This window comes from Pseudomonas sp. 28 E 9, from assembly GCF_900004785.1.
In the GTDB taxonomy this organism is placed as follows: Bacteria; Pseudomonadota; Gammaproteobacteria; order Pseudomonadales; family Pseudomonadaceae; genus Aquipseudomonas; species Aquipseudomonas orientalis_A.
Genome location: NZ_CVTK01000013.1, coordinates 1 through 56,084, shown reverse-complemented (window position 1 = coordinate 56,084; position 56,084 = coordinate 1). Strand labels below are relative to the sequence as shown.

The window sequence follows — 56,084 nt, the reverse complement described above, 5'->3', positions numbered from 1 at the left end:
TTCAGCAACTTCAAGGCCGAGAACTCCTGGGGCTGGGCGGCGCAGATCGGCGCCGACTATATGATCAACGACAAATGGATGATCAACGCCCAGGCGCGCTACATCGACATCAGCACCAAGGCGACTGTGGATAACAACGCGCTGGGCCAGGGCACTCGGGCCAAGGTCAATGTGGATGTCGACCCGATGGTCTACATGGTGGGTATTGGCTACAAGTTCTAAACAACACTACAAAACCAAATGTGGGAGGGGGCTTGCCCCCGATGGCGGTGGACCAGTCAATAAATCTTTGACTGACACTCTGCTATCGGGGACAAGCCCCCTCCCACATTGGGTTCTGGGTTGTTTTCAGAAGTGGCGGTAGAACCGATCGAGCAACGCCGGCAATCCCGCCCGCCATGCCCGTGGCTTGATGCCAAAGGTATGCAGGATTTTCTTGCAGGCCAGCACCGCGTGCTGTGGCTCGTCCGCCGCATCCGGCCGCGCGGCGTGGGCCTGGGCGGTGGGCGACTCGATGGCCAGGGCGTGGAAGTTGCGGGCTTCGGTGATGATCGCCTGACCCAGCGCCAGCGGTGTGGTCGCCTCGTGACCGGCGTAGTGATAGGTGCCCCACAGCGGCGCCGCGCAATCGAGTTGCTTGAGCACGGAAATGATCACCCGCGCCGCATCGTCCACCGGCGTCGGGTTGCCGCGACGGTCGTCGGCCATCAACAACTCATCCGGCTGTTCGGCCCGGGCGAGGAAGCGCCCGAGGGTACCGTCGACGCTGTCATCCAGCAGCCAGCCAAACCGCAGCAGCACATGCTGCGGGCAGGTGGCGCGTACGCTTTGCTCGATACGCCACAACGCCTGGCCGCGCAGGCCCAGGGGCACCGGCTCGTCCTTTTCGCTGTAGGCGGTGGCGCGGGAACCGTCGAACACGCGGTAGCTGGACGGTTGCACCAGGGTAATGCTGTGGTGCTGGCACAGTTCGGCCAGGCGTTCGATGGCGAATTCCTGGGAAGCCAGGCGGGTTTCGCTGACGGCTTCGGCCTGGAACCAGTCGAAATAGTAGGCGAGGTTGATCAATGCATCGGGACGGGTGTCGTCGAGCAATTGGGTGAGGCTCGCGGCATCCCAGCCGTCTTGGGGCGGTTTGGGGGCGAGGAAACCGATGTCTTCCTCTGCACCGAGGCGAATCAGCGCCTGCCCGAGGGCATTCCCGCCGCCCAGTAACATAAGGCGCATTCGCATAGATTGAGCAGGCCCGGTCTGTTTGGAACGATGGTTGTTGTCGGCAGGCGCGTGAGCCTTGCCGTAGGTTTATTCCAGAATCGTTGCATTTTGCGGGTTTGTAGCGCAACCGTCACGGACAAAGTAGGTGTTTGCAACTTGTTGGAGCGACGGGTATCAATCACTACATGAACCTTCCCGACTCAACAGACAGGGCACTGGACGGCTTCCACCCCGCCGTCAGTACCTGGTTTCGCAACACCTTCCCTTCGGTGACCGACGCGCAGGCCCGGGCGTGGCCGCTGATCCGTCAGCGCCGCTCGACGCTGATCGCCGCGCCGACCGGTTCGGGCAAGACCCTGACCGCCTTTCTCGCGGTGCTGGACGATCTGGTCCACCAGGGTCTGGCCAACGGCGGCCAACTGCCCGATGAAACCCTGGTGGTCTACATTTCGCCACTCAAGGCGCTGTCCAACGACATTCAACTCAACCTGCAAAACCCGCTGGCCGGCATCACCGAGCATCTTGAAAAATCCGGCCTGCCGCCGTTGGTGATCCGCACCGCAGTGCGCACCGGCGACACTCCGCAAAAAGACCGCGCGCAGATGCGCAAGCGCGCGCCGCATATCCTGGTCACCACCCCGGAATCGCTGTATGTGCTGCTGGGCTCGGACTCGGGCAGGCAGATGCTCGCCAGCACGCGCACGGTGATCGTCGATGAGATCCACGCGATTGCCGCCGGCAAGCGCGGCAGCCACCTGGCGTTAAGCCTGGAGCGCCTGCAAGCCTTGTGCGCCGAGGCGCTGACGCGCATCGGCCTGTCGGCCACGCAAAAGCCTATCGATGCGGTGTCGCGGTTTTTGGTCGGTAGCGGCCGCGAGTGCGCCATTGTCGACATCGGCCACGCCCGCCCGCGCGACCTGGCTATCGAAGTGCCGCCGGTGCCGCTTTCGGCGGTGATGGCCAATGATGTGTGGGAGCTGGTCTACGACCGCCTCGCCGAGCTGGCACGCGAACACCGCACCACGCTGATATTCGTGAACACCCGGCGCCTGGCCGAACGCTTGGCGCGGCATCTGAGCGAGCGTTTGGGCAAGGCGGCGGTGGCCGCCCACCACGGCAGCCTGGCCAAGGAAATGCGCCTGGACGCCGAGCAACGCCTCAAGGCCGGTGCGCTGCAAGTGCTGATCGCCACCGCGTCGCTGGAGCTTGGCATTGATATCGGCGATGTGGACCTGGTCTGCCAGATCGGCTCGCCCGGCTCGATCAACGGGTTTCTGCAACGGGTCGGCCGCTCCGGGCACCAGGTCGGCGGCACGCCCAAGGGCCGCCTGTTTGCCACCACCCGCGACGACTTGATCGAATGCGTCGCCCTCCTCGACTGCGTGCGCCGTGGCGAGCTCGACACCCTGCATATCCCCGTGGCGCCGCTGGACGTGCTGGCCCAGCAGATCATCGCCGAAGTCAGCGCGCGCGAATGGTCGGAAGCGGCCCTGCTGACGCTTATGCGCCGCGCCGCGCCCTATGCCGCGCTGGACGAGCGCCATTACCAGGCGCTGTTGCACATGCTCGCCGACGGCTACAACGGCCGCCAGGGCATGCGCAGCGCTTATCTGCATCGGGACGCCGTGACTCACACCCTGCGCGGCCGCCGTGGCGCCCGGCTCACGGCCGTGACCAGCGGCGGCACCATCCCCGACAACGCCGACTACAGCGTGCTGCTCGAGCCCCAGAGCCTGAACATCGGCAGCGTCAACGAAGACTTTGCGGTGGAAAGCATCGCCGGCGATATTTTCCAGCTCGGCAATACGTCCTACCGCATCCTGCGGGTGGACGCCGGCAAGGTGCGCGTCGAGGACGCCCACGGTCAGCCGCCGACCATTCCGTTCTGGATGGGCGAAGCGCCGGGGCGCAGCAACGAGTTATCGGCGGCCGTGGCCCGTTTGCAGGGGCAGTTGGACCACCTGCTCGGCGCCAGCCCCGGTGACCTGCAACCGGCGCAGGCGTGGCTCACCGACACCCTCGGCCTGAGCCGCGCCAGCGCCGAGCAACTGCTGGATTACCTGGCCCGCACGCGCCTGGCCCTCAGCGCCTTGCCGTCGCAGGACACCTTGATCATGGAGCGGTTTTTCGACGCGTCCGGCGGCACCCAGTTGATCATCCACACGCCTTTTGGCAGCCGTATCAACCGCGCCTGGGGCCTGGCCCTGCGCAAACGCTTTTGCCGCACCTTCAACTTCGAGCTGCAAGCGGCGGCCAGCGAAAATGCGATTGTGCTGTCGCTGTCCACCAGCCACAGCTTCGCGCTGGATGACGTGTGGCGCTACCTCAACAGCAACAGCGCCGAACACCTGCTGATCCAGGCCGTGCTGGATGCGCCGCTGTTCGGCGTGCGCTGGCGCTGGAACGCCGGTGTGGCCCTGGCATTGCCGCGCTACACCGGCGGGCGCAAGGTGGCGCCGCAGATCCAGCGCATGAAAAGCGAAGACCTGATCGCCAGTGTGTTTCCCGACCAGATTGCCTGCCTGGAAAACCTCGCCGGCGAACGCGAAGTGCCCGACCACCCGCTGGTGGAACAAACCCTCGATGACTGCCTGCACGAAGCCATGGACAGCGAAGGCTGGCTGGCCCTGTTGCGACGCATGGAAGCAGGCGACGTGCGCATGGTCAGCCGCGACCTACCCGCACCCTCGCCGATGGCCGCCGAAATTCTCAGCGCGCGCCCCTACACCTTTCTCGATGACGCGCCACTGGAAGAACGCCGCACCCAGGCGGTGCTCAACCGCCGCTGGAGCGACCCGCAGAGTACCGACGACCTCGGCGCACTGGATGCCGAGGCGATCGCCGGGGTACGCGAGGAGGCCTGGCCCGCGCCCCAGGGGCCGGATGAAATGCACGAAGCGCTGATGAGCCTGGCCTGTATTGCAGAGCAGGAGGTCACGCCAGAATGGGCCAAGTGGTTGCGGGCTTTGCACAAGGCCGGACGCGCCTATCCGTTGCCCAACGGCCTGTGGGTGGCCGTGGAACGCTTGAGCTGTTTGCAGGCAATCTACCCGCACAACCTGCCGCTGCTGCCCGGTTTCGATGAGCCGTGGACATCCGATGAGGCCTTGGTGGAAGTGCTGCGCGCGCGCCTGGGCGGTTTCGGCCCATTGACGCTGCCCGAGATTGCCGCGCCCCTGGCGCTGCCGCCCGCTACCGTGGCCCAGGGGTTGGCGCGGCTGGAGCAGGAAGGCTACGTGCTGCGCGGGCACTTCAGCCCAGGCTGTAGCGCTGAGCAATGGTGCGAACGGCACCTGCTGGCGCGTATTCATCGCTACACGGTCAAGCGCCTGCGCCGGGAAATCGAACCGGTGGCGCTGCAGGATTTCATGCGTTTTCTGTTCGACTGGCAGCACTTGTCCGACAGCACGCGCGGCCAGGGCAGCGCGGTGTTGCCGCAGATAGTCGCCCAGTTCGAAGGCTACGCCGCCGCCACGTCGGCCTGGGACAGTGACCTGCTCAGTGCGCGTATCAAGGATTACGCCTCGACCTGGCTCGACGACCTGTGCCGCAGTGGCAAGCTGGTGTGGACGCGCCTGAGCCACAAAGCCGGCGCCATTGCCTTGCGCAGCACGCCAATCGTGCTGTTACCGCGCAGCCAGGTGCCGTTGTGGAGCGGGCTGACCGAACAGACCGACAGCACGACGCTGTCGCCCAAGGCGCAGAAAGTCCATTTGGCCCTGCGTGAACAAGGCGCGTTGTTTTTTGATGAGCTGGTGCATGAAGCCCATCTGCTGCGCAGCGAATTGGAAACCGCGTTGCAGGAGCTGGTCGGCGCGGGGTTGGTGAATGCCGACAGCTTCGCCGGGCTGCGCGCCCTGACCACGCCCGCCAGCAAACGCCAGGCGCGCAGCAGCCGGCGTGGACGCGGCGCCTTTATCGGCGGCATGGACGATGCAGGGCGCTGGGCCTTGATTCGCCGCGCGCCAGGCGAGCCCGGTGCGCATTCGGCCGAGATGCTGGAGCATGTCGCGATGACCCTGCTGCGCCGCTATGGCGTGGTGTTCTGGCGCCTGCTGGAGCGCGAAGCGGACTGGTTGCCGAGCTGGCGCGAATTGCTGCGCACCTACCACCGCCTCGAAGCGCGGGGCGAGATTCGCGGCGGGCGGTTTGTCAGTGGCCTGGCGGGGGAACAGTTCGCACTGCCGGAGGCGATCCCGTTGCTGCGTGAAGTACGGCGTCGCCCCCATGACGGCAGCTTGATCGCAGTGTGCGGGGCAGACCCGCTGAACCTTGTCGGCACACTGCTGCCGGGAAGCAAAGTGCCGGCGGTGAGTGGCAATCGGATCGTGTACCGGGATGGGGTGCCGGCGGGGGTGATGGTGGGGGGTAAGCAGCAGGTGCTGCTGGAGGTGGATCAGCAGGCGATTCAGGAGAAATTGCTCAGGCGGTGAGTTTGAGGGCCTCATCGGGGGCAAGCCCCCTCCCACACTGGATCTGCGAACACCGTTCAAATGTGGGAGGGGGCTTGCCCCCGATGGCGCCAGCTCAGGCACCCCAATCATTCATTCGGAACGCGGCTGCTCGGTCATCTCCACCTCATGCTCCTGCCCCACGCGCTTGGGCAACACAACCTGCTGTGGATAAGTCTGCGCGAAATGCACGTCGTCGCAGTTATCCACAAGCTTCTTCAAGCGCTGGTTAAACGCGCGGCTCACCGCATACTGCCCACCCGACACGGTACGGAACTGCGCCGTCAGCACCACGCCGTTGAGGTCCATCTTGTCGACGCCGAACACCTCCAGAGGCCCTTGCAGGTTGTACTTGAGGAACACGTCGTCGCGGATCGACTGGCCGGCCTCGCGGATCAGCTCCACGGCTTTGTCCACATCGGTGTCGTAGGTGAACTGCACCGAGAAGAACGCATACGCAAACTGACGCGACTGGTTGGTAACCGCCTTGATCTGCCCGAACGGCACCGAATGCACAAAGCCCTTGCCGTCGCGCAGGCGCAGGGTGCGAATGGTCAGGCCCTCGACCGTGCCGGCATGGCCGGAGTCGAGTACCACCCAGTCGCCGATCGACAGGGTGTCTTCGATAATGATGAAGAGGCCGGTGATCACGTCCTGCACCAATTGCTGCGAGCCGAAACCGATGGCCAGGCCGACCACACCCGCACCCGCCAGCAGCGGCGCGACGTTGATGCCCAGGTTGGCCATGGTGGTGATGGCACAAATCACCACCAGGATGATTTTCACCGCGTTGCGCAGCAGCGGCAGGATGGTTTTCACACGGGTACTGGGCTGGCGGCTGGAGCGCTTGTTGACCGGCGGTTTGAGCGCTTCCTGAATCGCCGTATCGAGCACCACCCAGAACAGCCAGGTCATCAGCAGGATCAGGCCGATGCTGCTGAGGGAATCGCTGATCGCCCGCCCCACCGAGTTGCGCTGGGCAAACTCGAACAACGACACGCCCCAGATACGCCCGAGGATTTCGATAAAGGCCACCGCCATGACGATGCGCAATATCGCGTGCAGCAGGCTGAGGAAGCGCTCCTTGTAGGCGCTGCTGCGCTGGATCGCCACTTGGCTGCGAGACTTGAACAGGTGTTGCAGCACGGTGCTGAGAAACACCGTGCCGATCAGCAGGATGGTGGTGAACAAGGCACAGCGCAGGGCCTTTTGGTTGTCGTCGCCGGCACCGATCAGGTTGATTGCCGAGACCAGCACCATCAGCAGAATCGGCCAGTACCAGAGTCCGGAAAATACCCGCAACGACTGCTGCAACGCCGGATGCTTGAGACGCTGGGCCAGCGGCCGATTGCGGATCAGGTGGGCCACCGGACGGCGCAGACGCACCACCAGCACGCCAAAGATCACCGTCGCGAACAGCCCGGTAAACACCGCGATACTGCTGGTGATATTGCCGCCGAGCTGACGGGCGATCTGCGGGCTGGTCAACGCGTCACTGAGGGCGGCGAGGAAGCCGATCAGGAACAGCGGTTTGGGGCAATAGTCGCGGATCAACCGCACTGCCGGGCGCTTGTGGCCGAGGTTGAACATGACGATGACGCACAGCAGCATCGAGGTAGAGAAGATGCCGCTGCTGGTGGCGTAGGCAAAACACAGCGCCAGCGCCCGGCCCACAGAGGTGGCTAAAAAGTGGCTGACATACAGCGTCAACGGCAGGCAGATAATGGCCGGGAGGGTGTAGGGCACCACATACCCCAGCACCGCCAGCAGGCGCGCCCGGCGCTGGAAAAAACCCCGCAGGCCCAAGCGCCGCACGATAATGCGGCCCACCAGCGTCAGCACCGCAAACGCACCGATCCACACGGCCGACAGCAACAGGAAATCCCCGGCCACGCTCCATGGCGAGCGCGCCGCCGTCTGGTCGACCAGACGCCCGACTTCATTCGCGGCCCGGTCGGCACGCAGGCGCCACTCGTCGATGAAATTCTGGTTGAGGTCCAGCTTCTGTTGCACATCATCGATGCTGGAACTGATGGCCCCGAGCAGGCCGCCCTCCACCAGCAATTCCGGCTTGGCCGGGGCTTCGGGTTCAGGCGCGGTGGCCGCGGCTTGCAGTGCGCCGTTGCCGCATAGCAGCAGCGCGACGAGCAGTAATGCAGTCTTTAAATTCAGCAAAACACCGGGCTCCTTCTGGGGGTCTGTAAGGAACTGACGGGTTTGAGCCGTGATCGTTCCCCTGATTCGCCCGGCCTCTGCCCCACCTCCTGCCCCTCTACCGCCTGTAGGAATGTGGAAACTTTCGGCCAAAGATCGTAGTCATCCCAAAACGCGGGGCAATCGACCCTGGATCAACGGGAGTAAGCATGGCGGCGATTCACATCGGCATTTCCGGCTGGCGCTATACGCCCTGGCGGGGCGATTTCTACCCCGAAGGCTTGACCCAGAAACGCGAGTTGCAGTTTGCCTCACGCGCCGTCAATGCGATCGAAATCAACGGTTCGTTCTACGCGCTGCAAACCCCCAAGCGCTACGCCGAGTGGTATGCCGACACGCCCGAAGGGTTCATGTTCAGCGTCAAGGCCCCGCGTTATATCACCCACATTCTGCGCCTGCGCGATGTACACAAGCCCTTGGCGAATTTCTTCGCGTCCGGGGTATTGGAGCTCAAGGACAAGCTTGGGCCGATCCTCTGGCAATTCCCGCCCAGTTTCAAGTTCGACCCGCCCCTGTTCGAAGCCTTTCTGGCCGAACTGCCCACCACCACCTTGCAGGCCGCCGCCCTCGCCCATCAGCATGAGCCACGTCTGAATGGCAAGGCGAGCATGAAGGCCTACGGCAAGCAGCCGTTGCGCCATGCGGTGGAAATTCGCCACAAGAGCTTTGCGGTGCCGGAGTTTGTGCAGTTGCTGGACAAGTACGGCGTCGCCCTGGTGGTTGCCGACACTGCTGGCAAGTGGCCGTATGTCGAAGACGTCACCGCCAACTTCCTGTACCTGCGCCTGCATGGCGACAAGCAGTTGTACGCCAGTGGCTACACCGACGACGCCCTCGCGCGCTGGGGCGAGCGCATCGAGCGTTGGCGCCATGGCAAACAGCCTGCGGATGCGCACTTGATCGACCCACAACACAAGCCACGCGCGCGCAAACAGCGCGACGTGTTCTGCTTTTTCGATAACGACATCAAGGTGCGTGCGCCTTTCGATGCCCGCCAATTGTTGCAGCGTTTCGGTCTGGACAAGCACTTGGCGACAGCGCCGGGGCAACTGCCGGAACCTGGAGTGCTGCCATGACACAGCCGGAGTTGATTCCCATCACACCCACTGCCCCCATTACTCGCTTTACCGTGCTGACGGTCAATATCCACAAGGGTTTCACCGCCTTGAATCGGCGTTTCATCCTGCCCGAACTGCGCGAAGCCGTGCGCAGCGTGGGCGCCGACATGGTGTTCCTGCAGGAAATCCATGGCACCCACGAGCAGCATCCACAGCGCTACAGCGACTGGCCGAAGATGCCGCAGTACGAGTTTCTCGCCGACAGCATCTGGCCGCAGTTCGCCTACGGGCGCAACGCGGTCTACCCCCACGGCGACCACGGCAACGCGTTGCTGTCGAAATTCCAGATCATCCGTCACGATAACCTAGACATCTCCCAGAGCGGCCACGAAAACCGCGGCCTGCTGCATTGCGTCCTGCGCCTGCCGGGCAGCGGGCAGGAAGTGCATGCAATCTGCATCCACCTGGGCCTGCGTGAAGTGCATCGCCAGCAGCAATTGCGCTTGCTGGAGCAACGCATCAGCGAGATCCCGGCCGATGCGCCGGTGGTGGTCGCCGGCGATTTCAACGACTGGCGCCAGCGTGCCGACCTGAGCCAAAGCGGCCTCGAGGAAGTGTTCGTGCAGACCCAGGGCAAACCGGCACGCACCTTTCCCGCGCGCCTGCCGTTGTTGCCGCTGGACCGCATCTACGTGCGCAATCTGAAGGTGCATAACCCCCGGGTGCTGACCACGCGCCCCTGGTCCCATTTGTCTGACCATGTGCCGCTGTCGGTGGAGATTGAGCTATGAACGTTGCTGTAGAACATATCGCCACCGACCAGCCGCCGGATGATGCCAAGGCGCGTGACCTCGATTACGGCTGGCAGAGCGGCAACCGCATCGAGTTGCTGGAAAATGGCGAGGCCTACTTTCCCAAGGTGTTCGAGGCCATGCGCGCAGCGCAGCGCGAGATTCTGCTGGAGACGTTTATCCTCTTCGAAGACAAGGTCGGCTTTGAACTCAAAGCCATCCTGATCGAAGCCGCGCAGCGCGGAGTGAAGGTGGTGGCCAGCCTGGATGGCTTTGGTTGCGGCGAACTGAGCACGGCATTTTTGCGCGAGCTGGCCGAGGCCGGGGTGGTGGTGCAGATGTTCGATCCGGCCTCGAAGACGCTGGGTATCCGCACCAACTGGTTTCGTCGCCTGCACCGTAAAATCGTGGTGGTGGATGCCAGCGTGGCGTTCATCGGCGGTATCAACTTTTCCGCCGACCATCTGGGTGACTTCGGCCCTGAAGCCAAGCAGGACTATGCGGTGCAAATCGTTGGCCCGGCGGTGGCCGACCTGCACCACTTCGCCCTGGCGCAAAGTGGTCGCCAGGTGCGTACGCGGCGTGGATGGCGGCGCCGCCAGCAACGTCCTACGCCATGGGCAACGTCTGACGAAGACGGTCTGGTACGCCTGATTTATCGCGACAACGTGCAGCATCGCGATGACATCGAAGAAGCCTATATTCACGCGTTGAGCAAAGCGCGTACGCGCGCCGTGATTGCCAACGCGTATTTCTTCCCCGGTTACCGCCTGCTGCGTGAAATCCGCAACGCCGCGCGCCGTGGCGTGCATGTGCAATTGATCATGCAGGGCCAGCCGGATGTGCTGCTCGCCAAGCTGGCGGCGCGCATGCTGTATGACTATCTGCTCAAGGACGGCGTGGTCATTCACGAGTACTGCCAGCGCCCCCTGCACGGCAAGGTGGCTTTGATAGACGATGACTGGAGCACCGTAGGCTCAAGCAACCTGGACCCGTTGAGCCTGGCATTGAACCTTGAAGCCAATGTGCTGATTCGCGACCGGGCGTTCAATCAGCAGTTGTACGAAAGCCTGGAAGCGCTCGCCAGGGACCATTGCCAGACCATGCCGGCAAAACGCAAACCGCGCCTGTGGTTATGGCGCCTGACCGTGGGCTTCCTGGTCTTTCATGTGATGCGTCACTTCCCCGCCCTCACCGGCTGGCTGCCGGCACACAAGCCGCGTTTGAAACCCATTGAGAGTCCGGCCCATGACGTCTGAAAAAAACGGCTCGCGGTTCCAGCGCTGGAAGAAGCCCCTGACCCTTGCGTTCTTTGTGCTGCTGATCGTGTTGTTCACCTTGCTTGCCCGACGCATCGACTGGAGCGAAGTGCTGCAGACGTTGAGCGAATTCAAGGTGCGCACCCTGCTGATCGCCGGCGCGCTGACCGTGTGCAGCTTTATTGTGTATGCCTGCTTCGACCTGATCGGCCGCACCTACATTCGCCAGCCCTTGCGCTGGAAGCAGATCCTGCCGGTGGGCATCATCAGCTACGCGTTCAACCTCAACCTGAGCGCGTGGGTAGGCGGCATCGCCATGCGTTATCGGCTGTATTCGCGACTGGGGGTGAGCACCGGCAATATCGCCAAGATCCTGGGGCTGAGCCTGGCAACCAACTGGTTCGGCTATATGGCGATCTCGGGCGTGATCTTCAGCAGCGGCCTGGTCACCATGCCGCCGGGTTGGAAGGTCAGCACCACGGCATTGCAAGGCATCGGTGCGCTGTTGGTGCTGGCGAGCCTCGGTTACCTGGTGGCCTGCCAGTTTTCGAAAAAACGTGCGTGGACGATTCGCGGCATGGAAATCAACCTGCCGTCGCTGCGCATGGCGTGCTTGCAATTGATGTTGGGCGCATTGAACTGGTCGCTGATGGCGGCGGTGATTTTCACGCTGTTGCCGGCGAAACTGGATTATCCGCTGGTGCTGGGGGTGCTGCTGATCAGCGCGATTGCCGGGGTGCTCACGCATATTCCAGCGGGCCTTGGGGTGCTGGAAGCGGTGTTTATCGGGCTGCTGCAGCATGAGGCGTCGCGCGGCAGTCTGCTGGCCGGGTTGATTGCCTATCGGGCGATCTATTTCATTTGCCCGTTGTTGATCGCGCTGGTGATGTATTTGGGGGTGGAAGCGAAGGCCAAGGCGTTGCGGGTGAAGAAAACACCCGCTTAGCGCACTAGCGGGATTGAATGATGCTCAGCCGTTCACCCACTACCATCTCGGTGATCCAGTCCACCAGGATCGAGGTGTAGGCCTGTTGCGACACCGGGTCACTCAACGAATGGTCGGCGCCATCGATGATGCGGTGGGTCAGGGAATGGGTGTTCTGGCAGGCCGCGCGGTAACTCATGATGGTGGCGTGGGGCACGTGGTCGTCGGTCTCCGATTCGACGATCAGCACATCACCGCTGAATTTTGCGCAGGCATGCAGGGCCCGGTTGGTTTCGGCCTGCACCAGCGTACTGCGGTAATCCATCAGGTCGGCTTTATCCAGGTCACGCTTGGGCTTGAGCCATTCCTGGTCGCGGTAAAGCGCAGGCACCCGCAACGCCAGCCAGCGCACCGGGCGCAATGAGGTGAGGATCGCCGCCAGGTAGCCCCCATAGCTGGTGCCCACGACCGCCACCGCCGAGGTGTCGATGGCCGGGTGAGACAACAGGCGGTCGTAGGCGGCCAACAGGTCGCGCAGGTTGTCTTCACGGGTCACTCGCGAAAGCGGGATACCCGTGCCTGCATGGCCGCGCAGGTCGAAGGTCAGACACACGCAACCTAGCCCCGCGATGCCTTTGGCGCGCTCCAGGTCGCGCTCCTGGCTGCCGCCCCAGCCGTGCACGAACAACACGCCCGGCACTTTGGATTTGGGGCTGAGGAAGGTCCCGCTCATCTGTTCGTCATCAATGTCGATTGCGATGCTCTCGCTTCTAGCCGTCATAAGCGTTAACCGTCACATATTTGAGGAGAAAGTCGCTGTTTTCAGCCGGGCCGCGGTACACCTCGATGGCGTCTGCCGGTAACGTCCGGTCCACATAGGTTTCCACCGAGGCCACGCGGATCGCGCGCAAGCCGGGGTGGTTGACGAAGCTTTGCAGCGCCGCGACTTCCGCGCTGCTGGCCCCGCCCATGCGCCAGGACTGTTCGAGTACGCCACTGCGGCGTTGGCCGTCGCTGTCCAGCCCCTGGGCGATGTCGTAGTTGCGGCGCGAGGCGTAGAAGCCGGGGTAGGCTTCATCGGCAGCCTTGTCGAAGACCTGCGCTTGCCTGACGGCTTCGCGTACATCGTCCGGCAGAGCCAGCGTGAGCAAGTCGTCGTAGCCGCCGGGCACCACCAGCAGTTTGGAGCCGCCGTAGACCTCTTCGCCCTGCCCGTCCCGGGTCAGGTATTGCTCGCCGCAGTAACTGAAGACGTGATCGCCAATAAAGCTCTGGCCCACACTGTGAGTGACTACATCCTGCAGGTCTTGTTCCAGCACCACCCCATCGTTGAACATTGCGGCGGCTTCGGGACGCGCCAGCAGGGCATCGAATTCGTCGAGGCTGCGGATCACCTCTTGCCCGCGTCCCGCGCAGGCGTTTACGGGCTTCAAGCGAATCGGCCCGCTGTAGAGCAAACGGGTCGCGGCTGGCCGTGCATCTGCCAGCGCGAAGACACTCAAGCCATCAAGGACTACGTCGCGCACGCGCTCGCAAAACAGCGGCGACCAGCCCTCGGGCGCCTGGGCTTGCGGGCTCAATAGGCCATGAGTGATGGCTTTGGTACAGATGAACGCATGATCGACATAACCGCCCCACAGGTCTTGCGGGCCCTTGATATTGAGCGCTTGTGCCTGGGCGGCCCCCACCAGCGTTTGTGTGGGAAGCAGATACAGATCGTGGCCGGCGTGCTTGAGCGGGTCGTAGCTGCCGCCGAATTTTAGCCCCAGTATCTGCGCGAGCCAGCGCGCCAGGGCGCGATTGGTCTCCACTTCATGCTGGGGTGCGCCGCTGCGCGTTGAATGAGAGAGCACCAGCTTTTTACGTGAAATCGGGGTCATGCATCCCCCTTGGCATCCGGCCATGTGTGTAAAAGAAGCGTAGCAGGGATCAGGCCAAGCTCGCGCTGAGCAGGAGCGCTTTAAAATCAATCAGTTGCCGGACACGCAATAGCAGTTAGCCTGCGCCATTCTGCACGATGCGGCCTCGTGCACGCGGCGTTCTGCACGATTCACATGTATGGCAGCCGATATCCGACGGCGGCGCCAGCTAAGATACTGGACCTATCAACCCATCACGAGGCAACCCACATGGCCAAGCAAGCACTCATCCTGATCGATATCCAGAACGACTACTTCCCCCAGGGCAAGTGGCCGCTTGAGGGTGTGGAGGCCGCTGCGGACAACGCCGCGCAGGTGCTGAAGGCCTTTCGTCAGGCCGGCGATGCGGTGATCCACGTGCGTCATGAGTTCGCGGACGATGACGCGCCGTTCTTCACGCCGGGCTCCGAAGGCGCGCAGTTGCATGCCAACGTGCTGAACCAGGGTAACGAGCCGGTGGTGCTCAAGCACTTTGTGAATGCCTTTCGCCAGACCAACCTGCGCGAGTTGCTGGAACGGCGCAGCATTACCGACGTGGTCGTGATCGGCAGCATGAGCCATATGTGCATCGACGCTGTGGCGCGGGCGGCGGCAGACTTGGGCTACAAGGTCACGGTCATTCATGACGCCTGCGCTACCTGTGACCAGGACTTCAATGGGCAGGTGATTCCCGCCGCGCAGGTGCATGGCGCCTACATGGCCGCGCTGGCCTTCGGCTATGCGAGTGTGGTGTCGACGGAAGACTATTTGAAAGCCCAAGCGGCGGTGGCTTGACCGCCGCTTGGCGCGTTCAGCGTGTGGCGATGATAAACAGGCGCGGGAATGGCAGCAGTACCGTGCCATCCGCCAGGGCTGGATAAGCCTGGGTAATCCGTGCCTGGTACGCCTGCAGGAAAGCGGCTTCTTCGTCATCGTTCAGTGGCGCCAGGAAAGGCCGCAGCGCTGAACCCTTGAACCACTCCACCACTGCCCCGTGGTCTGCCAACGGATGGTGGTAGGTGGTACGCCAGACATCGACGGTGCTGCAATGCCGGTTCAGCAGTTCGAAGTAATAGCTCGCCGAATGCCGCTCGTTATGCTTGACCGCGCCGATCTTCGCGTCCCATGGCCCCTGCGCTGCGACCTCACGGGCGAGCCGGTGGGCAGGCTCGTCGAGGTTGTCCGGCGTCTGCACCGCCAGCGTGCCGCCGGGGGTCAGTTGGTTGACCAGGTGCGGATAGAGCGAGGCGTGGTCAGGCAGCCATTGCAGAGACGCATTGGCGAGAATCACGTCGAAGGGCTGCGCCGGACGCCAGGCGCCGATATCCGCCAGTTCGAAGCTCAAGGCCGGCAGGCGCTTGCGGGCGTCGCGCAGCATGTCATCGGAGCTGTCCATGCCGGTAATGTGGGCGTGTGGAAAGCGTTCGGCCAACACCTGGGTGGAATTGCCGGGACCACAGCCCAGATCAACGGCCGTGCCCACATCGGTATTGGGAATCGCGGCCACCAGGTCGCGGACGGGGCGCGTGCGCTGCTGCTCGAACATCGTGTACTGCTTGGCGGACCAGGTCATCGGGCTCTCCTCTCTTGGTGGTTAAGCATCGCCCATAAAAAACCCCCGACGCCAGGGCTATCGGGGGTTTTGTTGTGTCTGGAGGTTTAGGCCTCAGAACGGGATATCGTCATCAAAGCTGTCGAAATCCGGAGCCGGCTGCGGGGCGGCCTGTTGTGGCGCTGGACGCGACTCACGCTGAGGCTGCTGGCTTGGCTGCGGACGCGATTGCTGTGGACGCGGTGCCGAGTTGGACATGCCGCCCTGGCCCTGTTGGTCGCCCTGTGGACGGCCGCCCAGCAATTGCATGGTGCCTTGCATGTCGACCACGATTTCAGTGGTGTAACGCTTGATGCCGTCTTTTTCCCACTCGCGGGTTTGCAGTTTGCCTTCGATGTAGACCTGCGAACCTTTGCGCAGGTACTCACCGGCGATTTCGGCCACTTTGCCGAACATCGACACGCGGTGCCATTCGGTTTTCTCGACCTTCTGGCCGGTCTGCTTGTCGGTCCACTGTTCGCTGGTCGCCAGACTCAGGTTGGTCACGGCGTTACCGTTAGGCAGGTAGCGAACTTCGGGATCCTGGCCGCATGTACCGACCAATATGACTTTGTTAACCCCACGGGCCATAACGTTCTCCTAGGCTGGGCGCGCTGTCGGCACTGGGTTGACCAGGTGCTCGAGCGTCGCGCGATCCAATAATTCGGTGTCCAATTTGATGTAAATCGCAGTTTCTTCTGCGACCACTACTGCGTCCGTTACTCCAACGACGGCCTTCAGGCGCTCGGCCAAGCCGGCTTCGCGCATCGCTTCAGGCGATAACGGCAGGCGTAGGCTCGTCACATACGGAGGTTCGCGCATGGTAACAGCAAAGACCAGCCAAAGTGCAGCCAGCCCGGCGCATCCGAGGAACACAACCGACAAACCGCCATGCTGGAACATCCAGCCGCCCATGATCCCGCCCAGCGCCGAACCGAGGAACTGGCTGGTGGAATACACGCCCATCGCCGTGCCCTTGCCGCCGGCCGGTGAAACCTTGCTGATCAGCGACGGCAATGACGCTTCCAGCAGGTTGAACGCGGTGAAGAACACCACCGTGCCGATCACCAGCGCCCGCAGGCTGTCGCCGAACTTCCAGAAGAATAGTTCAGTGAGCATCAATGTCGCGACGGCACCGAGCAGAACTCGTTTCATTTTGCGTTTCTTCTCGCCGTAGATGATGAACGGGATCATGGCGAAGAACGAAACCAACAGGGCGGTCAGGTAGACCCACCAGTGCTGCTCCTTGGGCAAACCGGCTTTCTGCACCAGCGCCAGGGGCAAGGCGACGAAGCTGCACATCAGCATTGCGTGCAACACGAAGATACCTAAATCCAGGCGCAGCAGGTCCGGGTGCTTGAGCGTCGGCAACAGCGACTTGCGCGCGACGCCGGACTCACGGTGCTGCAGCGTGCCGGTCGAGCGCGGCACCATGAAGGCCACGATCACGATACCGATCAACGCCATGCCGCCGGTGGCCAGGAACAACCCGTGCAGGCCGAAGGCGCGAGTCAGCAGCGGGCCGACCACCATCGCCACGGCAAACGACAAACCAATGGTCATGCCGATCATGGCCATGGCCTTGGTGCGATGTTGTTCGCGGGTCAGGTCCGACAGCAACGCCATCACCGCAGCGGAAATCGCCCCGGCGCCTTGCAGGATACGTCCGGCGATCACGCCCCAGATCGAATCGGACTGCGCCGCGAGCACACTGCCGAGGGCGAACACGATCAGCCCCAGGTAAATCACCGGGCGACGGCCTATACGGTCGGAAATGATGCCGAACGGTATCTGGAAGATGGCCTGGGTCAGGCCATAGGCGCCAATCGCCAGGCCGATCAATGCGGGGGTCGCGCCTGCGAGATCCATTCCATAGGTCGCCAGCACCGGCAACACCATAAACATGCCCAGCATACGGAAGGCGAACACCAGGGCCAGACCGCTTGCCGCTCGGGTCTCGCCGCTACTCATGCGTTCGCTGTGGGGATCGTGCATGGAAAAACCTCGTGTGAACCGGCGGCGATTCTACCAGTCCCATCGATTGAGAGGGTATATGCGGCGCTTTGCCGCGCAGCTTTCATGTAAGGCTGCAAGCGGCCTTTTGACAGTGTATATTCATCCAGTCTTTAGCCGTATACTCCGGCATTATTTACGCCCGCCGTGCGAGGCCATCTTGGACAAGATCCTGATTCGTGGGGCTAGAACCCACAACCTGAAGAACATCGACCTGACCCTGCCCCGGGACAAACTGATCGTCATCACCGGCCTGTCCGGTTCGGGCAAATCGTCCCTGGCGTTCGACACGCTGTATGCCGAAGGCCAGCGCCGCTATGTGGAATCGCTGTCGGCCTATGCCCGGCAGTTCCTGTCCATGATGGAAAAGCCCGACGTCGACACCATCGAAGGTTTGTCGCCGGCCATTTCCATCGAGCAGAAATCGACGTCCCATAACCCGCGCTCCACCGTGGGCACCATTACCGAAATCTACGATTACCTGCGTCTGCTGTATGCACGCGTGGGCATTCCACGCTGCCCGGACCACGATATTCCGCTGGAAGCCCAGACCGTCAGCCAGATGGTTGACCTGGTGCTGGCCCAGCCGGAAGGCGCCAAGCTGATGCTGCTGGCGCCCGTCATCCGCGAGCGCAAGGGCGAACACCTGTCGGTCTTTGAAGAGCTGCGGGCGCAAGGTTTCGTGCGCGCCCGCATCAACGGCAAGCTTTATGAGCTGGATGAAGCGCCCAAGCTCGACAAGCAGAAGAAGCACTCCATCGATGTGGTGGTCGACCGTTTCAAGGTGCGTGCCGACCTGCAGCAGCGCCTGGCAGAATCCTTCGAGACCGCGTTGAAGCTGGCCGACGGTATTGCCCTGGTCGCGCCGATGGACGACGAGCCTGGCGAAGAGATCATCTTCTCTGCGCGCTTTGCCTGCCCGATCTGCGGCCATGCCATCAGCGAGCTGGAACCCAAGCTGTTTTCCTTCAACAACCCGGCCGGCGCCTGCCCGACCTGTGACGGTCTGGGCGTCAAGCAGTTCTTCGACATCAAGCGCCTGGTCAACGGCGACCTGACGCTGGCTGAAGGGGCGATTCGTGGCTGGGACAGGCGCAACGTCTACTACTTCCAGATGCTGGGGTCGTTGGCGTCGCACTACAAGTTCAGCCTCGAAGTGCCGTTCAACCAACTGCCGGCGGACCAGCAGAAGGTCATCCTCAACGGCAGCGGCTCGCAGAACGTCGACTTCAAGTATCTGAACGACCGTGGTGACATCGTCAAGCGCTCCCACCCGTTCGAAGGCATCGTGCCGAACCTTGAGCGCCGTTACCGCGAGACCGAATCGGCCAGCGTGCGCGAAGAGCTGGCGAAATTCCTCAGCACCCAACCTTGCCCTGATTGCCGTGGCACTCGCCTGCGCCGCGAAGCGCGGCACGTGTGGGTTGGCGAGAAGACGTTGCCGGCGGTGACCAACCTGCCAATCGGCGATGCCTGTGAGTACTTCGGGGTGCTCAAGCTGACCGGCCGCCGTGGGGAGATTGCCGACAAGATCCTCAAGGAAATCCGCGAGCGCCTGCAGTTCCTGGTCAACGTTGGCCTGGACTATCTGTCGCTGGACCGCAGCGCCGATACCCTGTCGGGCGGCGAAGCCCAGCGGATTCGCCTGGCCAGCCAGATCGGCGCGGGACTGGTGGGCGTGTTGTACATCCTCGATGAACCGTCGATCGGCTTGCATCAACGCGACAACGATCGCTTGCTGGGTACGTTGAAACACCTGCGGGATATCGGCAACACGGTGATTGTGGTCGAGCACGATGAGGACGCCATTCGCCTGGCGGATTACGTGGTCGATATCGGCCCTGGCGCGGGTGTGCATGGCGGGCATATTGTCGCCGAGGGCACGCCTGCGGAAGTGATGGCGCATCCGGATTCACTGACCGGCAAGTACCTGTCGGGCCGCGTGAAAATTGCGGTGCCGGCCAAGCGCACGCCGCGCAACAAGAAGATGGCGTTGCACCTCAAGGGTGCTCGTGGCAACAACTTGCGCAATGTGGATCTGGAAATCCCCCTGGGCCTGCTGACCTGTGTGACCGGGGTTTCCGGCTCGGGCAAGTCGACGCTGATCAACAACACGTTGTTCCCACTCAGTGCCACCGCCCTGAACGGCGCTACCACCCTGGAAGCGGCGGCCCACGACAGCATCAAGGGCCTGGAGCATCTGGACAAGGTGGTCGACATCGACCAGAGCCCGATTGGCCGTACGCCGCGGTCCAACCCGGCGACTTACACCGGGCTGTTCACGCCGATCCGCGAGTTGTTCGCCGGTGTTCCGGAATCCCGCTCACGCGGCTATGGGCCGGGCCGGTTCTCGTTCAACGTCAAGGGCGGTCGCTGTGAAGCTTGCCAGGGCGATGGCTTGATCAAGGTCGAGATGCACTTCCTGCCGGATATCTATGTGCCGTGCGATGTGTGCAAGAGCAAGCGCTATAACCGTGAAACCCTGGAAATCAAATACAAGGGCAAGAACATTCACGAAACCCTGGAGATGACCATCGAGGAAGCTCGGGTGTTCTTCGACGCGGTTCCGGCGTTGGCGCGCAAGCTGCAGACATTGATGGATGTCGGCCTGTCTTATATCAAGCTGGGGCAGTCGGCGACCACGCTGTCGGGTGGTGAAGCGCAGCGGGTGAAGTTGTCGCGTGAGTTGTCCAAACGGGATACAGGCAAAACCTTGTATATCCTTGATGAGCCAACCACTGGCCTGCACTTTGCGGATATTCAGCAACTGCTGGACGTGCTGCATCGCTTGCGTGATCACGGTAATACGGTGGTGGTGATTGAACACAATCTGGATGTGATCAAGACCGCCGACTGGCTGGTGGACCTGGGGCCGGAAGGCGGTTCCAAGGGCGGGCAGATCATTGCTGTGGGTACACCGGAGCAGGTTGCCGAGATGTCGCAATCCCATACTGGCTACTATCTGAAGCCATTGCTGGAGCGCGACCGGGCCTGATTTACCGGGCCCGATAAAAAGCCCCTGTCACCTCATCGGTGGCAGGGGCTTTTTCGTAGCCGGAATCAGAACTGCGATTGCAGGTAGTTTTCCAGGCCAATCAGCTTGATCAGACCCAACTGCTTTTCCAGCCAGTAGGTATGATCTTCTTCGGTGTCATTCAACTGCACGCGCAGGATCTCGCGAGTGACATAGTCGTTGTGCTGCTCGCACAGCTCAATGCCCTTGCAGAGCGCGGCACGGACCTTGTATTCGAGACGAAGGTCGGCAGCGAGCATGTCAGGCACTGTGGTGCCCACATCCAGGTCGTCGGGACGCATGCGCGGCGTGCCTTCGAGCATGAGGATACGACGCATCAGTGCGTCAGCGTGCTGCGCCTCTTCTTCCATCTCATGGTTAATACGTTCATAGAGCTCGGTAAAGCCCCAGTCTTCGTACATACGCGAATGGATGAAATATTGGTCACGAGCTGCCAGTTCGCCCGTCAGCAACGTGTTGAGGTAATCGATTACGTCGGGGTGACCTTGCATCGCCCTACATCTCCCTGCTTGAAAGTCTGTAGTTTGAACCATGCTGACCTGAAGGTCACGGGATCAACGGCAGAAAAGCGAAGATTTCCGGAGAAAAGTAGCTGAAATAACGCAAAAACCGCCCAAATGAGGGCGGTTCTGCTTATCGTTTAGAGTCAGTTAAGCGATACACCCAGTGCATTTGCGATTGCTTCTCCATAAGCGGGATCCGCTTTGTAGAAGTGCTGCAACTGACGCTGGACCACATCACTGGAAACACCGCCCATCGCACCGGCGATGTTGCTGGTCAGCAGCGCTTTCTGCTCGTCATTCATCAAGCGGAACAGTGCACCGGCGTGGCTGTAGTAATCAGTGTCTTCGCGGTGATCGTAACGATCAGCCGCGCCGCTCAAGGCCAGTGCAGGCTCCGCGTACTGTGGCGCCTGCTTTGGCGCATCGGCGTAGCTGTTTGGCTCGTAGTTAGGCGCAGCGCCACCATTACTGCCAAAGGCCATCGAACCGTCACGCTGGTAGCTGTTGACCGGGTTACGTGGAGCATTCACCGGCAGTTGCTGGTGATTGGTGCCAACACGGTACCGGTGAGCATCTGCGTAGGCAAAGACGCGACCTTGCAGCATACGGTCCGGCGACAGGCCAACGCCTGGAACCATGTTGCTTGGGCCGAAAGCGGCCTGTTCCACTTCGGCGAAATAGTTCTGCGGGTTGCGGTTGAGCTCCAGCTCGCCCACCTCGATCAGTGGGAATTCTTTTTGCGACCAGGTCTTGGTGACGTCAAACGGGTTTTCGTAGTGAGCGTTCGCTTGAGCCTCGGTCATGATCTGGATGCAAACGCGCCATTTTGGGAAATCACCACGTTCAATGGCGCCAAACAGATCGCGCTGGGCATAGTCGGGATCGGTACCCGCCAGGCGCGCCGCTTCAGCCGGGGCCAGGTTCTTGATGCCTTGCTTGGTCTTGTAGTGCCATTTCACCCAGTGACGCTCGCCGTTGGCGTTGATCAGGCTATAGGTGTGACTGCCGAAGCCGTGCATGTGGCGGTAGCCATCCGGGATGCCACGGTCAGAGAACAGGATGGTGACCTGGTGCAGCGCCTCTGGGGAGTGCGACCAGAAGTCCCACATCATCTGTGCGCTTTTCAGGTTGCTTTGCGGCAAGCGCTTTTGGGTGTGGATGAAATCCGGGAATTTCAGCGGGTCACGGATGAAGAACACTGGCGTGTTGTTGCCGACGATGTCCCAGTTGCCTTCCTCAGTGTAAAACTTCAAGGCGAAGCCGCGTGGGTCGCGCTCAGTGTCAGCCGAACCGCGCTCACCACCTACAGTGGAGAACCGCAGGAACGTCGGGGTTTGCTTACCCACTGACTCGAACAGCTTGGCGCTGGTGTATTGAGTGATGTCTCGGGTGACGGTGAACGTACCGTAGGCGCCCGAACCTTTGGCGTGTACGCGGCGCTCCGGAATATTTTCACGGTTGAAGTGAGCGAGCTTTTCGATCAGGTGGAAGTCGTCGAGCAGCAGCGGGCCACGGGGGCCGGCAGAACGGGAATTCTGATTATCCGCAACGGGTGCACCGCTGGCGGTGGTAAGGACTTTATTCTGGCTCATGCGCAATTTCCTCAGGTCTGGCTTGGAACTGCCGGCTAATCGGCTTGGAGGGAGTATCAATCAACAACATGACACCTACAAATTTATTAAATTGTAGGCTTCAATAGAAAATTACTACCAAACGAGCCAACATCCATCTCGCTCACCGTCCCCGGGAAACGTGGACCTGATGCGCTTTTATTACGCGCACAAAAAACCGGGCGCCAGGCCCGGTTCTTCGTTGCAGACTGTCGTGTTACTCGGCGCTTACAGCTTCGCCGGCAGTAGCACGATCAACCAACTCGACGTACGCCATAGGCGCGTTGTCGCCAGTGCGGAAGCCGCACTTGAGGATGCGCAGGTAGCCACCCTCACGGGTAGCATAACGCTTGCCCAGGTCGTTGAAGAGCTTACCAACGATAGCTTTCGAACGAGTACGGTCGAAAGCCAAACGGCGGTTAGCCAGGCTGTCTGTCTTGGCCAAAGTGATCAGCGGCTCAGCAACGCGACGCAGTTCTTTAGCTTTCGGCAGTGTAGTTTTGATCAGCTCGTGCTCGAACAGCGACACCGCCATGTTTTGGAACATGGCCTTGCGGTGCGAGCTGGTACGGCTCAGGTGACGACCACTTTTACGATGACGCATGGTTCATTCCTTACCAAACTCACGTTCGGTGATTACGACGATCAGGCAGTCGCCTTGTCGTCCTTCTTAAGACTTGCAGGCGGCCAGTTGTCGAGGCGCATGCCGAGGGACAGACCGCGGGAGGCCAGAACGTCCTTGATTTCAGTCAAGGATTTCTTGCCAAGGTTCGGAGTCTTCAACAGCTCTACTTCGGTACGCTGAATCAGGTCGCCGATGTAGTAGATGTTTTCCGCCTTAAGGCAGTTAGCCGAACGTACAGTCAGTTCCAGATCGTCAACCGGGCGAAGCAGGATCGGATCGATCTCGTCTTCCTGCTCGATTACCACTGGTTCGCTGTCACCCTTGAGGTCGACGAACGCAGCCAACTGCTGTTGCAGAATGGTTGCAGCGCGGCGGATAGCCTCTTCAGGATCCAGAGTACCGTTGGTTTCCAGATCAATAACCAGCTTGTCCAGGTTAGTACGCTGCTCGACACGGGCGTTTTCCACCACGTATGCGATACGGCGAACCGGGCTGAACGAAGAGTCAAGCTGCAAGCGACCAATGCTGCGGCTTTCGTCTTCATCGCTCTGACGCGAGTCGGCCGGTTCATAACCACGACCACGAGCTACGGTGAGCTTCATGTTCAGGGCGCCGTTAGACGCCAGGTTAGCGATTACGTGATCGGGATTAACGATCTCGACATCATGATCCAGCTGAATATCGGCAGCGGTAACCACCCCCGAACCCTTCTTCGACAAGGTCAGCGTAACTTCGTCACGGCCGTGCAGCTTGATAGCCAGACCTTTAAGGTTCAACAGGATTTCAATTACGTCTTCCTGTACACCTTCGATGGCGCTGTACTCGTGGAGCACACCGTCAATCTCGGCCTCGACTACTGCACAGCCGGGCATTGAGGACAACAGGATGCGGCGCAGCGCGTTGCCCAGGGTGTGGCCAAAACCACGCTCGAGAGGCTCGAGAGTAATTTTAGCGCGGGTTGGACTGACAACCTGCACATCAATGTGGCGGGGTGTCAGGAACTCATTTACCGAAATCTGCATGGATGCACCTATTTTCTAGCCCTTACTTGGAGTAGAGCTCGACAATCAGGCTTTCGTTGATGTCGGCGGACAGATCACTGCGAGCAGGAACGTTCTTGAAAACGCCCGACTTCTTCTCAGTGTCTACTTCTACCCATTCTACGCGGCCACGTTGGGCACACAGATCGAGAGCTTGGACAATGCGAAGTTGGTTTTTTGCTTTCTCGCGAATCGCGACCACGTCACCAGCACGAACCTGGTAAGACGGTACGTTAACGGTTTGGCCGTTTACGCTGACGGATTTGTGCGATACCAGCTGACGGGATTCGGCGCGAGTCGAACCAAAGCCCATACGGTATACAACGTTGTCCAGACGGCATTCGAGCAGTTGCAGCAGGTTTTCACCGGTTGCACCTTTCTTGCCAGCAGCTTCTTTGTAGTAGCCGCTGAACTGACGCTCGAGAACGCCGTAGATACGACGGACCTTCTGCTTTTCACGCAGTTGGGTGCCGTAATCGGACTGGCGACCGCGGCGTTGGCCGTGGATACCAGGTGCTGCTTCAATGTTGCACTTCGATTCGATCGCGCGCACGCCGCTCTTCAAGAAGAGATCGGTGCCTTCACGACGAGCGAGTTTGCATTTTGGACCAATGTAACGAGCCATTCTTTACAATCTCCTGGATTACACGCGGCGCTTCTTCGGCGGACGGCACCCGTTGTGCGGGATTGGCGTCACGTCGGTGATGCTGGCGATCTTATAGCCACAGCCGTTCAAAGCACGGACAGCAGACTCACGACCTGGACCTGGACCTTTGACGTTAACGTCGAGGTTTTTCAGGCCGTATTCCAGCGCAGCTTGGCCAGCTCGTTCAGCAGCTACTTGAGCAGCAAACGGGGTGGACTTGCGGGAACCGCGGAAACCCGAACCACCGGAGGTAGCCCAAGAAAGCGCGTTACCTTGACGGTCGGTGATGGTCACGATTGTGTTGTTAAAAGAAGCATGGATGTGGGCGATGCCATCAACCACTGTCTTTTTAACTTTTTTACGAGGACGAGCAGCAGGTTTTGCCATGATAATTTTCCTGTCGATTCGCGTGGGCGATTACTTGCGGATCGGCTTACGCGGACCTTTACGGGTACGCGCGTTAGTCTTGGTACGCTGACCGCGCACTGGAAGACCACGACGATGACGCAGACCACGGTAGCAACCGAGGTCCATCAAACGCTTGATTTTCATGTTGATTTCGCGACGCAGGTCACCTTCAGTGGTGAACTTCGCCACTTCGCCACGCAACAGCTCAATCTGCTCGTCGCTCAGATCCTTGATCTTTGCGGCTGGGTTTACCCCAGTGTCTGCGCAAATTTTCTGCGCAGTAGTGCGACCAACACCATAGATGTAGGTCAGCGAGATAACAGTGTGCTTGTTATCTGGAATGTTAACGCCTGCAATACGGGCCATTCAGTGGGACTCCAATTGACAGCTACCTACGCCCCGGAAGCCAAGAAATAGGGCGCGAGATAATATCGCTGTAATAACAAATAATCAACCCGGCAGCGCACTAGCTGCCGGGCTTCAAGCGGATCACACTCAGCCTTGGCGCTGTTTGTGACGCGGTTCCGCGCTGCAAATTACTCGAACAACACCTTCGCGGCGAATAATCTTGCAGTTACGGCACAGCTTTTTCACCGATGCACGAACTTTCATCACCAACTCCTCGAACCTTATGGGGTACTCAGCGCAACATGCCGCTGCCGTAGCCCTTCAGGTTGGCTTTCTTCATCAGGGATTCGTACTGGTGCGAAACGAGGTGCGATTGTACTTGGGACATGAAGTCCATCACAACCACGACCACGATCAGCAACGAGGTCCCGCCAAGGTAGAACGGAACGTTTGCCGCAACCACCAGGAACTGGGGAAGCAAACAGACGGCCGTCATATATAGAGCACCGAACAGGGTCAAACGAGTCAGAACGCCATCAATGTAGCGCGCAGACTGCTCACCCGGACGAATACCCGGAATAAAGGCACCGGACTTCTTCAGGTTTTCCGCTACGTCTTTCGGATTGAACATCAACGCCGTATAGAAGAAGCAGAAGAAAATAATCCCTGCACTAAACAGCAGAATATTCAACGGCTGACCAGGAGCGATCGACTGAGAGAGGTCCTGCAGCCAGCCCATATTTTCAGACTGACCAAACCAGGTACCCAACGAAGCCGGAAACAGCAAGATGCTGCTCGCGAAAATTGCCGGAATAACGCCGGCCATATTCACCTTCAGCGGCAAGTGGCTGGTCTGCGCAGCAAACACCTTACGGCCCTGCTGACGCTTGGCGTAGTGAACAGCAATACGACGCTGACCACGCTCAATGAACACCACAAAACCGATAATCGCTACTGCCAGCAAACCGATAGCAACCAGGGCGAAGATATTGATATCCCCCTGACGCGCAGACTCGAAAGACTGCCCAATTGCTCTCGGAAGACCGGCGACGATACCTGCGAAAATCAACATCGAGATACCGTTACCAACACCACGCTCAGTAATCTGCTCACCCAGCCACATCATGAACATCGCACCAGCCACAAACGTGGATACCGCGACGAAATGGAAGCCAAAGTCACCAGTGAACGCAACGCCCTGCCCTGCCAGGCCAACGGACATGCCGATAGCTTGAACCAGAGCGAGGACGACAGTGCCGTAGCGGGTGTACTGGCTAATCTTGCGACGGCCAGCTTCACCTTCCTTCTTCAACTGCTCCAGCTGCGGGCTGACGGCGGTCATCAGTTGCATGATGATCGATGCCGAAATGTACGGCATGATCCCCAGTGCAAAGATGCTCATCCGTTCCAGCGCGCCGCCGGAAAACATGTTGAACAAGCTAAGAATGGTCCCCTCATTCTGTCGAAACAGGTCTGCGAGTCGGTCCGGGTTGATACCTGGAACCGGGATGTGTGCGCCTATTCGGTAGACGATAATCGCCAGGAACAGAAAACGCAGACGAGCCCAAAGTTCAGACATACCGCCTTTGCCGAGCGCTGAGAGAGCACCTTGCTTAGCCATTTATTCCTCGAACTTGCCGCCAGCTGCTTCGATAGCCGAACGCGCACCTTTGGTGGCGCCGATTCCCTTGCCGATAGTGACAGCGCGAGTCACTTCACCGGACAGCATGATTTTCACACGCTGTACGTTGACGTTGATCACGTTGGCATCTTTCAGGGTCTGCACAGTAACGATGTCGCCTTCCACTTTAGCCAGCTCGGACAGACGCACTTCTGCGCGGTCCATGGCTTTCAGGGATACGAAACCGAACTTGGGCAGGCGACGATGCAGCGGCTGTTGACCGCCTTCAAAGCCTGGAGCGATGGTGCCACCGGAGCGGGAGGTCTGACCCTTGTGGCCACGGCCACCAGTCTTACCCAAACCGCTACCGATACCACGGCCCGGACGATGCTTTTCGCGACGGGAACCCGGCGCTGGACTCAGATCATTGAGTTTCATCGATTAACCCTCTACACGCAGCATGTAGTAAGCCTTGTTGATCATCCCGCGATTCTCGGGAGTATCCTGGACTTCTACAGTGTGACCGATGCGACGCAGACCCAAACCCTTAACGCACAGTTTGTGGTTAGGAATGCGGCCGGTCATGCTTTTGATCAGCGTTACTTTAACGGTAGCCATGATCAGAAGATCTCCTTCACAGTCAGGCCACGCTTGGCAGCGATGGACTCAGGAGATTGCATAGCTTTCAAACCCTTGAAAGTGGCGTGAACCACGTTTACCGGGTTAGTCGAGCCGTAGCACTTGGCCAGAACGTTCTGAACGCCAGCAACTTCGAGGACAGCACGCATAGCGCCGCCAGCGATGATACCGGTACCTTCAGAAGCAGGCTGCATGTACACCTTCGAAGCGCCATGGGCGGACTTCATTGCGTACTGCAGGGTGGTGCCGTTCAGATCAACCTGGATCATGTTGCGACGAGCAGCTTCCATTGCCTTCTGGATCGCAGCAGGCACTTCACGTGACTTGCCACGGCCGAAGCCAACACGCCCTTTACCATCACCCACCACGGTCAACGCGGTGAAAGTGAAGATACGGCCGCCTTTAACGGTTTTGGCTACGCGGTTAACTTGAACCAGCTTCTCAATGTAGCCTTCGTCGCGCTTTTGGTCGTTATTTGACATAACTTAGAACTCCAGCCCAGCTTCACGAGCAGCATCAGCCAGCGCTTTAACGCGGCCGTGGTACTTGAAGCCAGAGCGGTCGAAAGCCACTTGCGAGACGCCCACGGCCTTAGCACGTGTAGCGACCAGCTGGCCAACCTTTGTGGCCGCGTCGATGTTGCCGGTGGCACCATCACGCAGTTCTTTATCCAAAGTCGAGGCGCTTGCCAGGACTTTGTTGCCGTCGGCCGAGATGACCTGGGCGTAGATGTGCTGCGACGAGCGATACACGCAGAGACGCACGACTTCGAGTTCGTGCATTTTCAGGCGTGCTTTGCGAGCGCGACGCAGTCGAGTAACTTTTTTGTCGGTCATTTGCTATGCCCTACTTCTTCTTGGCTTCTTTACGACGGACGACTTCGTCCGCGTAGCGCACACCTTTGCCTTTGTACGGCTCTGGTGGACGGAAGTCGCGGATCTCAGCGGCCACCTGACCTACCAGCTGCTTATCGATGCCCTTGATCAGGATATCGGTTTGGCTAGGGGTCTCAGCGGTGATGCCTTCCGGCAGTTCGTAATCCACTGGGTGCGAGAAGCCAAGGGCCAGGTTCAAAACCGTGCCTTTTGCTTGCGCTTTGTAACCAACACCGACCAGCTGGAGCTTACGCTCGAAGCCTTGGCTTACGCCTTGGACCATGTTGTTTACCAACGCACGCGTGGTACCGGCCATTGCGCGAGTTTGTTGATCGCCATTGCGAGCAGCGAAACGCAGCTCACCAGCTTCTTCAACGATCTCAACGGACGAATGGATGTTCAGTTCAAGAGTGCCCTTGGCACCCTTCACCGAAAGCTGTTGGCCTGCGAATTTGACTTCGACACCGGCTGGCAGCTTAACGGGGTTCTTAGCGACGCGAGACATGCTTATCCCCCCTTAGAACACAGTGCAAAGAACTTCGCCGCCGACACCGGCAGCGCGCGCAGCACGATCCGTCATCACACCTTTGTTGGTGGAGACGATAGACACGCCCAGACCGCCACGAACTTTCGGCAGATCTTCAGCGGACTTGTACTGACGCAGGCCTGGACGGCTAACGCGCTTCACTTCCTCGATGACCGAACGGCCTTCGAAGTACTTCAGCTCGATGGACAGCAGTGGCTTGATTTCGCTGCTGATCTGATAACCCGCAATGTAACCTTCGTCTTTCAGGACTTTGGCAACAGCTACCTTCAACTTGGAAGATGGCATGCTTACGACGGACTTTTCAGCCATCTGGGCATTACGGATACGAGTTAGCATGTCCGCTAACGGGTCCTGCATACTCATGGGCTAGACGCTCCTAATACAAAAAAATTAGCCTTGCGGCTACATATGTCGCCGAGAATCTTCCGAGCGTAAAAAACACGGGCTCAGGCGAGCCGCGTATTTTAGACACAGTCCGGAAATGAAACAAGCCCCAAAAGGGGCTTGTTCCAGATTCAAGGCCACCGGCGGTCAGTATCTTGCGAAACCGACCACCCTGGCGTTGAAAGTACTTACCAGCTGGCTTTAACCAGACCTGGTACGTCACCACGCATTGCCGCTTCACGCAGTTTGTTACGGCCGAGGCCGAACTTGCGGTAAACGCCGTGTGGACGACCGGTCAGGCGGCAGCGGTTACGCATGCGCGAAGCGCTTGCGTCACGTGGCTGCTTCTGCAGAGCAACTGTAGCTTCCCAACGCGCTTCTGGACTTGCGTTCAGATCAACGATGATTGCTTTCAGTGCTGCACGCTTCTTGGCGTACTTGGCAACCGTGAGCTGACGTTTCAGCTCGCGGTTTTTCATGCTCATCTTGGCCATGGTCCTACTCCAATCAGTTGCGGAACGGGAATTTGAAAGCACGCAACAGGGCGCGACCTTCATCATCGTTCTTGGCAGTGGTGGTCAGGGTGATGTCCAGACCGCGGAGAGCATCGATCTTGTCGTAGTCGATTTCCGGGAAGATGATCTGCTCTTTCACGCCCATGCTGTAGTTACCACGACCATCGAAGGACTTGGCATTCAGGCCGCGGAAGTCGCGGACCCGAGGCAGGGAGATCGACAGCAGACGATCCAGGAATTCGTACATACGCTCACGGCGCAGAGTCACTTTGACGCCGATCGGCCAGCCTTCGCGGACTTTAAAGCCTGCGATGGATTTCCGAGCGTAAGTCACAACGACTTTTTGACCGGTGATCTTTTCCAGGTCAGCAACAGCGTGCTCGATGACTTTTTTGTCACCGACCGCTTCGCCCAAACCCATGTTCAGGGTGATTTTGGTAACGCGTGGAACTTCCATCACGTTCGAAAGCTTAAGTTCTTCCTTAAGTTTCGGTGCGATTTCTTTCCAGTAAATCTCTTTTAGTCGTGCCATGGTCTTCTACCTAGCAGTGTTCAAGCATCAACCGCTTTTTGGGTCGACTTGAAGACACGAATTTTCTTGCCATCTTCTACTTTGAAACCAACGCGGTCAGCCTTGTTGGTTTCGCCGTTGAAAATGGCGACGTTAGAAGCGTCCAATGGAGCTTCTTTTTCGACGATACCGCCTTGCACGCCCGACATCGGGTTAGGCTTGGTATGACGCTTGACCAGGTTCAGACCACCGATAACCAAACGGTTATTAGCGAGAACCTTAAGCACCTTACCGCGCTTACCTTTGTCTTTGCCGGCGATCACGATGATCTCGTCGTCACGACGAATCTTTTGCATGTCGGATCTCCTTACAGCACTTCTGGGGCGAGCGAGACGATCTTCATGAACTTCTCAGTACGAAGTTCACGGGTCACTGGCCCAAAGATACGGGTGCCGATAGGCTCTTGCTTGTTGTTCAGAAGAACAGCAGCGTTGCCATCAAAGCGGATAATGGAGCCATCAGCACGGCGTACGCCGTGACGAGTGCGGACTACAACAGCAGTCATCACTTGGCCTTTTTTCACTTTACCGCGAGGAATTGCTTCCTTGACGGTAACCTTGATGATGTCACCGATACCAGCGTAACGACGATGGGAGCCACCCAGCACCTTGATGCACATAACGCGGCGAGCGCCGCTGTTATCGGCCACATCGAGCATGGATTGAGTCTGAATCATATAATTTCTCCGACCCCTAGTCCTTAGACTTCCACAGCGCGTTCGAGAACATCAACCAGTGCCCAAGACTTGGTCTTGGCCAGCGGACGAGTTTCACGAATAGTGACTTTGTCGCCGATGTGGCACTGATTGGTTTCGTCGTGCGCGTGCAGCTTAGTCGAACGCTTAACATATTTACCGTAGATCGGGTGCTTAACGCGACGCTCGATCAAAACGGTGATGGTTTTGTCCATCTTGTCGCTGACAACACGGCCAGTCAGCGTACGGACAGTCTTTTCGGCTTCAGCCATGATCACTTACCTGCCTGCTGGTTGAGCACAGTCTTCACGCGAGCGATGTCACGCTTAACTTGCGAGAGCAGATGAGACTGCCCCAACTGGCCAGTTGCTTTCTGCATACGCAGATTGAACTGGTCGCGCAGCAGGCCGAGCAGTTGCTCGTTCAGCTGCTGTGCGGATTTTTCACGAAGTTCATTCGCTTTCATCACATCACCGTCCGTTTAACAAAGGCGGTGGCGAGCGGCAGCTTTGCAGCAGCCAGGGCAAAAGCCTCACGCGCCAGCTCTTCAGTTACACCCTCGATTTCATACAGGACTTTGCCTGGCTGAATCTGGGCTACCCAGTATTCCACGTTACCCTTACCTTTACCCATACGAACCTCGAGAGGTTTTTTGGAGATCGGCTTGTCCGGGAATACACGGATCCAGATCTTGCCACCACGTTTTACGTGACGGGTCAGTGCACGACGCGCTGACTCGATCTGACGAGCGGTGAGACGACCACGAGCTACAGACTTCAGCGCGAACTCGCCGAAGCTGACTTTGCTACCGCGCTGAGCCAGACCACGGTTGTGGCCTGTCATCTGCTTGCGGAACTTCGTACGCTTTGGTTGCAACATTTGGCGTACCCCTTACTTAGCAGCTTTTTTACGAGGCGCTGGTGCTTGTGGTTTCAGTTCTTCTTGGCGACCACCAATTACTTCGCCTTTGAAGATCCAAACCTTTACACCGATCACACCATAAGTGGTGTGAGCTTCGTAGTTGGCATAGTCGATGTCGGCACGCAGGGTGTGCAGTGGCACACGACCTTCGCGATACCATTCAGTACGTGCGATTTCAGCACCGCCGAGACGACCGCTCACTTGGATTTTGATGCCTTTGGCACCAATGCGCATGGCGTTCTGTACAGCGCGCTTCATAGCGCGACGGAACATTACACGACGCTCCAGCTGCTGAGCTACGCTCTGCGCAACCAGCATACCGTCGAGCTCCGGCTTGCGGATCTCTTCGATATTGATGTGCACAGGCACACCCATTTGCTTGGTCAGGTCCTGACGCAGTTTCTCAACATCTTCACCTTTCTTCCCGATAACAATACCTGGACGAGCGGTGTGGATGGTGATACGTGCGGTTTGCGCCGGGCGATGGATATCGATACGGCTTACGGACGCGCTTTTTAGTTTGTCTTGGAGATACTCACGCACCTTCAGATCAGCGAACAAATAGTCCGCATAAGTCCGGCCGTCTGCATACCAGACGGAGGTGTGTTCCTTGACGATTCCCAGGCGAATGCCAATGGGATGTACTTTCTGACCCATCTCTTCGACTCCGTTACTTGTCAGCAACCTTGACAGTGATATGGCAAGACCGCTTGACGATGCGATCAGCACGGCCTTTGGCACGTGGCATGATTCGCTTCAGCGAACGCCCTTCGTTGACGAAAACGGTGCTGACCTTCAGGTCATCAACGTCTGCGCCTTCGTTATGCTCGGCGTTGGCTACGGCCGACTCCAGCACTTTCTTCATGATCTCGGCGGCTTTCTTACTGCTGAAAGCCAACAGGTTGAGCGCTTCGCCCACCTTCTTCCCGCGGATCTGGTCGGCGACCAAGCGGGCTTTCTGGGCGGAGATTCGAGCGCCCGACAACTTAGCGGCTACTTCCATTTCCTAACCCCTTAACGCTTGGCTTTCTTGTCTGCCACGTGCCCACGATAAGTGCGGGTACCGGCAAACTCGCCCAGTTTGTGGCCGACCATGTCTTCGTTAACGAGAACTGGGACGTGTTGACGACCGTTGTGTACTGCGATGGTCAAACCGACCATTTGTGGCAGGATCATCGAACGACGCGACCAGGTTTTAACTGGTTTGCGATCGTTCTTTTCCGCCGCCACTTCGATCTTCTTCAGTAGGTGAAGATCAATAAAAGGACCTTTTTTCAGAGAACGTGGCACTGTCGTATCCCTCTATTTACTTGCGACGACGGACGATCATTTTGTCGGTACGCTTATTACCACGAGTCTTCGCGCCCTTAGTCGGGAAGCCCCATGGCGATACCGGATGACGACCACCAGAGGTACGACCTTCACCACCACCGTGTGGGTGGTCAACCGGGTTCATGGCAACACCACGAACGGTTGGGCGAACGCCACGCCAGCGTTTGGCACCAGCTTTACCCAGCGAACGCAGGCTGTGCTCGGAGTTCGAGACTTCGCCCAGGGTCGCACGGCATTCAGCCAGCACTTTACGCATCTCACCAGAACGCAGACGCAGGGTCACGTAGACACCTTCACGAGCGATCAGCTGAGCCGAAGCACCAGCGGAACGAGCGATTTGCGCGCCTTTACCTGGCTTCAATTCGATGCCGTGTACGGTGCTACCAACTGGAATGTTGCGCAGTTGCAGAGCGTTGCCCGGCTTGATCGGTGCCAGGGCACCTGCGATCAGCTGGTCACCAGCACTCACGCCTTTAGGGGCGATGATGTAGCGACGCTCGCCATCTGCGTACAGCAGCAGAGCGATGTGAGCAGTACGGTTTGGATCGTATTCAATACGCTCGACAGTGGCGGAGATGCCATCTTTGTCGTTGCGACGGAAATCGACCAGACGATAATGCTGCTTATGGCCACCACCGATGTGACGAGTGGTAATGCGACCATTGTTGTTACGACCACCAGTCTTCGATTTTTTCTCGAGCAGCGGTGCGTGAGGAGCGCCTTTATGCAGCTCCTGGTTGACCACCTTGACCACAAAACGGCGGCCAGGGGAAGTCGGTTTGCATTTAACGATTGCCATGATGCACCCCTTCCTTACTCAGCACTGCTGCTGAAATCGAGATCTTGGCCTGGCTGAAGGGAGATAACCGCCTTCTTCCAGTCATTACGCTTGCCCAGACCGCGAGCAGTGCGCTTGCTCTTACCCAGAACATTCAGGGTAGTAACACGCTCTACTTTCACGCTGAACAGGCTTTCGACGGCCTTCTTGATTTCCAGCTTGGTTGCGTCAGTTGCAACCTTGAAAACGAACTGGCCTTTCTTGTCAGCCAGAACCGTAGCCTTTTCGGAAACGTGCGGGCCAAGCAGAACTTTAAATACGCGTTCCTGGTTCATCCCAGCAGCTCCTCGAATTTCTTCACGGCCGACACGGTGATCAACACCTTGTCGTATGCGATCAGACTAACTGGATCGGAACCTTGCACGTCACGTACATCAACGTGTGGCAGGTTGCGAGCAGCCAGGTACAGGTTCTGATCAACAGCTTCGGACACGATCAAAACGTCGGTCAGGCTCATGTTGGTCAGTTTGCCCAGCAGTTCTTTGGTTTTTGGACTTTCAACAGCGAAGTCCTGAACCACGACCAGACGATCGGTACGCACGAGTTCAGCAAGGATGGAGCGCAGTGCTGCGCGGTACATCTTCTTGTTGAGCTTCTGCGAGTGATCCTGTGGACGAGCTGCGAAAGTGGTACCGCCGCCACGCCAGATTGGGCTACGGATAGTACCGGCACGAGCACGGCCAGTGCCTTTCTGACGCCAAGGGCGCTTACCGCCACCACGTACGTCGGAACGGGTCTTTTGCTGCTTGCTACCTTGACGGCCGCCGGCCATGTAGGCCACGACTGCTTGGTGAACGAGCGTCTCGTTGAATTCGCCGCCAAATGTCAGTTCGGAAACTTCGATCGCTTGAGCGTCATTTACATTTAATTGCATGTCAGCTTCCCCTTAACCGCGAGCCTTGGCCGCTGGACGTACAACCAGGTTGCCGCCAGTAGCGCCAGGAACAGCACCCTTGACCAACAACAGATTGCGTTCAGCGTCGACGCGCACTACTTCGAGGGACTGCACGGTCACGCGCTCAGCGCCCATATGACCGGACATTTTTTTGCCCTTGAATACACGACCAGGAGTCTGGCACTGGCCAATAGAGCCCGGGACGCGGTGGGAAACGGAGTTACCGTGAGTGTTGTCTTGACCACGGAAATTCCAACGCTTGATCGTACCCTGGAAGCCTTTACCCTTGGACTGACCGGTTACATCAACCAGTTGACCAGCGGCGAAGATTTCAGCGTTGATCAGATCGCCAGCCTGGTAGTCGCCGTCTTCAAGACGGAACTCCATGACGGTGCGACCAGCTGCAACGTTTGCTTTAGCGAAGTGACCTGCTTGAGCAGCAGTCACGCGCGAAGCACGACGCTCGCCGACAGTGACTTGCACTGCACGATAGCCATCGGTTTCTTCAGTTTTGAACTGGGTGACGCGATTCGGTTCGATCTCAATGACCGTGACCGGAATGGAGACACCTTCTTCGGTGAAAATACGGGTCATACCGCATTTACGACCGACTACACCAATAGTCATGTTGTAAACCTCATGAGTGTACGGGGCTTTCACCCGCTATGGCCGCCCATTTCAGAGCGTTACACGACTAAGACCCAAGTCTTAGCCGAGGCTGATCTGTACTTCCACACCGGCCGCCAGATCAAGCTTCATAAGTGCATCAACGGTTTTATCCGTTGGCTGGACGATGTCCAGTACGCGCTTATGAGTGCGGATCTCGTACTGGTCACGCGCGTCTTTGTTGACGTGCGGGGAGACCAGAACGGTGAACCGCTCTTTACGGGTAGGCAGTGGAATTGGACCACGCACTTGAGCACCAGTACGTTTCGCGGTTTCCACGATTTCCTGGGTGGATTGGTCGATCAGGCGATGGTCAAAAGCCTTCAACCTGATACGGATTTGCTGATTTTGCATTGGATTTCAGACTCCGGCTGCTATTCCCAGCGAGCGCAATACGCCCGTTAAAAGGAGGCGCAATTCTATAGACGGCCCTGATAGGTGTCAACCCAATAAAAAAGGCCCCCGCTGAGCGGGGGCCTTTTCAAAACATCAGAGCTATCTCAGAAGAGATAATTACTCGATGATTTTAGCTACAACACCAGCACCAACGGTACGGCCGCCTTCACGGATTGCGAAACGCAGACCGTCTTCCATAGCGATGGTTTTGATCAGGGTGACAACCATTTTGATGTTGTCGCCTGGCATTACCATTTCTACGCCTTCCGGCAGTTCGCAGTTACCGGTTACGTCGGTAGTACGGAAGTAGAACTGTGGACGGTAGCCTTTGAAGAACGGAGTGTGACGGCCGCCTTCTTCTTTGCTCAGCACGTACACTTCAGCTTCGAACTTGGTGTGCGGCTTAACCGAACCTGGCTTGACCAGAACCTGGCCACGCTCAACGTCGTCACGCTTGGTACCACGCAGCAGAACGCCGCAGTTCTCGCCAGCACGACCTTCGTCGAGCAGCTTACGGAACATTTCAACACCGGTGCAGGTGGTGACGGTAGTGTCACGCAGACCAACGATTTCCAGTGGATCCTGAACCTTGACGATACCGCGCTCGATACGACCAGTTACAACAGTACCGCGACCGGAGATCGAGAATACGTCTTCGATTGGCATCAGGAACGGCTTGTCGATAACACGGACTGGATCCGGGATGTAGCTGTCCAGAGTCTCAACCAGTTTACGAACGGACGTGGTGCCCATTTCGTTATCGTCTTTGCCTTCCAGAGCCATACGAGCAGAACCGATGATGATCGGAGTGTCGTCACCTGGGAAGTCGTAAGTGCTCAGCAGATCGCGCACTTCCATCTCAACCAGTTCCAGCAGCTCAGCGTCGTCTACCAGGTCAGCCTTGTTCAGGTAAACCACGATGTACGGAACGCCAACCTGACGGGACAGCAGGATGTGCTCACGGGTTTGTGGCATCGGACCATCAGCGGCCGAGCAAACCAGGATTGCGCCGTCCATCTGGGCAGCACCGGTGATCATGTTCTTCACATAGTCAGCGTGACCTGGGCAGTCAACGTGAGCGTAGTGACGGATCAGCGAGTTGTATTCAACGTGCGCGGTGTTGATGGTGATACCACGAGCTTTCTCTTCTGGTGCGCTGTCGATTTTATCGAAATCAACGATTGCGGAACCGAATACTTCGGAGCAAACGCGAGTCAGAGCAGCAGTCAGAGTGGTTTTACCGTGGTCAACGTGACCGATGGTGCCAACGTTGACGTGCGGTAGGGAACGATCAAATTTTTCTTTAGCCACGACAATTAACTCCTTGCCTAAAGGACTGAATCAGCCTTGTTTTTTGGATACAGTTTCAGCGATGTGCGCCGGAGCTGTGTTGTATTTTTTGAATTCCATAGAGTAGCTTGCGCGACCCTGGGACATGGAGCGAACGTCGGTCGCATAACCGAACATCTCACCCAACGGAACCTCGGCGCGAATCACTTTGCCGGAAACCGTGTCTTCCATACCCAAGATCATGCCGCGACGACGGTTAAGGTCGCCCATGACATCACCCATATAGTCTTCAGGTGTAACAACTTCTACCGCCATGATTGGCTCAAGCAACTCACCACCGCCCTTCTGGGCCAGTTGCTTGGTTGCCATGGAGGCAGCCACCTTAAACGCCATCTCGTTGGAGTCGACGTCGTGGTAAGAACCGTCAAAAACGGTTGCTTTCAGGCCGATCAGCGGATAGCCGGCAACAACACCGTTCTTCATCTGCTCTTCGATACCCTTCTGGATAGCAGGGATGTATTCCTTAGGAACAACACCACCTACTACTTCGTTCACGAATTGCAGACCTTCCTGACCTTCGTCAGCAGGAGCAAAACGGATCCAGCAGTGACCGAACTGACCACGACCGCCGGACTGACGAACGAACTTGCCTTCGATTTCACAGTTCTTCGTGATGCGCTCACGATAGGAAACCTGAGGCTTACCGATGTTGGCTTCGACGTTGAACTCGCGGCGCATCCGGTCAACCAGGATGTCCAGGTGCAGCTCGCCCATGCCGGAGATGATCGTTTGACCAGTCTCTTCATCAGTCTTGACGCGGAAAGATGGATCTTCCTGAGCAAGCTTGCCCAGAGCGATACCCATTTTTTCCTGGTCATCCTTGGTCTTTGGCTCAACGGCAACCGAAATAACCGGCTCCGGGAAGTCCATGCGAACCAGGATGATTGGCTTGTCAGCGTTGCACAAGGTTTCACCAGTGGTGACGTCCTTCATGCCGATCAAGGCCGCGATGTCACCAGCGCGTACTTCCTTGATCTCTTCACGGGCGTTTGCGTGCATTTGCACCATACGACCCACGCGCTCTTTCTTGCCTTTAACCGAGTTGATCACGCCGTCGCCGGAGTTCAACACGCCCGAGTAAACACGGACGAAGGTCAAGGTACCCACGAATGGGTCGGTGGCAATTTTAAATGCCAGAGCGGAGAACGGTTCTGCGTCGTCTGCATGACGCTCCAGCTCGATAGTCTCGTCATCCGGGTCAGTACCCTTGATGGCAGGAATATCAACCGGCGCCGGCAGGTAGTCGATCACAGCATCGAGAACCAGGGGAACGCCCTTGTTCTTGAACGAGGAACCGCAAACAGCCAGGACGATTTCGCCAGCGATGGTACGCTGACGCAGAGCGGCCTTGATTTCCACGTTGGTGAGCTCTTCACCTTCGAGGTACTTGTTCATCAGCTCTTCGTTGGCTTCGGCCGCAGCTTCAACCATGTTGTTGCGCCATTCGTCAGCCAGTTCCTGCAGTTCAGCAGGGATAGGCTTGCGAACAGGAACCATACCTTTGTCGGCATCGTTCCAGTAGACAGCTTCCATGGTCAACAGATCGATCTGACCCTGGAAATTATCTTCGGAACCGATAGCCAACTGGATTGGCACCGGGGTGTGACCCAAGCGCTGCTTGATCTGACCGATCACGCGCAGGAAGTTCGCACCGGCACGGTCCATCTTGTTTACGTAAACAAGACGTGGAACGCCGTATTTGTTGGCTTGACGCCATACGGTTTCCGACTGCGGCTCAACACCCGAGGTACCGCAGAACACAACGACAGCGCCGTCGAGTACGCGCAGGGAACGTTCAACTTCAATGGTGAAGTCTACGTGGCCCGGGGTGTCGATTACGTTGAAGCGGTGCTCATCTTTGTACTGCTTCTCGGAACCCTTCCAGAAGGCGGTAATGGCAGCAGAAGTAATGGTAATACCACGCTCCTGCTCCTGAACCATCCAGTCTGTGGTCGCGGCGCCATCATGCACCTCGCCCATCTTGTGACTTTTGCCGGTGTAAAACAGTACGCGCTCGGTGGTGGTGGTTTTACCAGCATCCACGTGAGCGACGATACCGATGTTACGGTAGCGGCTAATCGGAGTAGTACGAGCCATAAAGCCCTCGCAAAATTAGTGAAGCTAAAATTAGAAGCGGTAGTGCGAGAAAGCTTTGTTGGCTTCAGCCATACGGTGCACGTCTTCACGCTTCTTAACAGCAGCACCTTTACCTTCAGCAGCGTCCAACAGTTCGCCGGCCAAACGCAGAGCCATAGACTTCTCGCCGCGCTTACGGGCGAAGTCTACCAACCAGCGCATTGCCAGGGCGTTACGACGGGACGGACGAACTTCAACCGGAACCTGGTAAGTAGCACCGCCTACACGGCGCGACTTCACTTCGACCAGCGGAGCGATGGCGTCGAGAGCTTTCTCGAAGATTTCCAGGGGGTCGCTGTTCTTGCGTTCTTTAACCTTTTCCAGCGCGCCATAAACGATACGCTCGGCAACGGCTTTCTTGCCGCTTTCCATCACGTGGTTCATGAACTTGGCCAGAATTTGGCTTCCGTATTTTGGATCGTCAAGCACTTCGCGCTTGGCTGCTACGCGTCTTCTTGGCATGGATAAGCCCTCAAACGGTCTTCAGGTTCGCTCGGAATCGGTGCCCTTTCGGGACGCCTCCGACCTTACTCTTATCGACTCAGAAAATAAGATGATTCAGTTTTACAAAAAGCCGCTACTACTTAGGCTTCTTGGTACCGTACTTCGAACGACCCTGGTTACGACCTTTAACGCCGGAAGTATCCAAGGAGCCGCGTACGGTGTGGTAACGAACACCTGGCAAGTCTTTTACACGACCGCCGCGGATCAGTACCACGCTGTGCTCTTGCAGGTTGTGGCCTTCACCGCCGATGTACGAGGAAACCTCGAAACCGTTGGTCAGGCGCACACGGCATACTTTACGCAGTGCCGAGTTAGGTTTTTTCGGCGTGGTGGTATACACACGGGTGCATACGCCACGACGTTGCGGGCAGTTCTGCAGCGCAGGCACGTCGGATTTCTCGACGATACGCTTACGCGGCTGACGTACCAGCTGGTTGATAGTTGCCATCTACTAGCTCCACTGTTGTCTTGCGACGCTATTGTCTTGCAAGAAAAGCAAAATGGCAGGAACGAATTCCCGCCAAATTTAGGGGTACAAGAGTCTAAAGAGGATCTTGCCCCCAGTCAAGGCAAGGCCCCGACCTCCCCTCTCGTCGAATCGGGGCATATATGCCTCGATCCGACGAATGGGGGTGTCAGGGCCCGGCCTCATCTAACGCAGAACTCAGTTACCGCTTGAGTTCAGCGCTTCGGTCAGTGCAGCTTCCACTTCACTGGCGCTTACGCGCAACGGCTTGTCAGCATCACGGCGGCGCTTGCGCTCGCTGTGGTAAGCCAAACCGGTACCGGCCGGGATCAAACGACCCACGACTACGTTTTCTTTCAGGCCGCGCAGGTAATCGCGTTTTCCGGTTACCGCTGCTTCGGTGAGTACACGAGTGGTCTCCTGGAAGGAGGCCGCCGAGATGAACGACTCAGTGGACAACGACGCCTTGGTGATACCCAGCAGCACGCGAGTGAACTTGGAAACGAATTTCTCGTCGTTCGCCAGGCGCTCGTTTTCCACCAGTACGTGAGTCAGTTCCATCTGGTCGCCCTTGATGAAACTGGAATCGCCGGACTCAGCGATTTCAACTTTACGCAGCATCTGACGCAGGATGGTCTCGATGTGCTTGTCGTTGATCTTCACGCCTTGCAGGCGGTAAACGTCCTGGATCTCGTTAACGATGTACTTGGCCAGCGCACTCACACCCAGCAGACGCAGGATGTCGTGTGGATCGCTCGGGCCGTCGGAGATAACTTCGCCGCGGTTTACCTGTTCGCCTTCGAAGACGTTCAGGTGACGCCACTTCGGAATCAGCTCTTCGTACGGATCGCTACCGTCGTTCGGGGTAATGACCAGACGGCGCTTGCCCTTGGTCTCTTTACCGAACGCAATGGTGCCGCTGACTTCAGCCAGAATCGACGCTTCTTTCGGACGACGCGCTTCGAACAAGTCGGCAACACGCGGCAGACCACCGGTGATGTCGCGAGTTTTCGACGTTTCTTGCGGGATACGCGCGATAACATCACCGATCGCGATCTTCGCACCATCCGCTACACCGACCAGGGCGTTGGCTGGCAGGAAGTACTGAGCGATTACGTCAGTGCCTGGCAGCAACAGGTCCTTGCCGTTGTCGTCGACCATCTTCACGGCAGGACGGATGTCTTTGCCGGCAGCTGGACGATCTTTGGCGTCGAGTACTTCAATGTTGGTCATACCGGTCAATTCGTCAGTCTGACGCTTGATCGTGATGCCTTCTTCCATGCCCACGTAGGTCACGGTACCTTTCATTTCGGTAACGATTGGGTGGGTGTGCGGGTCCCACTTGGCCACGATTGCGCCAGCGTCGACCTTGTCACCTTCCTTGACCGAAATCACAGCACCGTACGGCAGCTTGTAACGCTCACGCTCACGACCGTAGTCATCAGCGATTGCCAGCTCACCGGAACGGGATACGGCAACCAGGTGGCCATCCACTCGCTCAACGTGCTTGAGGTTATGCAGGCGGACGGTACCGCCATTCTTCACCTGAACACTGTCGGCTGCGGAGGTCCGGCTTGCCGCACCACCGATGTGGAACGTACGCATGGTCAGCTGGGTACCCGGCTCACCGATGGACTGGGCAGCGATAACGCCGACCGCTTCACCGATGTTCACCTGGTGACCACGAGCCAAGTCACGGCCGTAGCACTTGGCGCAGATGCCGTAGCGGGTTTCGCAGCTGATCGGCGAGCGAACGATCACTTCGTCGATGCTGTTGAGTTCGATGAACTCGACCCACTTCTCGTCTACCAGGGTGCCGGCAGGAACGATAACTTCCTCGGTACCTGGCTTGAACACGTCACGGGCAATCACACGACCCAATACGCGCTCACCCAGTGGCTCTACAACGTCACCGCCTTCAATGTGCGGAGTCATCAGCAGACCGTGCTCGGTGCCGCAATCGATCTCGGTTACAACCAGATCTTGTGCAACGTCTACCAGACGACGTGTCAGGTAACCGGAGTTAGCGGTTTTCAACGCGGTATCCGCCAGACCTTTACGAGCACCGTGAGTGGAGATGAAGTACTGAAGTACGCTCAAACCTTCACGGAAGTTCGCGGTAATCGGCGTTTCGATGATGGAGCCATCCGGCTTGGCCATCAGGCCACGCATACCGGCGAGCTGACGGATCTGCGCAGCAGAACCCCGTGCGCCCGAGTCGGCCATCATGTACATCGAGTTGAAAGACTCTTGATCGACTTCGACGCCATGACGGTCGATGACTTTCTCTTTCGAGAGGTTGGCCATCATCGCCTTGGACACTTCGTCGTTGGCCTTGGACCAAAGGTCGATCACTTTGTTGTACTTCTCGCCCTGGGTTACCAGGCCGGAGGCGTACTGGCTCTCGATCTCTTTCACTTCGTCAGTGGCAGCACTGATGATGCGAGCTTTTTCATCCGGGATAACGAAGTCGTTAACGCCGATGGAAACGCCGGAGATAGTCGAGTAAGCGAAACCTGTGTACATCAACTGGTCAGCGAAGATAACGGTCTCTTTCAAACCAACCACGCGGTAGCACTGGTTGATCAGCTTGGAGATCGCCTTTTTCTTCATCGGCAGGTTGACGACGTCGTACGACAGACCTTTTGGCACAACTTGATACAACAGCGCACGGCCGACAGTAGTGTCGACAATACGGACATTGCTCACGCTGCCGCCGTCACGGTCGTTGACGGTTTCGTGGATCCGTACTTTAACCTTGGCGTGCAGTGCGGCTTCGCCGGCACGGAACACACGGTCAACTTCCTGCAGGTCAGCGAATACACGACCTTCGCCCTTGGCGTTGATCGCTTCACGGGTCATGTAGTACAGACCCAATACAACGTCCTGCGACGGAACGATGATTGGCTCACCGTTGGCTGGCGACAGAATGTTGTTGGTCGACATCATCAACGCGCGCGCTTCCAACTGGGCTTCCAGTGTCAGCGGTACGTGCACGGCCATTTGGTCGCCGTCGAAGTCGGCGTTGTACGCAGCACAGACCAGAGGGTGCAGCTGGATAGCCTTACCTTCGATCAGTACCGGTTCAAACGCCTGGATACCCAGACGGTGAAGGGTCGGTGCACGGTTGAGGAGAACCGGGTGTTCGCGAATCACTTCAGCGAGAACGTCCCAAACCTCTGGCAGTTCGCGCTCGACCATTTTCTTGGCCGCTTTGATGGTGGTCGCCAGACCGCGCATTTCCAGCTTGCCGAAGATGAACGGCTTGAACAGCTCGAGTGCCATCTTCTTGGGCAGACCGCACTGGTGCAGACGCAGGGTCGGGCCTACGGTAATTACCGAACGACCGGAGTAGTCAACACGCTTACCGAGCAAGTTCTGACGGAAACGACCCTGCTTACCCTTGATCATGTCAGCCAGGGATTTCAGAGGACGCTTGTTGGAACCGGTGATAGCACGGCCACGACGACCGTTGTCGAGCAAGGCGTCGACGGCTTCCTGCAACATACGCTTTTCGTTGCGCACGATGATGTCCGGAGCGGACAGATCAAGCAGGCGCTTCAAGCGGTTGTTACGGTTGATCACGCGGCGGTACAGGTCGTTGAGGTCGGACGTCGCGAAACGACCACCGTCCAACGGTACCAGCGGACGCAGGTCTGGCGGCAGAACCGGCAGAACGGTCAGCACCATCCACTCTGGCAGGTTGCCGGAACCCTGGAAGGCTTCCATCAACTTCAGACGCTTGGACAGCTTCTTGATCTTGGTTTCGGAGTTGGTTTGCGGAATTTCTTCGCGCAGACGGCCAATCTCGTGCTCCAGGTCGATAGCGTGCAGCAGTTCACGGACAGCTTCGGCACCCATGCGGGCATCGAAATCATCACCGAACTCTTCCAGCGCTTCGAAGTACTGCTCATCGTTCAGCAGCTGACCTTTTTCAAGGGTGGTCATGCCTGGATCGATAACGACGTAGCTCTCGAAGTAGAGAACGCGTTCGATATCACGCAGGGTCATGTCCATCAGCAAGCCGATACGGGACGGCAGCGATTTCAGGAACCAGATGTGGGCAACCGGCGAAGCCAGTTCGATGTGCGCCATGCGCTCACGACGAACCTTGGCCAGTGCAACTTCAACGCCGCACTTCTCGCAGATCACACCGCGGTGCTTCAAGCGCTTGTACTTACCGCACAGGCACTCGTAATCCTTTACCGGGCCAAAGATCTTGGCGCAGAACAGGCCGTCACGCTCAGGCTTGAACGTACGGTAGTTGATGGTTTCCGGCTTTTTAACTTCACCGAACGACCACGAACGGATCATCTCAGGCGATGCCAATCCAATACGGATGGCGTCGAACTCTTCGACTTGACCCTGGTTTTTCAGCAAATTCAGTAGGTCTTTCAAGGCCTTTCCTCCTGGCGGAGCAGAGAGCGGGCCAAACGGCCTCGCTCTCGATTCGCGTCACGTGTTATTCGGTTTCCAGATCGATATCGATGCCGAGGGAACGAATTTCTTTGATCAACACGTTGAAAGACTCGGGCATGCCCGGCTCCATACGGTGATCGCCGTCCACGATGTTTTTGTACATCTTGGTACGACCGTTCACATCGTCCGACTTCACTGTGAGCATTTCTTGCAGAGTGTATGCAGCACCGTATGCTTCCAGTGCCCAGACCTCCATCTCCCCGAAACGCTGACCACCGAACTGAGCCTTACCACCCAGCGGCTGCTGGGTAACCAGGCTGTACGAACCGGTAGAACGAGCGTGCATCTTGTCGTCTACCAAGTGGTTCAGCTTCAGCATGTACATGTAGCCAACAGTAACCGGGCGCTCGAACTTGTTGCCGGTACGGCCATCGAACAGCTGCATCTGGCCGCTTTCCGGCAGGTCTGCCAGTTTCAGCATGGCCTTGATTTCGCTTTCCTTGGCACCGTCGAACACCGGGGTAGCCATTGGAACGCCGCCGCGCAGGTTCTTCGCCAGATCCAGGATTTCCTGGTCGGTGAAGGTGTCCAGCTCTTCGTTGCGACCGCCGATCTCGTTGTAGATCTCGTGCAGGAACTTACGCAGGTCAGCGACCTTGCGTTGCTCTTCGATCATACGGTTGATCTTCTCGCCCAGACCTTTGGCCGCGAGGCCCAGGTGGGTTTCGAGGATCTGACCAACGTTCATACGCGAAGGTACGCCCAACGGGTTGAGGACGACGTCGACCGGGGTGCCATTGGCATCGTGCGGCATGTCTTCAACCGGCATGATCACGGAGACCACACCTTTGTTACCGTGACGACCGGCCATCTTGTCGCCCGGCTGGATGCGGCGACGGATTGCCAGGTAAACCTTGACGATTTTCAGCACGCCCGGAGCCAGGTCATCGCCCTGCTGCAGTTTGCGCTTCTTGTCTTCGAACTTGTCGTCCAGCAGACGGCGGCGATCAACGATATAGGCCTGAGCCTTCTCGAGCTGCTCGTTCAGAGCATCTTCAGCCATGCGCAGCTTGAACCACTGGCCGTGCTCAAGACCGTCGAGGATTTCGTCGGTGATGTCCTGACCTTTCTTCAGACCTGCACCGCCTTCAGCCTTATGGCCTACCAGAGCGGAACGCAGACGTTCGAAGGTCGCGCCTTCAACGATACGGAACTCTTCGTTCAGATCCTTGCGGATCTCGTCGAGTTGGGTCTTCTCGATGGACAGTGCACGAGCATCACGCTCAACGCCGTCGCGGGTGAAGACCTGTACGTCGATGACAGTACCCTTGGTACCGGTAGGTACGCGCAGGGAGGTGTCTTTAACGTCGCTGGCTTTTTCACCGAAGATGGCACGCAGCAGCTTCTCTTCCGGCGTCAGTTGGGTCTCGCCTTTCGGAGTGACCTTACCGACCAGGATGTCGCCTGCGCCAACTTCAGCACCTACGTAAACGATACCGGCTTCGTCCAGCTTGTTCAGTGCAGCTTCACCCACGTTAGGGATGTCCGCAGTGATTTCCTCTGGCCCAAGCTTGGTGTCACGTGCCACACAGGTCAGTTCCTGGATGTGGATCGTGGTAAAGCGATCTTCTTGAACAACTCGTTCCGACAGGCAGATGGAGTCTTCGAAGTTGTAACCGTTCCAGGCCATGAACGCGATGCGCATGTTCTGACCCAGTGCCAGCTCACCCATGTCGGTGGACGGGCCATCGGCCATGATATCGCTACGCTGAACGCGGTCACCCTTACGCACCAGCGGACGCTGGTTGATGCAGGTGTTCTGGTTCGAACGGGTGTATTTGGTCAGGTTGTAGATGTCGACACCGGCTTCACCGGTTTCAACTTCGTCATCGGCAACACGAACCACGATACGGCTGGCATCAACGGAGTCGATCACGCCGCCACGACGAGCCACGACGCAAACGCCGGAGTCACGGGCTACGTTACGCTCCATGCCGGTACCTACCAGCGGCTTGTCGGCGCGCAGGGTCGGTACAGCTTGACGCTGCATGTTGGAACCCATCAACGCACGGTTGGCGTCATCGTGTTCCAGGAACGGGATCAGCGACGCTGCAACCGACACTACCTGCTTGGGCGATACGTCCATCAAGGTGACGTCTTCCGGCGCCTTGACGGTAAACTCGTTCAAGTGACGAACAGCTACCAGCTCGTCGATCAGGACTTTCTTGTCGTTCATCGTGGCCGAAGCCTGAGCGATCACGTGATCAGCTTCTTCGATGGCCGACAGGAAGACGATCTCGTCGGTGACCAGGCCTTCTTTCACCACACGGTACGGGCTCTCGAGGAAGCCGTACTGGTTGGTGCGCGCATAAGCGGCCAGGGAGTTGATCAGACCGATGTTCGGACCTTCCGGCGTTTCGATCGGGCATACACGACCGTAGTGCGTCGGGTGTACGTCACGGACTTCGAAGCCTGCGCGTTCACGGGTCAGACCGCCCGGGCCCAGTGCCGAAACACGGCGCTTGTGGGTGATCTCGGAGAGCGGGTTGTTCTGGTCCATGAACTGCGAGAGCTGGCTGGAACCGAAGAACTCTTTCACCGCCGCAGCCACTGGCTTGGCGTTGATCAAGTCTTGCGGCATCAGGCCTTCGCTTTCGGCCATCGACAGGCGCTCTTTGACCGCACGCTCAACACGTACCAGGCCAACGCGGAACTGGTTCTCGGCCATTTCGCCTACGCAGCGAACACGACGGTTACCCAGGTGGTCGATGTCATCGACGATGCCTTTACCGTTACGGATGTCGACCAGGGTCTTCAGTACCGCGACGATGTCTTCCTTGCACAGCACGCCCGAACCTTCGATCTCGGTACGACCGATACGGCGGTTGAACTTCATCCGGCCGACCGCAGACAGGTCATAACGCTCGGGGCTGAAGAACAGGTTGTTGAACAGGGTTTCGGCAGCATCTTTGGTAGGTGGCTCACCAGGACGCATCATGCGATAGATCTCGACCAGCGCTTCCAATTGGTTGCTGGTGGAGTCGATCTTCAAGGTGTCGGAAATGAACGGACCGCAGTCGATGTCGTTGGTGTACAGGGTCTCGATGCGAACGACTTGAGCCTTGGCGATCTTGGCCAGGATCTCGGTGTTCAGCTCGGTGTTGCACTCAGCCAGGATTTCGCCTGTCGCCGGGTGAACGATGACCTTGGCGGTAGTGCGGCCCAGGACGTAGTCCAGCGGCACTTCCAGCTCTTTGAGACCGGCTTTTTCGATCTGGTTGATGTGGCGCGCGGTGATACGGCGGCCGGCTTCAACAATGACCTTGCCCTTTTCATCCTGGATGTCCAGGACGGCAATTTCACCACGCAGACGTGAAGCGATCAGCTCCAGCTTGAGGGTTTCATCCTTCAGGCTGAATACGTTGGTGGTGTAGAAGGCGTCCAGCACCTGCTCAGTGGTATAGCCGAGCGCGCGCAGCAGTACCGAGGCCGGCAGCTTACGACGACGGTCGATACGCACGAACACGCAGTCTTTCGGGTCGAACTCGAAGTCCAACCACGAACCGCGGTACGGAATGATCCGCGCGGAGTACAGGAGCTTACCGGAGCTGTGCGTCTTGCCGCGGTCGTGGTCGAAGAACACGCCCGGGGAACGGTGCAGCTGGGAAACGATTACGCGCTCGGTACCGTTGATAACGAAGGTACCGTTCTCAGTCATCAGGGGGATTTCACCCATGTAGACTTCTTGCTCTTTGATGTCCTTGATCGCTTTGTTCGACGACTCTTTGTCGAAAATGATCAGACGGACTTTTACCCGCAAAGGTACGGCGTACGTAACACCGCGCAACACGCATTCTTTGACATCAAATGCCGGTTCGCCCAGGCGATAACCGACGTACTCCAGCGCAGCATTGCCGGAGTAGCTGATGATCGGGAAAACGGATTTGAAGGCCGCATGCAGGCCCACGTCGCGGAACTGATCTTTGGTCGCTCCCGCCTGCAAGAATTCACGATACGAATCCAGCTGGATAGCCAGAAGGTACGGGACATCCATGACGTCCGGCAACTTGCTAAAGTCCTTGCGGATACGTTTTTTCTCAGTATATGAGTAAGCCATCAGCGTTCCCCAGCTTGGTCACCTGCTTGTTTGGCCCTCCCGACGGGAGCAGCCAGAAAATCTTGCAAACCCCATGGTTTGCACCACCGCATCGGGTGGCTACAGCGCGTTAATGGCGGCGACCGAGTCGACAGCCAAGAACGGAAAAAGGCCGGTGGCAAGAGCCACCAGCCATCAGCCTTCAGCTTAAAGCTTGGGCTGGAGACGCAAGGTCGATGCTTACTTCAGCTCGACTTTAGCGCCTGCTTCTTCCAGAGTAGCTTTGGCTTTGTCAGCAGCGTCTTTCGACACAGCTTCCAGAACCTGGGCAGGAGCGCCGTCAACTACTGCCTTGGCTTCTTTCAGGCCCAGACCGGTCAGTTCACGTACTGCCTTGATCACGTTTACTTTCTTCTCGCCAGCTTCCAGCAGCATGACGTTGAATTCGGTTTGCTCTTCAGCAGCGACAGCAGCAACAGCTGGGCCAGCGGAAGCAGCGGCAGCGGAAACGCCGAATTTTTCTTCGAAAGCTTTGATCAGCTCAACAACCTGCAGAACCGACATTTCAGCTACGGCGTTGAGGATATCGTCTTGGGAGATAGACATTGCTGTATTTCCTGAATTGGGGGACGGCCTACGCGGCCATCGAAATAAACAAAAATACGCGAAAGAATTTGCTCAGCCTTAGGCTGCGGCAGCTTCTTTTTGCTCGCGAACTGCAGCCAGAGTACGAGCCAGCTTGCTGGTAGCGCCTTGAATCACGCTCATCAGCTGCGAAATAGCTTCGTTACGGGTCGGCAGTGTTGCCAGTACGTCGATTTGGTTAGCTGCGAGGAACTTGCCCTCGAACGCAGCTGCCTTGATCTCGAACTTATCCTGACTCTTGGCGAATTCCTTGAACAAACGGGCAGCAGCGCCTGGATGGTCCTTGGAGAACGCGATCAGAGTCGGGCCAGTGAACACGTCGTTGAGAACACTGTATTCAGTGTCAGCAACAGCGCGCTTGAGCAGGGTGTTACGTACAACACGTACGTATACGCCAGCTTCACGAGCCTCTTTACGGAGTCCGGTCATAGCGCTTACTGTCACACCACGGGCATCAGCCACGACAGCGGACAGAGCAGCTTTGGCAGCCTCGTTGACTTCAGCGACGATGGCCTTCTTGTCTTCGAGATTAATTGCCACGGGTTTAACTCCTGCTTGTTACCGTTTCATCCGGCCTAGGCCTGATGTCGTTTTGGTGTCTGATTCGGTAAGGAACCGGGAGCACCATCTGCGTAGGCTTGTTGGTTTAAGACTTGCGTCGCCTACGGTCTTGGATAGCCCCCGCCAGGCAGGGACCCCAATCTTTCAATTGACGCAATCGCTCGCGCCAACCTGTGTCTTATACGTCCAGCGAGCCTTGGTCGATGACCAGACCTGGGCCCATAGTGGTGCTCAGGGTAACGCGCTTGACGTAGATACCTTTCGAGGAAGCAGGCTTGATACGCTTCAGATCAGCGATCAGGGCTTCAACGTTTTCCTTCAGCTTGACGGCATCAAAGCCGACTTTGCCAACGGAGGTGTGAATGATGCCGTTTTTGTCGGTGCGATAACGAACCTGACCAGCCTTGGCGTTTTTAACCGCGGTAGCTACGTCTGGCGTTACGGTGCCGACTTTAGGGTTAGGCATCAGGCCGCGTGGACCCAGGATCTGACCCAACTGACCTACAACGCGCATTGCATCCGGGGAAGCAATAACAACGTCATAGTTCAGGTCGCCGCCTTTCATTTCGGCAGCCAGGTCGTCCATGCCAACGCGATCGGCGCCAGCGGCCAGAGCAGCTTCGGCGGCAGGGCCTTGGGTGAAGACAGCAACACGTACAGTCTTGCCAGTACCGTGTGGCAGCACAGTAGCGCTACGAACGACCTGGTCGGATTTACGTGGGTCAACACCCAGGTTCACAGCAACGTCAACGGACTCGCTGAACTTGACAGTCGACAGCTCGGTCAGCAGGGCAGCAGCGTCTACAAAGTTGTAGGCCTTGCCCGCTTCGATTTTGCCGGCGATAGCCTTTTGGCGCTTGGTCAGCTTAGCCATTACACACCCTCCACGTTAAGGCCCATGCTACGAGCAGAACCGGCGATGGTACGCACGGCTGCATCCATATCAGCTGCAGTCAGATCCGCGTTTTTGGTTTTCGCGATTTCTTCCAGCTGAGCACGAGTTACGGTGCCAACCTTAACGGTGTTCGGACGAGCGGAACCGCTAGTCAGACCAGCAGCTTTCTTCAGAAGAACCGAAGCCGGAGTCGACTTGGTTTCGAAAGTGAAGCTACGGTCGCTGTATACAGTGATGATCACTGGAGTCGGCAGACCTGGCTCAATACCCTGAGTACGGGCGTTGAAGGCCTTGCAGAATTCCATGATATTCACGCCGTGCTGACCCAGAGCTGGACCGACGGGTGGGCTAGGGTTGGCCTGAGCGGCCTTCACTTGCAGCTTGATGTAAGCGGTAATCTTCTTGGCCATGAGGCACTCCAATTACGGGTTCAAGCGCCTCGAAAGGCTCCCCGGTTACTTGCGCGTTTATCCCAGTGACGACAAAACCCCACAGCCTAGGCTGTGGGGTTGGGATGCTTGCTCAGCTAGACCTTCTCGACCTGGCTGAACTCCAGCTCTACCGGAGTAGAGCGACCGAAAATGAGCACCGCCACTTGGATCCGGCTCTTTTCGTAGTTAACTTCTTCGACAGTGCCGTTGAAATCAGCAAACGGACCATCTGTGACACGAACAACCTCGCCTGGCTCGAACAATGTCTTCGGCTTAGGCTTGTCGCTACCATCAGCAACACGACGCAGAATTGCTTCCGCCTCTTTATCGGTGATCGGCGCAGGCTTATCGGCAGTACCGCCAATGAAGCCCATGACGCGAGGAGTATCCTTGACCAAGTGCCAAGTACCTTCGTTCATGTCCATCTGCACCAGCACGTAGCCAGGAAAGAACTTACGTTCACTCTTGCGCTTCTGGCCATTCCGCATTTCAACCACTTCTTCAGTGGGAACCAGAATTTCGCCGAAGCCATCTTCCATGCCTGCCAGCTTTACGCGCTCCAGCAAAGAGCGCATAACATGCTTCTCGTAACCCGAGTAAGCATGCACAACGTACCAACGCTTAGCCACGGGACACCCTTAGCCAACAATCAAGGAAACAAGCCAGCCGAGCAGGGAATCGAGCCCCCACAACAGCAACGCCATAACCAGAACAACAGCCACGACAATCAATGTGGTCTGTGTGGTTTCTTGGCGAGTCGGCCAAACGACTTTACGAATTTCAGTGCGAGCTTCCTTTACCAGGACCGCGAAGGACTTGCCCTTGGCAGTCTGCAGGCCTACAAAGGCGGCTACAGCAGCAAGGGCGAGCAAAGCGAGAACGCGGTACAGGATCGGCGAAGCAGAATAGTACTGATTGCCAACAACGCCTACGACCACCAAGGCGACTACTGCGAGCCACTTGACCAGATCGAAACGAGAGCTTTGAGCTTCAGCCTTAGGAGTCATCTATGAAGATCCTGTGAAAAGAAAGCCAGACACACCACGTGAATCTGGCAGGTCAGGAGGGAATCGAACCCCCAACCTACGGTTTTGGAGACCGTCGCTCTGCCAATTGAGCTACTGACCTAAAACAAAATCAGGCCGACCATTATGCAGGCCTGAAAAAGACTTTACAACAACCAACCCCAACAGACTTGAAATCACTGACATCCAACGCCAGAAACAGCACGATACAAGCCGAGGCAGCTGTTAAAACAAAGGCAGATATTTTCATATCTGCCTTGTTATATGGAGCTCTTGAGCGGATTTGAACCGCTGACCTCACCCTTACCAAGGGTGTGCTCTACCAACTGAGCTACAAGAGCAAAACACCTTGCACAACCTGCAAACTTGGAGCGGGTAGCGGGAATCGAACCCGCATCATCAGCTTGGAAGGCTGAGGTTCTACCACTAAACTATACCCGCGGAGCTTGCAGCTCACGCTAAAATGGTGGAGGGGGAAGGATTCGAACCTTCGAAGTCGTAGACGTCAGATTTACAGTCTGATCCCTTTGGCCGCTCGGGAACCCCTCCTAAGCGAGCCGGCATTTTACATCACGCCGACCTTCTGTCAAGCATTTTCTCATTTAAATTATGAGGTTAGCTGCGTTGACGTTGCTTCGCATCAAAAGCCTTAAAGGTCTTCACTGCGAAGCGGGCGCCATTCTATGCAAACTATTGGAGAGTTGCAATGCCTTCGCACAGCATTATTTTATGTTTTAACTCATTGAATTCCTTAGCAAGGTTTTCAAAGGGCAGATCATCCGCCAGGCGCCTGCTTTCAGGGGACACTCGGAGCCAATAACCGGTTGCTTCAGGCATGTTCAGCAATTGGACCTTGACCTTTATATCCAGGCTCGTGAGGCGCTGTTCCAAGGATTGCGCCTGGCGCTGATCGGCAAACCCGCCAATGTACAAGCAGGTATTTTGCGTGTCGGACGATTTCGCACGATCCCTGCGAGCCACCGAATCGGAAGATTCACTCAGCAGTTTTATATCCTGCTGGGAGCCACGATAAAGACTCAGAGGAGTGACATCCTTGGCGCGCAACGGCGCCTCTTGCTGATGCCATATGTAATAGAAAATATTGAGAATCAGTAGAAGCAGAAACAACCAACGCATAAACACCTCAGGGCAAAGGGCACGCCATTGCCAGGCCAATAAATACCAGATCCGGCACAAGCCGTGCCTGCGGCACAGCGTCAAAGACCAGGTCAGCATCTCCGCCAGTCAGGAATACCGTGAAGTCATCCCCCCAATAACGCCTGGCGAGCTCGATCTGGGTGAGCACAAACCCTCTCAGCATCAGCGTACAGCCACGCTCGACCGCCTCGACCGTTGTACGCCCAGGCGACAGTCGCTCCAGAGCGCGCTCGGCGGACGCATCGTCGTAGCGTATCTTGCGCGTATGGGTACGCAGCTGGTTGCGCATGAGCGGCAGGCCAGGACAAATGAAGCCTCCCAAATGCTTGCCATCGGCATCAATGAAATCTGCCGTCGCCGCCGTGCCAAAATCCAACACCAGGCAAGGACCGGACGCTAGCTTGTACCCTCCAAGGATCGCCAGCCAACGGTCCAGGCCAAGCCGCTCGAACTCCTCATAGCCATTGCGAACGCCCGCCATTTCCACCGCGGACGTGGCACACGAGACCGTTATGCCAAAAGCGTCAATCAATGTCTCGACCAGCTTATCCGTTTCCTCCAGGGCGCGAACACTCACCAGTCGGCAACGCGTCAGTGCCATGTCCGGCACCGCATTCAAACTCTCAATCAATGCCACATTCGAACCGACCACGCCCTCCGCAAAGGCGCTCACCCTGTCGATATTCAGCACTCGCCATTTGATAAAGCTATTCCCACAGTCGAGCTCAAGAATCATCACGCAACCTCAGGCTTAACTCACCACCGCTGTATGTTTTTTCGACACCGTCTACGTCCAGGCGCAACGCTCCTTGACGATCAACACCGAGCACCACTCCATCAACACGATTCACACCCGCGATAAGCGATACCGCCTGCCCTTGCCACGCATGATTTCGCTCCCATTCCTCCTGGAGGGCCGCAAAGCCAGATACCCTGTGCCGATCGAGGTAGCGCTGCAGTTGCAGGCTAACCTGGGCCACCAGAGCATTACGATCAGCAGCAGATCCTGTTTCGAGCTGCACCGATGTCCATTGCTGATCAACCTCAGCAGCTCTCTGCATGTTCACGTTGATCCCGATACCGATTACCACGTGACAGATATCCGCCGGATCCCCAATCAACTCCAGCAATATCCCCGCGATTTTCTTGCGCCCGACCAATACGTCATTGGGCCATTTCAAGACGGCATCCTGAACACCCGACTCTCGCAGAGCCTGAATGACCGCCAAGCCAACAACAAGACTTAGCCCTTCCAGTTGCCGGAGGCCATCCTCAATACGCAGTACCAGGCTGTAATAGATGTTTTGGGCGAACGGGCTGACCCACTTTCGGCCGCGCCTACCGCGCCCAGCCATTTGCTGCTCAGCTAATACCAGGAAAGGCACAGCCCGCGCGACATCAACCATGCGCAACGCCTCTGCGTTGGTGGAATCAATCGAGTCGTAGATATGGATGGGCCAGGACAACGACGGTGCACTTCGCGTAATCCCTTCAGCATTCAGAAACACCAATGGCGACGCTAACTGGTACCCCTTACCACGCACCTTATGAATAGGTAGATTCAATTCGGCCTCAAGAAGCTGAAGCTGCTTCCACACGGCACTGCGACTAACGCCCAGGGCGGCACCCAGCGCCTCTCCGGAATGGAATCGGCCATCTTTCAGAAGTTCTAACAGCGTAAGCATGCAGGTATCGCCTCACAATGAGGCACGCATGATAGCCATGCGAAGAGGCATTGCATAGAAAGGCCGCACTTCGCCAAGCCGCAGTGAACGCTCTTCATGCTTTTCGAGCGCCCAAAACAAAACCCCTGTTTGCGTGAGCAAACAGGGGTTCTGGAATTTAATCTTGACGATGACCTACTCTCACATGGGG

General features: G+C 57.9%; 60 protein-coding genes and 4 tRNA genes (1 of these 64 running past the window's edge). 8 read left to right on the top strand and 56 right to left on the bottom strand.

Annotation, left to right across the window (positions count from 1 at the left end):
• Window positions 1–222: the 3' end of an OmpW/AlkL family protein gene (locus BFQ00_RS02480; RefSeq protein ID WP_065932512.1), read on the top strand. The gene continues 477 nt to the left of window position 1, outside the view; the window shows 222 of its 699 coding nt (coding positions 478–699); its start codon lies beyond the left edge, outside the window; the stop codon is at window positions 220–222.
• Window positions 223–348: 126 nt separating this feature from the next.
• Here the strand turns inward: BFQ00_RS02480 and BFQ00_RS02475 are convergent, their stop codons facing one another.
• Window positions 349–1,233, bottom strand: coding sequence for a sugar nucleotide-binding protein (locus BFQ00_RS02475; protein ID WP_083203146.1), 885 nt, complete (start codon window positions 1,231–1,233; stop codon window positions 349–351).
• Between the two features lie 167 nt (window positions 1,234–1,400).
• Here BFQ00_RS02475 and BFQ00_RS02470 point away from each other — a divergent pair, with 167 nt between their 5' ends.
• A complete protein-coding gene (locus BFQ00_RS02470) occupies window positions 1,401–5,648 on the top strand; it encodes an Lhr family helicase (RefSeq protein ID WP_065932511.1) in 4,248 nt (1,415 codons plus the stop codon).
• 111 nt (window positions 5,649–5,759) lie between these two features.
• Here the strand turns inward: BFQ00_RS02470 and BFQ00_RS02465 are convergent, their stop codons facing one another.
• Window positions 5,760–7,841 carry a mechanosensitive ion channel family protein gene (locus BFQ00_RS02465; protein ID WP_065932510.1) on the bottom strand — a complete coding sequence of 694 codons (2,082 nt, stop codon included), beginning with the start codon at window positions 7,839–7,841 and terminating at the stop codon, window positions 5,760–5,762.
• A gap of 188 nt (window positions 7,842–8,029) precedes the next feature.
• Between BFQ00_RS02465 and BFQ00_RS02460 the strand changes: the two genes are divergently transcribed.
• Genes BFQ00_RS02460 through BFQ00_RS02445 form a run of 4 tightly spaced genes read left to right on the top strand, consistent with a single transcriptional unit; the run spans window position 8,030 to window position 11,934 of the window.
• The gene (locus tag BFQ00_RS02460) at window positions 8,030–8,956 is read left to right on the top strand and encodes a DUF72 domain-containing protein (RefSeq protein WP_065932509.1); all 927 of its coding nucleotides are present in this window, start codon (window positions 8,030–8,032) and stop codon (window positions 8,954–8,956) included.
• Complete coding sequence (locus BFQ00_RS02455; protein WP_065888404.1) at window positions 8,953–9,729, top strand: endonuclease/exonuclease/phosphatase family protein; 777 nt, start codon at window positions 8,953–8,955, stop codon at window positions 9,727–9,729. The genes BFQ00_RS02460 and BFQ00_RS02455 overlap by 4 nt, the downstream gene beginning before the upstream one ends.
• Window positions 9,726–10,988 carry a cardiolipin synthase ClsB gene (gene clsB, locus BFQ00_RS02450; protein ID WP_065932508.1) on the top strand — a complete coding sequence of 421 codons (1,263 nt, stop codon included), beginning with the start codon at window positions 9,726–9,728 and terminating at the stop codon, window positions 10,986–10,988. Before BFQ00_RS02455 ends, clsB begins: the two co-directional genes overlap by 4 nt.
• Window positions 10,978–11,934: a lysylphosphatidylglycerol synthase domain-containing protein gene (locus BFQ00_RS02445; protein ID WP_065888406.1), complete on the top strand. Its 957-nt coding sequence runs from the start codon at window positions 10,978–10,980 to the stop codon at window positions 11,932–11,934. The genes clsB and BFQ00_RS02445 overlap by 11 nt, the downstream gene beginning before the upstream one ends.
• 4 nt (window positions 11,935–11,938) lie before the next feature.
• Here BFQ00_RS02445 and BFQ00_RS02440 read toward each other — a convergent pair whose 3' ends face one another.
• Complete coding sequence (locus BFQ00_RS02440) at window positions 11,939–12,694, bottom strand: alpha/beta hydrolase family protein (RefSeq protein WP_065891609.1); 756 nt, start codon at window positions 12,692–12,694, stop codon at window positions 11,939–11,941.
• Window positions 12,684–13,793 carry a DUF3182 family protein gene (locus tag BFQ00_RS02435; protein ID WP_065932507.1) on the bottom strand — a complete coding sequence of 370 codons (1,110 nt, stop codon included), beginning with the start codon at window positions 13,791–13,793 and terminating at the stop codon, window positions 12,684–12,686. The genes BFQ00_RS02440 and BFQ00_RS02435 overlap by 11 nt, the downstream gene beginning before the upstream one ends.
• A 249-nt stretch (window positions 13,794–14,042) precedes the next feature.
• On the opposite strand from BFQ00_RS02435, the gene BFQ00_RS02430 reads away from it, so the two are divergent.
• Window positions 14,043–14,606, top strand: coding sequence for a cysteine hydrolase family protein (locus tag BFQ00_RS02430; protein WP_065932506.1), 564 nt, complete (start codon window positions 14,043–14,045; stop codon window positions 14,604–14,606).
• 16 nt (window positions 14,607–14,622) lie between these two features.
• Here the strand turns inward: BFQ00_RS02430 and tam are convergent, their stop codons facing one another.
• From tam to BFQ00_RS02415, 3 genes are all read right to left on the bottom strand, one after another.
• Entirely contained in the window at window positions 14,623–15,384 is a 762-nt protein-coding gene (gene tam / locus BFQ00_RS02425) for a trans-aconitate 2-methyltransferase (protein ID WP_065932505.1), read from the bottom strand.
• 93 nt (window positions 15,385–15,477) lie between these two features.
• On the bottom strand, window positions 15,478–15,993 hold the full coding sequence (locus tag BFQ00_RS02420) for a single-stranded DNA-binding protein (protein ID WP_003232445.1): 516 nt from the start codon (window positions 15,991–15,993) through the stop codon (window positions 15,478–15,480).
• A 9-nt stretch (window positions 15,994–16,002) separates the two neighbouring features.
• Complete coding sequence (locus BFQ00_RS02415; protein ID WP_065932504.1) at window positions 16,003–17,397, bottom strand: MFS transporter; 1,395 nt, start codon at window positions 17,395–17,397, stop codon at window positions 16,003–16,005.
• A gap of 178 nt (window positions 17,398–17,575) precedes the next feature.
• Here BFQ00_RS02415 and uvrA point away from each other — a divergent pair, with 178 nt between their 5' ends.
• Window positions 17,576–20,410, top strand: coding sequence for an excinuclease ABC subunit UvrA (uvrA, locus tag BFQ00_RS02410; RefSeq protein WP_065888412.1), 2,835 nt, complete (start codon window positions 17,576–17,578; stop codon window positions 20,408–20,410).
• A 65-nt stretch (window positions 20,411–20,475) separates the two neighbouring features.
• Here the strand turns inward: uvrA and bfr are convergent, their stop codons facing one another.
• From bfr to birA, 49 genes are all read right to left on the bottom strand, one after another.
• Entirely contained in the window at window positions 20,476–20,940 is a 465-nt protein-coding gene (gene bfr / locus BFQ00_RS02405) for a bacterioferritin (protein ID WP_003176400.1), read from the bottom strand.
• Between the two features lie 155 nt (window positions 20,941–21,095).
• On the bottom strand, window positions 21,096–22,544 hold the full coding sequence (locus tag BFQ00_RS02400) for a catalase (protein ID WP_065888413.1): 1,449 nt from the start codon (window positions 22,542–22,544) through the stop codon (window positions 21,096–21,098).
• A 235-nt stretch (window positions 22,545–22,779) separates the two neighbouring features.
• Window positions 22,780–23,166: a 50S ribosomal protein L17 gene (gene rplQ, locus BFQ00_RS02395; protein ID WP_007918448.1), complete on the bottom strand. Its 387-nt coding sequence runs from the start codon at window positions 23,164–23,166 to the stop codon at window positions 22,780–22,782.
• A gap of 41 nt (window positions 23,167–23,207) precedes the next feature.
• The gene (gene rpoA / locus BFQ00_RS02390; RefSeq protein ID WP_003176403.1) at window positions 23,208–24,209 is read right to left on the bottom strand and encodes a DNA-directed RNA polymerase subunit alpha; all 1,002 of its coding nucleotides are present in this window, start codon (window positions 24,207–24,209) and stop codon (window positions 23,208–23,210) included.
• Window positions 24,210–24,231: 22 nt separating this feature from the next.
• Window positions 24,232–24,852 carry a 30S ribosomal protein S4 gene (rpsD, locus tag BFQ00_RS02385; RefSeq protein ID WP_003210056.1) on the bottom strand — a complete coding sequence of 207 codons (621 nt, stop codon included), beginning with the start codon at window positions 24,850–24,852 and terminating at the stop codon, window positions 24,232–24,234.
• 18 nt (window positions 24,853–24,870) lie between these two features.
• Window positions 24,871–25,260: a 30S ribosomal protein S11 gene (gene rpsK / locus BFQ00_RS02380; RefSeq protein ID WP_002555466.1), complete on the bottom strand. Its 390-nt coding sequence runs from the start codon at window positions 25,258–25,260 to the stop codon at window positions 24,871–24,873.
• 30 nt (window positions 25,261–25,290) lie between these two features.
• Window positions 25,291–25,647: a 30S ribosomal protein S13 gene (gene rpsM / locus BFQ00_RS02375; RefSeq protein WP_003210063.1), complete on the bottom strand. Its 357-nt coding sequence runs from the start codon at window positions 25,645–25,647 to the stop codon at window positions 25,291–25,293.
• 129 nt (window positions 25,648–25,776) lie between these two features.
• Window positions 25,777–25,893, bottom strand: a complete 117-nt coding sequence (rpmJ, locus tag BFQ00_RS27560; RefSeq protein ID WP_002555468.1) for a 50S ribosomal protein L36 — start codon at window positions 25,891–25,893, stop codon at window positions 25,777–25,779.
• Between the two features lie 28 nt (window positions 25,894–25,921).
• A complete protein-coding gene (gene secY, locus BFQ00_RS02370) occupies window positions 25,922–27,250 on the bottom strand; it encodes a preprotein translocase subunit SecY (protein ID WP_003194637.1) in 1,329 nt (442 codons plus the stop codon).
• Complete coding sequence (gene rplO / locus BFQ00_RS02365) at window positions 27,251–27,688, bottom strand: 50S ribosomal protein L15 (RefSeq protein WP_003176407.1); 438 nt, start codon at window positions 27,686–27,688, stop codon at window positions 27,251–27,253.
• A 3-nt stretch (window positions 27,689–27,691) separates the two neighbouring features.
• Complete coding sequence (rpmD, locus tag BFQ00_RS02360) at window positions 27,692–27,868, bottom strand: 50S ribosomal protein L30 (protein WP_003176408.1); 177 nt, start codon at window positions 27,866–27,868, stop codon at window positions 27,692–27,694.
• A 2-nt stretch (window positions 27,869–27,870) separates the two neighbouring features.
• Window positions 27,871–28,371: a 30S ribosomal protein S5 gene (rpsE, locus tag BFQ00_RS02355; RefSeq protein ID WP_003176409.1), complete on the bottom strand. Its 501-nt coding sequence runs from the start codon at window positions 28,369–28,371 to the stop codon at window positions 27,871–27,873.
• Between the two features lie 3 nt (window positions 28,372–28,374).
• Window positions 28,375–28,725: a 50S ribosomal protein L18 gene (gene rplR, locus BFQ00_RS02350; protein ID WP_017135964.1), complete on the bottom strand. Its 351-nt coding sequence runs from the start codon at window positions 28,723–28,725 to the stop codon at window positions 28,375–28,377.
• A gap of 10 nt (window positions 28,726–28,735) precedes the next feature.
• Window positions 28,736–29,269 (bottom strand): 50S ribosomal protein L6, encoded by a 534-nt coding sequence (gene rplF / locus BFQ00_RS02345; protein ID WP_003176412.1) that lies wholly within the window; start codon window positions 29,267–29,269, stop codon window positions 28,736–28,738.
• Between the two features lie 12 nt (window positions 29,270–29,281).
• The gene (rpsH, locus tag BFQ00_RS02340) at window positions 29,282–29,674 is read right to left on the bottom strand and encodes a 30S ribosomal protein S8 (protein WP_003176413.1); all 393 of its coding nucleotides are present in this window, start codon (window positions 29,672–29,674) and stop codon (window positions 29,282–29,284) included.
• A 209-nt stretch (window positions 29,675–29,883) separates the two neighbouring features.
• Window positions 29,884–30,189 (bottom strand): 30S ribosomal protein S14, encoded by a 306-nt coding sequence (gene rpsN / locus BFQ00_RS02335; protein ID WP_003176414.1) that lies wholly within the window; start codon window positions 30,187–30,189, stop codon window positions 29,884–29,886.
• A gap of 13 nt (window positions 30,190–30,202) precedes the next feature.
• The gene (gene rplE / locus BFQ00_RS02330; RefSeq protein WP_003176415.1) at window positions 30,203–30,742 is read right to left on the bottom strand and encodes a 50S ribosomal protein L5; all 540 of its coding nucleotides are present in this window, start codon (window positions 30,740–30,742) and stop codon (window positions 30,203–30,205) included.
• A 20-nt stretch (window positions 30,743–30,762) separates the two neighbouring features.
• On the bottom strand, window positions 30,763–31,077 hold the full coding sequence (gene rplX, locus BFQ00_RS02325; protein ID WP_003176416.1) for a 50S ribosomal protein L24: 315 nt from the start codon (window positions 31,075–31,077) through the stop codon (window positions 30,763–30,765).
• Between the two features lie 11 nt (window positions 31,078–31,088).
• On the bottom strand, window positions 31,089–31,457 hold the full coding sequence (gene rplN, locus BFQ00_RS02320) for a 50S ribosomal protein L14 (RefSeq protein ID WP_002555479.1): 369 nt from the start codon (window positions 31,455–31,457) through the stop codon (window positions 31,089–31,091).
• A gap of 23 nt (window positions 31,458–31,480) precedes the next feature.
• Window positions 31,481–31,747: a 30S ribosomal protein S17 gene (rpsQ, locus tag BFQ00_RS02315; protein WP_003176419.1), complete on the bottom strand. Its 267-nt coding sequence runs from the start codon at window positions 31,745–31,747 to the stop codon at window positions 31,481–31,483.
• Between the two features lie 2 nt (window positions 31,748–31,749).
• Window positions 31,750–31,941 (bottom strand): 50S ribosomal protein L29, encoded by a 192-nt coding sequence (gene rpmC, locus BFQ00_RS02310; protein WP_002555481.1) that lies wholly within the window; start codon window positions 31,939–31,941, stop codon window positions 31,750–31,752.
• On the bottom strand, window positions 31,941–32,354 hold the full coding sequence (gene rplP, locus BFQ00_RS02305; protein ID WP_003232424.1) for a 50S ribosomal protein L16: 414 nt from the start codon (window positions 32,352–32,354) through the stop codon (window positions 31,941–31,943). The genes rpmC and rplP overlap by 1 nt, the downstream gene beginning before the upstream one ends.
• 12 nt (window positions 32,355–32,366) lie before the next feature.
• On the bottom strand, window positions 32,367–33,053 hold the full coding sequence (rpsC, locus tag BFQ00_RS02300) for a 30S ribosomal protein S3 (protein ID WP_003176422.1): 687 nt from the start codon (window positions 33,051–33,053) through the stop codon (window positions 32,367–32,369).
• Between the two features lie 13 nt (window positions 33,054–33,066).
• Entirely contained in the window at window positions 33,067–33,399 is a 333-nt protein-coding gene (gene rplV, locus BFQ00_RS02295) for a 50S ribosomal protein L22 (protein ID WP_003103908.1), read from the bottom strand.
• Between the two features lie 11 nt (window positions 33,400–33,410).
• Window positions 33,411–33,686: a 30S ribosomal protein S19 gene (gene rpsS, locus BFQ00_RS02290; protein WP_002555486.1), complete on the bottom strand. Its 276-nt coding sequence runs from the start codon at window positions 33,684–33,686 to the stop codon at window positions 33,411–33,413.
• Between the two features lie 16 nt (window positions 33,687–33,702).
• Entirely contained in the window at window positions 33,703–34,527 is an 825-nt protein-coding gene (gene rplB / locus BFQ00_RS02285) for a 50S ribosomal protein L2 (protein WP_003176423.1), read from the bottom strand.
• A gap of 14 nt (window positions 34,528–34,541) precedes the next feature.
• A complete protein-coding gene (gene rplW, locus BFQ00_RS02280) occupies window positions 34,542–34,841 on the bottom strand; it encodes a 50S ribosomal protein L23 (protein ID WP_002555488.1) in 300 nt (99 codons plus the stop codon).
• Window positions 34,838–35,440, bottom strand: coding sequence for a 50S ribosomal protein L4 (gene rplD / locus BFQ00_RS02275; RefSeq protein ID WP_057014518.1), 603 nt, complete (start codon window positions 35,438–35,440; stop codon window positions 34,838–34,840). The genes rplW and rplD overlap by 4 nt, the downstream gene beginning before the upstream one ends.
• Window positions 35,441–35,452: 12 nt before the next feature.
• Complete coding sequence (gene rplC, locus BFQ00_RS02270; RefSeq protein WP_003194649.1) at window positions 35,453–36,088, bottom strand: 50S ribosomal protein L3; 636 nt, start codon at window positions 36,086–36,088, stop codon at window positions 35,453–35,455.
• An 81-nt stretch (window positions 36,089–36,169) separates the two neighbouring features.
• The gene (rpsJ, locus tag BFQ00_RS02265) at window positions 36,170–36,481 is read right to left on the bottom strand and encodes a 30S ribosomal protein S10 (RefSeq protein WP_003186070.1); all 312 of its coding nucleotides are present in this window, start codon (window positions 36,479–36,481) and stop codon (window positions 36,170–36,172) included.
• 159 nt (window positions 36,482–36,640) lie between these two features.
• Entirely contained in the window at window positions 36,641–37,834 is a 1,194-nt protein-coding gene (tuf, locus tag BFQ00_RS02260; RefSeq protein WP_003176426.1) for an elongation factor Tu, read from the bottom strand.
• A gap of 30 nt (window positions 37,835–37,864) precedes the next feature.
• Complete coding sequence (gene fusA, locus BFQ00_RS02255; protein WP_015886136.1) at window positions 37,865–39,970, bottom strand: elongation factor G; 2,106 nt, start codon at window positions 39,968–39,970, stop codon at window positions 37,865–37,867.
• Window positions 39,971–40,000: 30 nt separating this feature from the next.
• Window positions 40,001–40,471, bottom strand: a complete 471-nt coding sequence (gene rpsG, locus BFQ00_RS02250) for a 30S ribosomal protein S7 (RefSeq protein WP_002555493.1) — start codon at window positions 40,469–40,471, stop codon at window positions 40,001–40,003.
• Window positions 40,472–40,589: 118 nt separating this feature from the next.
• Window positions 40,590–40,961, bottom strand: a complete 372-nt coding sequence (rpsL, locus tag BFQ00_RS02245) for a 30S ribosomal protein S12 (RefSeq protein WP_002555494.1) — start codon at window positions 40,959–40,961, stop codon at window positions 40,590–40,592.
• A 216-nt stretch (window positions 40,962–41,177) separates the two neighbouring features.
• Window positions 41,178–45,377 carry a DNA-directed RNA polymerase subunit beta' gene (gene rpoC, locus BFQ00_RS02240; RefSeq protein WP_065888415.1) on the bottom strand — a complete coding sequence of 1,400 codons (4,200 nt, stop codon included), beginning with the start codon at window positions 45,375–45,377 and terminating at the stop codon, window positions 41,178–41,180.
• Between the two features lie 64 nt (window positions 45,378–45,441).
• Window positions 45,442–49,515 carry a DNA-directed RNA polymerase subunit beta gene (gene rpoB / locus BFQ00_RS02235; protein WP_057724824.1) on the bottom strand — a complete coding sequence of 1,358 codons (4,074 nt, stop codon included), beginning with the start codon at window positions 49,513–49,515 and terminating at the stop codon, window positions 45,442–45,444.
• A 219-nt stretch (window positions 49,516–49,734) separates the two neighbouring features.
• Window positions 49,735–50,100, bottom strand: coding sequence for a 50S ribosomal protein L7/L12 (rplL, locus tag BFQ00_RS02230; protein WP_003176432.1), 366 nt, complete (start codon window positions 50,098–50,100; stop codon window positions 49,735–49,737).
• 78 nt (window positions 50,101–50,178) lie between these two features.
• On the bottom strand, window positions 50,179–50,679 hold the full coding sequence (gene rplJ, locus BFQ00_RS02225) for a 50S ribosomal protein L10 (protein ID WP_056861893.1): 501 nt from the start codon (window positions 50,677–50,679) through the stop codon (window positions 50,179–50,181).
• 199 nt (window positions 50,680–50,878) lie between these two features.
• Window positions 50,879–51,574: a 50S ribosomal protein L1 gene (gene rplA / locus BFQ00_RS02220; RefSeq protein ID WP_003232403.1), complete on the bottom strand. Its 696-nt coding sequence runs from the start codon at window positions 51,572–51,574 to the stop codon at window positions 50,879–50,881.
• Window positions 51,574–52,005, bottom strand: a complete 432-nt coding sequence (rplK, locus tag BFQ00_RS02215) for a 50S ribosomal protein L11 (protein WP_003210097.1) — start codon at window positions 52,003–52,005, stop codon at window positions 51,574–51,576. Before rplK ends, rplA begins: the two co-directional genes overlap by 1 nt.
• A gap of 116 nt (window positions 52,006–52,121) precedes the next feature.
• Window positions 52,122–52,655 carry a transcription termination/antitermination protein NusG gene (gene nusG, locus BFQ00_RS02210; RefSeq protein ID WP_003176436.1) on the bottom strand — a complete coding sequence of 178 codons (534 nt, stop codon included), beginning with the start codon at window positions 52,653–52,655 and terminating at the stop codon, window positions 52,122–52,124.
• A 9-nt stretch (window positions 52,656–52,664) separates the two neighbouring features.
• A complete protein-coding gene (secE, locus tag BFQ00_RS02205; RefSeq protein WP_003194658.1) occupies window positions 52,665–53,033 on the bottom strand; it encodes a preprotein translocase subunit SecE in 369 nt (122 codons plus the stop codon).
• A 45-nt stretch (window positions 53,034–53,078) separates the two neighbouring features.
• Window positions 53,079–53,154 (bottom strand) — tRNA-Trp (locus tag BFQ00_RS02200).
• 162 nt (window positions 53,155–53,316) lie between these two features.
• A tRNA-Thr gene (locus tag BFQ00_RS02195) sits at window positions 53,317–53,392 on the bottom strand.
• 26 nt (window positions 53,393–53,418) lie between these two features.
• A tRNA-Gly gene (locus tag BFQ00_RS02190) sits at window positions 53,419–53,492 on the bottom strand.
• Between the two features lie 23 nt (window positions 53,493–53,515).
• Window positions 53,516–53,600: transfer RNA gene (locus BFQ00_RS02185), tRNA-Tyr, on the bottom strand.
• A 141-nt stretch (window positions 53,601–53,741) separates the two neighbouring features.
• Window positions 53,742–54,188 (bottom strand): hypothetical protein, encoded by a 447-nt coding sequence (locus tag BFQ00_RS02180; RefSeq protein WP_065932503.1) that lies wholly within the window; start codon window positions 54,186–54,188, stop codon window positions 53,742–53,744.
• Window positions 54,189–54,195: 7 nt separating this feature from the next.
• On the bottom strand, window positions 54,196–54,945 hold the full coding sequence (locus BFQ00_RS02175) for a pantothenate kinase (RefSeq protein WP_065932502.1): 750 nt from the start codon (window positions 54,943–54,945) through the stop codon (window positions 54,196–54,198).
• On the bottom strand, window positions 54,935–55,894 hold the full coding sequence (birA, locus tag BFQ00_RS02170; protein ID WP_065932501.1) for a bifunctional biotin--[acetyl-CoA-carboxylase] ligase/biotin operon repressor BirA: 960 nt from the start codon (window positions 55,892–55,894) through the stop codon (window positions 54,935–54,937). The genes BFQ00_RS02175 and birA overlap by 11 nt, the downstream gene beginning before the upstream one ends.
• Window positions 55,895–56,084: the final 190 nt, after the last annotated feature.

Coding starts and splice junctions, on each gene's coding strand:
- BFQ00_RS02475 (WP_083203146.1), bottom strand. CDS start 1,233: ATGCGAATGCGCCTTATGTTACTGGGCGGCGGGAATGCCCTCGGGCAG.
- BFQ00_RS02470 (WP_065932511.1), top strand. CDS start 1,401: ATGAACCTTCCCGACTCAACAGACAGGGCACTGGACGGCTTCCACCCC.
- BFQ00_RS02460 (WP_065932509.1), top strand. CDS start 8,030: ATGGCGGCGATTCACATCGGCATTTCCGGCTGGCGCTATACGCCCTGG.
- BFQ00_RS02455 (WP_065888404.1), top strand. CDS start 8,953: ATGACACAGCCGGAGTTGATTCCCATCACACCCACTGCCCCCATTACT.
- clsB (WP_065932508.1), top strand. CDS start 9,726: ATGAACGTTGCTGTAGAACATATCGCCACCGACCAGCCGCCGGATGAT.
- BFQ00_RS02445 (WP_065888406.1), top strand. CDS start 10,978: ATGACGTCTGAAAAAAACGGCTCGCGGTTCCAGCGCTGGAAGAAGCCC.
- BFQ00_RS02440 (WP_065891609.1), bottom strand. CDS start 12,694: ATGACGGCTAGAAGCGAGAGCATCGCAATCGACATTGATGACGAACAG.
- BFQ00_RS02435 (WP_065932507.1), bottom strand. CDS start 13,793: ATGACCCCGATTTCACGTAAAAAGCTGGTGCTCTCTCATTCAACGCGC.
- BFQ00_RS02430 (WP_065932506.1), top strand. CDS start 14,043: ATGGCCAAGCAAGCACTCATCCTGATCGATATCCAGAACGACTACTTC.
- tam (WP_065932505.1), bottom strand. CDS start 15,384: ATGACCTGGTCCGCCAAGCAGTACACGATGTTCGAGCAGCAGCGCACG.
- BFQ00_RS02420 (WP_003232445.1), bottom strand. CDS start 15,993: ATGGCCCGTGGGGTTAACAAAGTCATATTGGTCGGTACATGCGGCCAG.
- BFQ00_RS02415 (WP_065932504.1), bottom strand. CDS start 17,397: ATGCACGATCCCCACAGCGAACGCATGAGTAGCGGCGAGACCCGAGCG.
- bfr (WP_003176400.1), bottom strand. CDS start 20,940: ATGCAAGGTCACCCCGACGTAATCGATTACCTCAACACGTTGCTGACG.
- BFQ00_RS02400 (WP_065888413.1), bottom strand. CDS start 22,544: ATGAGCCAGAATAAAGTCCTTACCACCGCCAGCGGTGCACCCGTTGCG.
- rplQ (WP_007918448.1), bottom strand. CDS start 23,166: ATGCGTCATCGTAAAAGTGGTCGTCACCTGAGCCGTACCAGCTCGCAC.
- rpoA (WP_003176403.1), bottom strand. CDS start 24,209: ATGCAGATTTCGGTAAATGAGTTCCTGACACCCCGCCACATTGATGTG.
- rpsD (WP_003210056.1), bottom strand. CDS start 24,852: ATGGCTCGTTACATTGGTCCAAAATGCAAACTCGCTCGTCGTGAAGGC.
- rpsK (WP_002555466.1), bottom strand. CDS start 25,260: ATGGCAAAACCTGCTGCTCGTCCTCGTAAAAAAGTTAAAAAGACAGTG.
- rpsM (WP_003210063.1), bottom strand. CDS start 25,647: ATGGCCCGTATTGCAGGCGTTAACATTCCAGATAACAAGCACACTGTT.
- rpmJ (WP_002555468.1), bottom strand. CDS start 25,893: ATGAAAGTTCGTGCATCGGTGAAAAAGCTGTGCCGTAACTGCAAGATT.
- secY (WP_003194637.1), bottom strand. CDS start 27,250: ATGGCTAAGCAAGGTGCTCTCTCAGCGCTCGGCAAAGGCGGTATGTCT.
- rplO (WP_003176407.1), bottom strand. CDS start 27,688: ATGAAACTCAATGATCTGAGTCCAGCGCCGGGTTCCCGTCGCGAAAAG.
- rpmD (WP_003176408.1), bottom strand. CDS start 27,868: ATGGCTACCGTTAAAGTAACGCTGATCAAAAGCATGACCGGCCGCATT.
- rpsE (WP_003176409.1), bottom strand. CDS start 28,371: ATGTCAAATAACGACCAAAAGCGCGACGAAGGCTACATTGAGAAGCTG.
- rplR (WP_017135964.1), bottom strand. CDS start 28,725: ATGACCGACAAAAAAGTTACTCGACTGCGTCGCGCTCGCAAAGCACGC.
- rplF (WP_003176412.1), bottom strand. CDS start 29,269: ATGTCTCGCGTCGCTAAGAACCCCGTTAAGCTGCCAGCCGGTGTCGAA.
- rpsH (WP_003176413.1), bottom strand. CDS start 29,674: ATGAGTATGCAGGACCCGTTAGCGGACATGCTAACTCGTATCCGTAAT.
- rpsN (WP_003176414.1), bottom strand. CDS start 30,189: ATGGCCAAGATGAGCATGAAAAACCGCGAGCTGAAACGTCAGCTCACG.
- rplE (WP_003176415.1), bottom strand. CDS start 30,742: ATGGCACGACTAAAAGAGATTTACTGGAAAGAAATCGCACCGAAACTT.
- rplX (WP_003176416.1), bottom strand. CDS start 31,077: ATGCAAAAGATTCGTCGTGACGACGAGATCATCGTGATCGCCGGCAAA.
- rplN (WP_002555479.1), bottom strand. CDS start 31,457: ATGATTCAGACTCAATCCATGCTCGATGTGGCCGATAACAGCGGCGCT.
- rpsQ (WP_003176419.1), bottom strand. CDS start 31,747: ATGGCTGAAGCCGAAAAGACTGTCCGTACGCTGACTGGCCGTGTTGTC.
- rpmC (WP_002555481.1), bottom strand. CDS start 31,941: ATGAAAGCGAATGAACTTCGTGAAAAATCCGCACAGCAGCTGAACGAG.
- rplP (WP_003232424.1), bottom strand. CDS start 32,354: ATGTTGCAACCAAAGCGTACGAAGTTCCGCAAGCAGATGACAGGCCAC.
- rpsC (WP_003176422.1), bottom strand. CDS start 33,053: ATGGGTCAGAAAGTACATCCCATTGGCATTCGCCTGGGAATCGTCAAG.
- rplV (WP_003103908.1), bottom strand. CDS start 33,399: ATGGAAGTAGCCGCTAAGTTGTCGGGCGCTCGAATCTCCGCCCAGAAA.
- rplB (WP_003176423.1), bottom strand. CDS start 34,527: ATGGCAATCGTTAAATGCAAACCGACTTCCCCTGGCCGCCGTTTTGTG.
- rplW (WP_002555488.1), bottom strand. CDS start 34,841: ATGAACCAGGAACGCGTATTTAAAGTTCTGCTTGGCCCGCACGTTTCC.
- rplD (WP_057014518.1), bottom strand. CDS start 35,440: ATGCAATTAAATGTAAATGACGCTCAAGCGATCGAAGTTTCCGAACTG.
- rplC (WP_003194649.1), bottom strand. CDS start 36,088: ATGACTATTGGTGTAGTCGGTCGTAAATGCGGTATGACCCGTATTTTC.
- rpsJ (WP_003186070.1), bottom strand. CDS start 36,481: ATGCAAAATCAGCAAATCCGTATCAGGTTGAAGGCTTTTGACCATCGC.
- fusA (WP_015886136.1), bottom strand. CDS start 39,970: ATGGCTCGTACTACTCCGATTAGCCGCTACCGTAACATCGGTATCGTC.
- rpsG (WP_002555493.1), bottom strand. CDS start 40,471: ATGCCAAGAAGACGCGTAGCAGCCAAGCGCGAAGTGCTTGACGATCCA.
- rpsL (WP_002555494.1), bottom strand. CDS start 40,961: ATGGCAACTATCAACCAGCTGGTACGTCAGCCGCGTAAGCGTATCGTC.
- rpoB (WP_057724824.1), bottom strand. CDS start 49,515: ATGGCTTACTCATATACTGAGAAAAAACGTATCCGCAAGGACTTTAGC.
- rplL (WP_003176432.1), bottom strand. CDS start 50,100: ATGTCTATCTCCCAAGACGATATCCTCAACGCCGTAGCTGAAATGTCG.
- rplA (WP_003232403.1), bottom strand. CDS start 51,574: ATGGCTAAGCTGACCAAGCGCCAAAAGGCTATCGCCGGCAAAATCGAA.
- rplK (WP_003210097.1), bottom strand. CDS start 52,005: ATGGCCAAGAAGATTACCGCTTACATCAAGCTGCAAGTGAAGGCCGCT.
- secE (WP_003194658.1), bottom strand. CDS start 53,033: ATGACTCCTAAGGCTGAAGCTCAAAGCTCTCGTTTCGATCTGGTCAAG.
- BFQ00_RS02180 (WP_065932503.1), bottom strand. CDS start 54,188: ATGCGTTGGTTGTTTCTGCTTCTACTGATTCTCAATATTTTCTATTAC.
- BFQ00_RS02175 (WP_065932502.1), bottom strand. CDS start 54,945: ATGATTCTTGAGCTCGACTGTGGGAATAGCTTTATCAAATGGCGAGTG.
- birA (WP_065932501.1), bottom strand. CDS start 55,894: ATGCTTACGCTGTTAGAACTTCTGAAAGATGGCCGATTCCATTCCGGA.